This window comes from Phyllobacterium sp. 22229 (assembly GCF_052056495.1).
GTDB lineage: Bacteria > Pseudomonadota > Alphaproteobacteria > Rhizobiales > Rhizobiaceae > Phyllobacterium > Phyllobacterium myrsinacearum.
The window spans coordinates 115,344-170,791 of the sequence record NZ_JBQEPA010000002.1; the positions used below are offsets into that span (position 1 = coordinate 115,344).

Consider the following 55,448-nt stretch of genomic DNA (forward strand, 5'->3'; position numbering starts at 1 on the left):
GGGCGAAATACGAGGAGGCAGGCCCAAGCAGTTCGGTATTCGCTTGGGAGAACATGCGCAGCTCGGCCGTTGACATGGTCAAGCTCCTCGCTGTGGATGCCGATAGGAGCGATATGGCTCTTTCTGCCTGAGTTGGGATGGCGGGTGTATCAGCTCATACAGATCTGTTCTGTCTGAGCTGATCACAACCTCACGGAAATTGCTCACTCAGATGCAGCCGCTCACAGTCTGGCCCGGGATTTGCACCGGAGGGCCGGCGGAACGCCTTATTTTACCCTATGTTTGCCAGATATGACTTTTTGTGAACAGACCCATGCATTGGTGGCATTGGCTTATCACTTAATATGTTTTATGTTAACTTCAAACAGTTGGGGTAATTGGTAGATCGAAATGTCGGTTGCGAAAGTATTGATTAACACACAATCGCTCACAATAGAGCTGGAAGGTGAAGATGAGTTCGTGAGGACCTATCTTGACAAGCTTATGCCTATCCTGGAGCGCTCGAAACTCGCCGAGGCCGGGCATGCGGACGGCGAAGCCGGATTGTCGGATAATCTGCAGGCAATCGCGCCAGCCAAGCCAGTTGGCACGCGAAAGCGTGTGCGGGCAACAGCCGCGTCCGGCGGCTCCTGCCGTGAACGCGTTAAAAAACTGCGCGAAGATGGTTTCTTTGATAAGCCGCATGGCATTGGCGAGATCGTTAAGGAACTGAACGATCAAGGTTTTCCTCACAGCATCAATCAGGTTGGAGCTGCATTGTCGACCATGTTCGGCCGCAATGAGATCGAGCGCAGCAAGATCGACAAGAAATATTCCTATTTCTGGGGATCGAACCAGATCAAGGCCGCCTGATCCCGTTCGGCCAGGCTTTCAATCCAACAAAACACACTGCACCGGGCTCATGGTCGCCGGAGTGCTCCCTGTTCGGGAGTATTCCGGTTTTGACATTGGCTTTGCGAGTGCACGTCGATTGACTGCATGGTGTTTCCTGCGCTTGTGCGGGGGCATGGGTGGGGTGAATCGGCATACGCAGCTGGCCGGCCGTGCTGCAAGCACATTTATTCATATTCAAAAAAATTGAACCTATGGCTTTTTGTGATGAATTCATGTTTGATTATGTTCAATTGTGTCTCACAAAGGTTAAGAGAAATTGTTTTGACCTCGAGTTGGCGCAACACTATCGTTCAAGGGCCAAATCGTTTTGGAGAATATGTCCGGAATTTCCATTGGCTTGAAAGTGTCTCTTCACATAACTTCGCAGGTATTCGCCAAACAGCAGCCACGATGTCATGTTGCCCCTCCCCAAAGGATGCTGCCGTGTAAGTCAGGTGGTATTCCGTTGCAGTTGCCCTGAAACAGGATCCCAACCCAATGCGATCACTTGCCCGAGAATGGATAGACGAAATTCTATTGAGGACACCCTTCGCGCGCAGCCTTGGTATCATATTCCTTTCTGCCCAAGGTGATGCCGTAAAGTTGAGACTGCCGGTTCAGGGGGATGTCACCCAGTTGCCGGGCAATGCGCACAGCGGTGCCATTGCCACTTTGATTGAAGTCGCCGGATCCGCCGCGGCAGTGCTCGGAGCAAGCAATCTTTCAATCGCAGGCTGTGCAACCAGTCAGTTGAACATCACATTTCTGGCGCTCGGCGATAGCCGTTACCTCGATGCTGCGACGACGATCGTGCATCGTACGGCCAGCCAGGCTGTCGTGGATGTAACCATAACAAGCGATGATGGACGTCCCATGGCCAAGGCAACCACCATATGCCGTATTTTCGAGAAGCGTGCCGCTGTGCCGGTGCCGCCGGTCTCCTTCTTTAGACCCTTTGTCGTGAAGAACGCGGCGGATCAACAGAACGCGGGCTAGGACCTATCATTCCAGCGGACGCCTGCTCTCCGGTTTGATGTCAAAGAACGCATCGACGTTTTGGCGCAGCCGGCCGAGTTCGGTTTGCATCTGCGGAACAAGAAACATTGCATAAAGTGCAATGAGCAGGGCAAATATCAAATTCTTGACCGCCATTGACAGGTCGAACACATGCAGCTGCGGCGCCATGCGCGACAGCAAGGCCAGCATCAGATCCGCGATCAGCAAGGCGAGAACGATGGGGCCGATCTGAACCAGCGCCATTTGCATCATGCCATTCACTGTTCCGACGAAAAGCGGGAGGGTAGTGCCGGTGAGCACTGGCACGAAGTCGGTCACCGGCCAAATGCGGTAACTGTTGTAAAAGCTGTCCAGCAGAACCAGAAAGCCGCCGGAAGAAAAGAACAGAACGATCACTGCAAGCGCAAAGAAAGTTCCGGTGATGCTGGTCTCCGTCACCGCTTGAGGATCGAGGAGCTGGGCCGCGGTGGATCCGCGTTGCAGGTCGATGAGATCGCCGGCGATTTCGGCCGCCCAGAATGGAATGCTGAAGAGAAAACCGATGGCAAAGCCGATGATGAATTCCTTGATCATCATGGCGCCCAACCATGGAATAGTCATCGGAGGGCGGCTTGCAAGGGTGCGCATGACTTCCGGAATAACCGGAATGCTGATCGCCAATGCCACGCCGGATCGTATGGGGCCTGTGATCCCCAACCGCACGAATATGGGGGATATGGTCATGAGACCAAAACCGCGCGCCATGGCGATGGACGTTGCCAGGAGTATGGCATAGCCCGCTTCAAACAGTGGCAGCGTGATCATCTGCTGTTCCATCAGCGTGTTCAGCGCGTCATGGCGGGAAACTCGTCAAGAACGCGGCTGGCAAGGGAGGTGACCTGCACGCCGAGCGCCGGGCCCGCAACAATCAGGACCAGCATGACCGCGACGAGCTTTACGGTTTGGGGCAGCGTCTGATCCTGAATTTGTGTCAAAGCCTGAAGCAAACCGACACTGATGCCGATCACAATGGCCACGATCAGCGCCGGGGCTGAAACCATGAGGACGGTGAGCAGCGCACTTTGCATCTGTGCGAGAAAGGCAGTCTGCATGTTTTCACCTGTAGCTGAGAATGAGTCCGTGCATGAGCCGCGACCAGCCGTCGACGGACACGAACAGGAATATTTTGAGCGGGATTGAGATCAGGGTAGGGGATACCATCATCATCCCCATCGCCATCAGGACGTTCGAGACGATGAGATCGATGACGAGGAACGGGATGTAGAGCAGGAAGCCGATCTGGAATGCACGGGATAATTCCGAGCTTACGAATGAGGGAACAAGAACCACCAGATCATCGGGTTTTACGTTTGCCCGCGCCTCCTCGGACCAGATGCCTTCCGTCGATTGAAGGAAAAACTGCCGTTCGCTCTCACTGGAGTAGCGCGCCAGATGTTCCTGCAGCGGGCCGCGCACGGTATTGGCTGCGCGCGTTATACCCTCCACATTGCTCAGATCGATGGATTGCGTTTCCGCCGCCCGGTAAATATTGCCGACCAATGGCGCCGTCACATAAACCGTCAGGATGAGGGCGATGCCGTACAGTACGAGATTGGGCGGCGATTGCTGGATGCCCAACGCATTGCGCACGAGGAACAGGACAATGGATATCTTCAAAAAGCCCGTCATGGTCACGATGGCGAGCGGAATGAATCCAACCGATGTAACCAGCAGCAGGATCGGAAGAATATTGCCCTGAAGCTCAGTCATTTGCACCAAGCTGCAAAATGCGAACGCCGAGACCTTCACCCAATCTGACAATATCGCCGCGGCCGATCTTGCTGCCGTTTGCGATAATGGCAACAGCACCCTCGTTGAGCGCTGCGACGGGCACGACGCTGCCTTCGGCAAGCGCCTTCACGTCGCGCAAAGCCATGTCCGTGCGCGCAAGCTCGAATATGACGCGAACAGAAAGACTGTCGATGGTTGCTTCATCCATTACCGTTCCCCTTTCCATGAAAATTTCATTGCCGTCGGGCTGTGAGATTGCCGCCGGACTCCAGCCGCTGGTAAGAAGAAGCCCTGGTTCCGATTGGATGCAGCGCGCCTGAAGCTGGCCTGCGCAAAGGGCATATAATTCCCCTGGCAAGACGCCTTCGCTCATAATGGTATCGCCCTGTTTCAGAGCAGAGATCTCGGCTGTGCTCAGGGTTTGCGCGCCGGCCAGGATTTGCACCGGAACGGGCAAGTCCTCGACATCAACCGGTGCTTGCATGGGAAATGCATCCCATACCTTGCTGAGAAGTCTGCCCGCCTCTGCATTCAGCCCGAGACGGACAACCCCGTCGAAGGATGCAAATGCGACGTGGAGATCAAGGTTGATGTCCGCAGTGCTCGCATCCGCATCCGTGACGAACTGCAGTGGCTGCGATATCGCCGCTTCAAACGGGAAGAGCAGGTTCTCCAGCGCCGCCTCGATCAGAATGGCCTGTTGAAGCGCTGGCAGCGTGTGGAATGAAGCGGGTTTGCAGAGACCACCCACCAGAGCCTCGACCAGACTGCCAGGCAAAGCGAGTTGAAAATTCCAGATACCGGCGGACACGTTGAAACTGCGCGATGCGTCGCCGGCGGACCAGGGGCGGGCGGACAGGCCGATGGTTATGGGTTTACCCCGCACGTCTGCGCGCAGGGACTGCCGGCGGCGATAGAGGGCATTATGGGTGATCAGTGAGGCAGGGGACATGCTGGGAAAGGGCTGAAAATCCACTGCCCCGTCAGGTTTTCCCGCATTGATTTTCTTCTTGGGCGTCATGTTCAGGCCCGCCCTGCACTGAGGGAAGTCTTGTGAAAATCATCGCGATCGTCATCTTCCATCTCAGCGCGCAAAAGCGATGCTGTCCTTTGTTCCGCTTCGAAGGCAGCCTCCAGCTGTTCAAGTGATTTCTTCCGGGCGAGATAGTCTGCCAGTGTTTTTGCCAGATCAGTGCGCATGTGATCGAGGTGCTCGCTTGCCCGGGAATGGGAATCGGCACTCCTGGCGAGTTCTTGATCTATCGCCAGAATATCCTGGCGGTAGCGCTCGAGCATGGCTTGGCTGACTGTGTTTCCCGTCAGGTTTTGCCTGTTTTCATCGTCCCGGGCGGTCAACTCAGCCGCAAGTTCGAGCATGGCATTATAGGCCTTGGATCGCTGCGATTCAGCGTCATTGACGAGCATCTGCTGAACAGACAAGGCATTCACTGCAATCTGCAGGCGCATTTTGCGTAAGCCCAGGAGCTTTTCAAATCTCTGCCGGTTCTTCAATTTGCAAGCTCCCACATCCTGTCCAAGGTTTCATTGAACGTCGAATGTTCATGGCTTTCCTGCCGCAGGAAATCGGTGATGGCCTGATGCCTTTCGACAGCCCTGTCGGTAACCGCGTCTGAACCTGCCTTGTATTCATTGACGCGAAGCAGCAGTTCCACTTCTTCATAGCGCGCCATCATTTCCCGGATTGCGGTGGCGCTTGCCCTATGGCTTTCATTGGCGACTGCGTCCATCAACCGGCTGCGGCTGCGCAGTATATCAATGGCTGGAAAATGGTTTTTCTCCGCCAGCAGGCTGCTCAACGACACGTGGCCGTCAAGGATGGCCTTTACTTCTTCCGCCACTGGATCCAGCGTTTCGTCGCCTTCGGTCAGCACCGTATAAAGTCCGGTAATTGATCCGCCCACGCCGGGTCCGGAGCGCTCGAGGAGACGTGGAAGGGCTGCAAACAGCGATGGGGGATAGGCGCGGCGCGTGCCGGGTTCGCCGGCCGCCAAACCGATTTCGCGCTGTGCTCTGGCAAAGCGGGTAACACTGTCCATCAACAGAAGAACATCCTTGCCTTCGTCGCGAAAATATTCCGCGATTGCCGTGGCGCAGTGTGCCGCCTTGACGCGTTCGATCGCCGGGCGATCGGAGGTTGCGACCACGGTTACCGCGCGCTTCCTGCCTTCGACGCCCAACTGGACATCGAGAAATTCGCGCACTTCCCGGCCACGCTCGCCAATCAGGGCGATGACTACGACGTCTGCCTGGGTCCCGCGCACGATGCTTGATATCAGCGAGGATTTTCCGGCACCCGGCGCACCGAAAATGCCGATGCGCTGGCCGCGAGCGACGGTCAAGAGACCGTCGATGGCGCGTATTCCAAGTTGCAGGGGATCGCGGACCAGATCGCGCTGCAAAGCATTCACGGGCTCGGCAAGGGTGGGGTAAAGCGCAACAATCCCGGCGGCCGCATCCGGATCGCGGCCATTGTCGTTCACGATGTCCCCGAGGGCATTGACCACGCAGCCCAGCAATCCCGGCCCCACAGGAACCTGTATGATGCTGCCAGTCGGGATGACCTCGGCACGCGTGGACATGCCCGCCATATCGCCAATGGGGCTGAGAACGGCATCATCATTGTCGAACCCGATCACCTCAGCCGGAACGGTGCGGCCGGACACGGGATCGCGAATCTCACACAACTCGCCAATCCGGACCATCGGCAGGGAGGCATGGATGATGACACCCGTTATGCGGCGCACACGCCCATGCACCTGCAGCGGATGAGCGCTGACTGCAGCTCTTTGAAAGCGGTTCATGAGTCGGCTGAGGTCGCTTTGCATGGATGTCAGACCACTCCAAATTCGGCTTCGTCGCGCGCAGCGATCAGAGCCTGGCGAATGATGGACAATTGTGCATCAAGCCCGGCATTGACGACGGCGCTGGGAGACACGACGAGACAGTTCCTGCTATCCAGCCGGGGATCGCCGGTGATTCTGACGGACAGGCCTTTTTCGAGGCCGGTCGATATCTCCTGCAGAAGGTTTTTAACTTCCCTTTCCAGTTCGGGGGCGACGTAAACGGTGAGCGCGCGCTCATAGCGTAAAAGCTCGATGGCATTGCTTGCCAGTTTGGCGACCACAACCGGATTGTCGATTTCGCCGATCAGCTGTTCGACCACGGAGAGACTGAGATCAATGACCTGCTCCTGCAGCGCTTCAAGATCGCGATCAATCTTGGTTGCGGTCTCGGCGACGAGGATCGCGGCATCCTGTTCGCCCTGCTGCAGCCCCTGCCGGTATCCTTCTGCTTTGCTTGCATCGAAAGCTGCCTGCGCCGCACTGCGGATATCATCCGCCTCCTGCCGCGCTGCGGCCAGCATTGCCTGCGCGTCGGTCCATAGTGCGGTATCCCGCGCCGATATGATCCGGGCCGCCGGTGTTTTGGGCAGATCCATCATGCGGCTGCCATATCCGCGCGCGCGTTTGATGGGTGCCGCACGATGACAAGAGCACGTTTCGCATGGTCGCCGGAATGGGCCGGCGCAATTGTGTCATCACCCGGATATTTGAGACCAAACCAGTCGTTGACATAATCCGGCATGCTCTCCCGCCACGTTGAGATGCACGCCTGCCCGTCACGCTGCATGGCGGCCAGCAGCGTATCCGGATCGGTGACCGGTTCACCCGCGATAGCCAAATGGCGGTTTGCCAGCGCAAGCGCATAAAGGTCCTGGCCCAACGCGTCCTTCAGCCGATGGGCGGCCGCTGACTGGACGATCTGCGCAAGCGAATTGGCCAGGAACATCGCACCGCACCGCAACTCGAAAGCCGCCACATCTTCCGGGGGCATCAGCAGCAGTTGCAGATCGCACGCTTCCAGTCTGGGCTCAGCCGGAAGAGCAGAAAGCCGGAAATGCTCGCGCATGAGCCGTCGCGTGTTGTGACCAATGCGCTGCGCATTGCGCAAAAGCTCGATGCCTTCAGGCAGGAGAACTCCGGCGAAGCTTGCGGATAGGCGGTCCGGATGAATAAACCGCGCCGTATTGTTGAAGTAAGTATTCCACGCGGATGAGGATTTCCGGCCGCTGCCCTGGGACATTGTCATGAGGTCTTTCCATTCCGGGCAATGTCTGTGGGCTCAAGTGCATAGGTCATGGGCACGCGCCGCTGCCAGAGAAGAAACCCGATTGTTCCAAGCAGCGCGAGAACAAGCGTTCCAGCGATTGCCGCCATCCAGAACACCCGGCTTTCGCTTTCCCTGGTCAGCCACAAGCCCATATACTCCCGCACTTCCAGCTCGGGCGGCGTTTCGCGTGTTTTCTGCGGCGCGGCAACAGGAATGACCGAGACCTTCTCATAGCTCAGTCCGGCAATCCCGTTGGCGACCAGCGTCTTGATCTGCGGGATCAATGCATTGATGTTCAGCGAGGGTTCGTGCCTGATAAACACCGAAGCCGAAGCTGGTGCGGCAAAACGATTGAGCGGATCATTGTCCGCCAGAACCACGTGAACACGAGCGGAAAGAACCCCGTCGATTTCCGAAACCGTGCGGGACAATTCTTCGCTCAGGGCGTAGATCATTTGTGCCCGTTCCTGAACAGGCGAGGCCACCAGCCCCTCCTTCTTGAAAACGCTGCCTATCGTGGCAAATTCCGCCTTCGGCAGCCCGTTTTCCGCCAGCAATGTCACCGCCTCGGCAAACTGATCCTCATCCACCAGAACGGTCAGCTTCCCGTCCTTCTGTGGTTTGCGCGTTGCCGAAATCCCATGCGTCAACAGCGTTGCCACAATCTGGTTGGCCTCGCGCTGGTCAAGATTGGTATAGAGATCCGATTTGCATGCCTGCAGAAAACATACGGCGGCTATCGCCAAAATCATGCGTTGGAACGTGTGCGTCATGGGATTGCTGTTTGCCTCAACCACCGCCGCGGGTCGTTTCGCGAACGCTGGTGGTCAGTTGAATGGGCACGTTGGCAATCATGTGCTGACGCTGCATCAGGTCAAATGACATCGTCAGCCCCTGTATCAGGTTGCTCATCTTGTCCTTGTTGAGAGGAGACTGCTGGTCCTTTGCCTGTCCGGCAGGCGTGGCTCCCACATCACCGGATGCCAGGAACCGTTGAACCTCAACTCTTCCGCTCTCAAGGCGATCGGCAACCGACTTGAACGTGGTGCCAAGGCTGCGGCCAATATCGACGGGACTTGCGCCGTGCGGCATGGATTGGATCGTTGTCGCGACATGTTCATAGATATTCTGCTGATTGGCAGAAACCGGCGTAACCGGCTGGTGCTGCGACACGCTGCTGACGGGAGCTATGGGGGTAACCATTGGTGCGTACCTCACTGGTTGATTGCAGCAGATGCTTACTCGGATGAATTGGCTTCGCTCATCTGGTCGCCGGCAATATCCATGATGAACTGCGTGAACATCGAGGTTGCCCCCGAGAGCATGGAGGATGCCAACGCCTCTTCGAACTGCTGTTTCTGGGCGGCATCATCGACAGGGGGAGATGCTTGTTGCGCGGCGGCCGGTGCAATCCGTTCAGCGGTCATGATTGAAACTCCTCAATTTGTTGTTTTGGTCAAAACAGTCTTGGGTTGCGCAGCCGGAGCGTCCGTGCGCTTGCGTGCGGTCTGCAGCTCCACAGTCTCATCGACGGTTGATCCGCGGCCGCGAAACACGCGCACTCTGGGATCGTCATCGGTTGCGGGCGGAGGCTGTATGGTTGAAATAACCTCCCTGGTGACGGCGATGTAGGATGGCGGCCCCGACACGCGCAGCGCCGCTGCATTCTTGCTGTAGGTGATCGAAAAACGCTCGTCATAAAGACCCATGCGCTTCATTTCCTGCAGCACGGCATCGCCGGTGAGCCGCCCCAGCTCGATAACCTGTGTTTTGAACTCATCACTGGAACTGATGTGAAGAATGGCGCCATCGAAATACCAGTTGACGCCATTGCCCTGCGCAAGTTCATCCAGAAATTGTCCTGCCGTTTGCGCCTTGACCTGGCCGCGGATCTGGCCGCGCACCTGACCGTCGAGGACAACCGGAAATCCGAGATTACGGCCGAACTCCTTCATGGCTCCGGGCAAGTCCTGATTGATCAGCACGTAATTGTAGGGTTTGTTCGCCCATTCCGGCAGTGCGGTCGCAGCCGATGTGCCACACGCCACCATCACAGCGGCGAGCGCCATCAGGAAAGCGGAATGTCCCACATAGGTGATGTTTTCTGCCACGCTTTCACATCCGATTTATGATAAAATCACCGTCAAAGGATTACAATTGTGAGTATTCACTGTCAACGTCGTTGTGATCTCTTTGTGAGCATCCTTGAAGCGGGCCGGTGTTCTTTCAAGTTCATTCTGTCTAGTGAAATTATCCATATAAAACATGTATTTATTTTGTTAGCTGGCGTTAGATAACCTGTGGTTCCGGCAAATAGGTGTAATATTTGTAAGATAAAACACGGCCGGATGACGGCAATCTTTTTCCTGTAACATTGCCAATTTATGAGTATGCTGTTAGTTGTGAGTTCGCACTGATTTGTGCTTGAAAAGGCTCGGAGTCACGAGCCTGTGATTAACTGAAACGCAAAAGGGATTCATCATGGCTCAGTCAGGTTCCGTCAACGCATCCTCCTCATCCACCAATTTCGACAGCAATCTTGCTTCTTTGAAGGAAGCATTTGATCGCATCCAGAAAGAAGCAACGCAGACAAAGCTTGCAACAATGGATGGCCAGAGCGTGCTTGACATCGCCAAGGCAAAAATCGGCTGATTTTACTGCGGGAGAGGGCGGCCCATGCTGTCCTCTCCTTGTCTTCTTCGAGGTGCCATTGGGCGCCGATGCCGGCGCCACAGTTAATACAGGTTTCTCATGATGTTGATGAAGCAGATTCCGGGCGGCACAGGCGAATTGACGTTGAATGTCCTCGATGGCGTTCATCGCGGTGTCGTGGTTCCCATTTCCGGTGATGATTGCCAAATCGGCTCTTCCACCGACTGCGATCTGTTTTTGAGCGACAGTTCGATAGAGGAACGTCACTTCTCTATTCGCCGCGCGGGGGCAATGGTCGTTATCGGTGCTCATAATGGTGAGGTTGTCATCAACAACCGCACAACGCTCGAAATCGGCAAGGGCATGCGCACAAGGCTGCCCGTGAGGATTTCCGCAGGCGGCGTTTCCATGGTTCTCAATGGGCCGGCGAAAATGAAGCCGGATTTGCAATCACGCCTTCGGCCATGGCGTAAATTCGGGTTGATTGGCGGCTGCATTGCCTTGCTGGCCGTGTCGATCGCGCTTGTTCAGGCTGGCATTGCCGGTAATTTTGACAGTCGCCGTGCCGGTTTTGAGACTACCGCCGCGTTGCAGGTCGCGCCCGTATCCGCAGCGGCAGGAGATCCCCGTCAGGTGCTCAGCCAGATGCTGGCTGACAATGGCCTTGAGGCTCTGGATGTTCAATGGGAGGGATCGCGTGTGCATGTGGGCGGTGCGGTCGATCAGGCACAGATGAAAAAGTGGACCGATGTCCAGTACAGATTTGATAGCCAGTATGGCAGCCGCAACGTCGTGTCGAGCAGCGTTCATGAAGAGGCAAAGAGAATTCAGCCGAAATTCAAGCTGCAGGCGGTCTGGTTCGGAGAAAAGCCCTATGCGATTGCTGCTGACGGTTCGCGTCTCTACACGGGTGCCGCCTTGGAAGACGGCTGGATCATCAAGGAAATCGGGTCGCACAGACTTGTCGTCAAACGCAACGCGGAAGAATTCACGCTGACATTCTAACCGGCGGGAGGGCCTATGGCGCTTGATCTGCGTCGCACTGAAAGCCGGGAGCGCGCTGAGCGGCTGTTGCCATCCGCCGCCGATCGTAGCGGCATGTCCCCCGCCACGGATGTGCAGTCTTTTGAAACTGCGCTGCGCAGCACCAGGCTTTTCAATGAACGCGGGAAAAATGCCAACCGCAAGCGCACGGACAAGTTCTCGCGGGTCGACGCATCGGCGATTGGACGGCTCAAGGGGTTCCATAACGAAGAAATGCTTTTGCATATTCTCGAGCATGTATTGCCTCTCCTGGAACTGGGGCCGGACGTTGCCGCCCTTGCGGTCGAGCTGATGCAGGAGGAAATCGATAAATGCCGGGATGTGAATGGCCGAATTGCAGAGGTAAAGTCCATTGAACTTCAACGAGCGTGACAGCGCCGACTATCTTCACACATTGGGCCGGCTGTATTGGCGCGCGGGAAATCTCGATCGCGGCCTGGTGTTCCTGCTGCTGGCGGCTCGTGTCGCCCCCGATGATGCTGCCATCCTCAAGACGCTTGTGATGGTGTTTATCGAACAGGGAGCGGCCACGCGCGCTTTGACGACCATCGACCGCATGGCGGACCTGGGCGAAGAGTTTCAGCTGGAGCTTGCGGCCTTGGAAAGCCGCGCCCTCTGGACCGCGGGGCAATATCAGGAAGCCCGTGATGCTTTCTCCGACTTCATGACCAGGAAGTCAAAATCCGCAACGACTTCTCCGGCCGGATCCTGACGATGCAGATGCTCCTGCAGCTGAACCAACTGGCACGAATGGCGGCGCGGCGCACCGACCTCGTCGTTGCGGTCATGGTGCTGCTGGCAATCAGCATGATGATCCTGCCCCTGCCGACCGTGATGGTCGACGTGCTGATCGGCATCAATCTTGCCTTTAGCCTGCTGGTGCTGATTGTCGCCTTTTATATCTCCAGGCCGGTGGAGTTCTCGGCTTTGCCGTCTGTCATCCTGTTGGGAACGTTGTTCCGCCTGTCGCTCACGATCACGACCACGCGCCTCATTCTGCTTCAGGCCGATGCAGGTGATGTGGTGAATACGTTCGGGAACTTTGTCGTGGGCGGCGAGATCGTTGTCGGTCTCGTCGTGTTTCTGGTGATCACCGTCGCCCAGTTCGTCGTGATCACGAAGGGCGCCGAGCGCGTGGCCGAAGTGGCTGCACGCTTCACCCTGGATGCGCTGCCCGGCAAGCAGATCAGTATTGATAATGAAGTGCGCAACGGCGACATAGACGCGGCGGAAGCCAAGATCAAACGGCAGAATCTGGAGCGGGAAAACCAGTTCTACGGCGCCATGGACGGCGCAATGAAATTCATCAAGGGTGACGCGATTGCCGGTATCATCATCATCGGAATCAATCTGATTGGCGGGCTCAGCATCGGCATCTGGCAACGTGGTCTGTCATTCGGCGAGGCTGCCCACACCTATTCGCTGCTGACGGTCGGAGACGGCCTGATCGCACAAATACCCGCGCTGCTCGTCTCGGTTGCCTCGGGTGCCGTTGTGACCCGCGTTGCCTCGCACGGCAATCAGGACCTGGGCACCGAAATCGTCGGGCAGCTGGGTGCCGATCCGCGCGCGATCTCCCTTGCTGCGGTGATCCTTTTCCTGCTTGCGTTTGTCCCCGGCATGCCCGTCACCGTCTTTCTGTCGCTCGCGGCCATCGCCGGCGGCCTTGCATTCATCCGCAGGCGCCAGATCAGGGTGGAGAACACCGTCTTTGAGCTGGAGAATGAAGCGAAGGATCTTCAATCCGAGACACCGGAGCCATCACGCGAAACCATGTCCCGGCTTGCCGTCTGGCTCGGCGAGGATCTGGGCAAGGTCATTTCGGCGGAAAAGTTTGCTGCGGGTGCCGAGACGATCAAACGGCGCATTCTTGTCGATCTCGGCATCAATATTCCGCAGGCGCAGCTGTGGCGGGCCGAGGATGGCGAGAAGAATGATTTCCGCCTTGACCTTGAGGGCGTGCCGATCGTGGAAGGAACGATCGAGCCAGAGCATCTGCTGGTGCTGGATGCAGCGACCGATCTGGACCTGATGAGCATCGATTACGACGATGCGGGGACGTTGATCGGCCGCAGGTCAACCTATTGGGTGCACAAGCAGCACGAGCAGAAGCTCATGGACGCTGGCATTCCTTATCACGCTCCGGACGCTGTTCTGCTTGAAATCATGTTCCATGCATTGCGGCGTTACGCTGCGCATTTTGCCGGCATTCAGGAAACGAAAGCCCTGCTGGCCGCCTGTGAAAGCCAATACGGTGAACTGGTCAAGGAAGCGGTTGAGGTTTCTTCCGTGCAGAAGATTTCTGAAGTTCTGCGCCGCCTTGTCGAGGAGGATGTGCCCATCACCAATATGCGGGCCATTCTGGAAACGATCGTGGAAAATGCGCCGCAGATCGAGAATGCGCATCAGATGACGGAACTGGTGCGAAGTGGTCTGGCCCGCCAGATCAGTCATCGCCGCGCGGAGAAAAACCGCATCATTCCGGTGTTCATCCTGACGCGGCAGATTGAAGAAGCCATCAGGACAGCCTTGAGACAGGGAAACTACCTGCAGGACGATGTGTTGAAGCCGCTCATTGATCAGGTCAGTGCATTGTTGAACTCGGGCGATCCGATGTTGAAGCGTTCGGTGCTGACGTCAATCGATATTCGCCGGCAGATTCACAGCATCCTTGCCGGCCAGAATGTCGATATTCCGGTGCTGTCCTATCAGGAAATTGCCTCAGAATTCAATGTGCAGTCATTGGCGACAATCGCCCTTCCTGCACCGGAAAAGCCTTCCTCGCTGAAGGCGGAACGCAATGACCAGACGGAAACGGCCGGATAGACCGGCAGGCCAGGTCGGGGGACCCAGAAGAGTGAAATACCTGATACGCAATAGGAAATGGCCCTCCGGCAGGGCGCCCGGCATGATGCTGGGCGTGCTGCTTCTGGGCATGATATCGATGATTGTCATGCATGATTCTGCCCACTCGCAGACGATCAGCGTTGATGCCATGACCGGTCAGCCTCTGAAGCTGACGCAAGGGCAGGGCGTCATCATCCGCTTTGATCAGCCGGTTGAATCGGTGTTCGTGGCGGACACCCAGATCGCTGACGTCCGTGTGGTTTCCCCGGGCGCGATCTATGTTTTCGGATCGGCGGTCGGCACGACCAATCTCATAGCGCTCAACGCTGACCAGAGTTTACGCGGAACCATGAAGCTCATTATTTCGGGCAATACCGATCCGGCAAAGCAGTCGATGAAGACGCTGCAACCCAACACCATCATCGACGTGAAGCTGTTTGGTGAAAAGACCGTTGCCACGGGTAAAGCGCGCTCGGTTGGCGAGGCCGTGGACACGGAATCCGTCATCCAGTCCTACGCCAAGCCTGGCAATCCTCCCATCAACAACACGACGATACAGGGCGCCAACCAGGTCAATATCCGCGTGCGGTTCGCCGAGGTGTCGCGCAATTCGCTGGAACGCTACGGCCTTAACTGGAGCGCTCTGATCGAAAAAGGTTCATTCTCATTCGGCATCGTCAAAGGGAACCCCCTGCGGACCGTGCCGGGCGGTATCAATGCGCATCTGGGAACCGGTAATGTGAACGTCGACGTTCTGCTCGACGCGCTCCAGAACAACGGTATTCTGACAGTTCTCGCAGAGCCGAACATCACGGCGGTAACCGGACAGACCGCCAGCTTCCTCGCCGGCGGTGAAGTGCCCATCCCTATCCCAGCCGGCGACCGGCAGATCGGCATCGAGTACAAACAATTCGGTGTCTCGCTGCAGTTTACACCGGCGCTTCTTCCCAACAATCGCATCTCCCTGCAGGTCAAGCCGGAGGTCAGCACCATTTCGGCGGCCACGGGTGTCTCCATCGGCGGTGTCAGCGTCCCGGGGTTCAAGGTGCGCAGGGCAGACACGACGGTTGAAATTGGCAGCGGTCAGACATTTGCCATTGCCGGTCTTTTCCAGAGAGAAGAAACGCGGGAGTTGGAGAAAACCCCTATTCTCGGCGATGTTCCCATCCTGGGAAGCCTGTTCAAATCGAAGAAATTCCAACGCAACGAGACGGAGCTTGTCATTCTTATCACGCCGTATCTGGTTCAGCCGCGCTCGGACAGATCATTGAAGACACCGCTCGATAGCCCAAGCGGTGCGTTGTCGGCTCCGGTCGCCAAGAAACGGCAGGTCGCGAAAAAAGGATATGGTTTCTATGTGGGAGATTGAGACGATGATCGTGAGCCCACGCCGGATTCTGCGCGTTACCGGATTGTGCATCCTTGCCGGTGCGAGCGGGTGCCAGACCCAGCCCGAGCCATACTCGCCCAATTATCATTATGTAACGACTGGCCCTGTCACGCCTGACGCCAATGGTAAAGTCGTGCGCAAAGGCTATGACCGGCCGGGCAGCAAGGGATATGCAGCCGAAGGCCGCATGCTTGTTCCGGATGCCTGCACGACACCCGACAAGACGCCGGATGCACTGTATCTGCCATCGGGATGCGCCAACAATCTCAATCTGCAATTGATGGCGGAAAAGGAAGGCGACCTGGTGCGCGGCCGGGATATGGGCCCTGCCATGGCCACGCCTGTGGCACGGGCGGCAAGGCGCGTGATTGATGGGGAAGACCATCGTTCAGGTGGCAAAGCGCCTGAATCCACCACCAATGTCGGGGGAATTTAAACAGATTGGAGGTCAGGCTGTCAGCCGGAGGCAAGCACGCCAATCGCCTTGGCACGCGATGCCGGATCCTTGATGGTGACGGCATTGGCGGCCTGACGAAGAATGGTTTCCTTGCCGGCTGCCGTCATCTCGGGAACATTGACCGCGCGTGCTTCGTCGGTGCGGCCTGACATGCGCAGAATGACCGCGTAATTGATAAGCTGGCGCCGTTCCACCAAGGGTGAATTGACCACGTCCTGCATCGTCGAAGCGGCAACCGGGAACTTGCCGCCAACGGCCTGCGCCAGGGCAAGGTTCGTTCGGGTATCGAGTTTTCCAGGCTCCATCGACAGTGCCTTGCTGAAGGCCGTTTCGGCATTTTCAGTTTGGCCAAGCAATATATAGGCGGTACCAAGCTTGTTGTAGACTTTGCCGGACGGCGCATGCGCGGCGGCGGCATTGAGTGACCGGATGGCACCCTGGGCGTCGCCCTTCTGCAATTGAATGGAGCCCAATCCAACAAGGGCTTCGCTGCTGTTGGCATTTGCGCCTAGCATGGTGCGGTAGGCGGCCTCCGCGCCGTCAAGATCATCCGCTGCTTCCCGCGCTTTTGCCAGCCGCAGTTGAATGGCCGGATCCGTCGAAGAGGTTGCGGCGCGCTCGTAGAGGGCAAGCGCCGTTCCGCGGTCGCCGCGCTTTTCAACATCCGCCGCGAGCTTTATCAATCTGGCCTGGTCGGTCATTTGCGGGGTCTGTGTCTGCGGTGCGGTGTTGCAACCGCAAAGGGCGAGCAATACGCCGCCATATGCCAAGGCATTTACCCAGCGTCGTGCCATGCGACTCTTCCCCCCGCGAATAATCATAATATGCTCAATATCGCATATGAATTCTATTTCACAAGTTTCATATTTTGTTTTGTGAGTGTTTGTGTTTGTGGCACAAATGGCCGGCGGAAACATGGATGTGAGCATTGACCGATACCAGTGAAGAAAAAAACCTGCCGGCATCAGACAAGAAGATCGATGACGCGCGGCAAAAGGGGCAGGTGGCCCACAGTGTGGACATGGTGTCCGGCGCCACGCTCCTGGGAGGAATTGTTTTTCTTTCCAGCATATTGGCTTCACTTCAGTTTCGCGCTGAATCCCTGTTTGAAGAAGCGGCCCGGTTTTACGAACAGCCCTTTGCAGATGTGCTGCACCGGATGACACGGATCGCTGCGAGCGGATTTCTCACCTCGGTCTTGCCCATCCTCATTATCACGATTGCCATTATCATAGTCACAAATGCGGCCATCACCGGAGGCTTTGTGTTCTCGACCGATCCGCTGAAACCGGATTTCAGCCGCATCAACCCTGCAACCGGTTTCAAGCGGATATTCTCCCTGAAAAGCGTTGTCGAATTCATCAAGGGTATTGTGAAGATCGTGTGCCTGGGCGCGGCCTTCGTCATTGTGTTCTGGTCGGGACTGGAAGCGCTGTTTCAGTCTCCCTCCTGCGGCGGTGCCTGCACCCAGGAAACCTTTTGGGCAATGGTCCGTCCGCTGGCCATCACGACGGTGCTCGCCTTCCTGATTGTCGGCGCATTCGACGTCCTGTTGCAGCGCTGGCTGTTCCTGCGCGAAATGCGCATGACGCGGAGTGAACTCAAGCGCGAACGCAAGGATATTGAGGGCGACCCGGCCGTCCAGCGCGAGCGGCTGGCGGAGCGGCGGGCGACGAGCGCCGTGAAAATCGGGCTCAAGAACAGTTCGCTTCTGATTGTAAGCCGCGATCGTCTCGTCATCGGCATACGCTACGTGGCGGGGGAGACACCGGTGCCGGTTCTGACCTGTCGTTCCACGCCGGAGAATTACCTGGTGATGCTCGCCCGTGCCCAGGCATTGGCCATTCCGATGTATGAGGACGAAAAACTCGCATTGGATCTGGAGACCGTCAGCCTCGGCACCCCTGTGCCGGAGCGCCAGTTCAGCGCCGTCGCCAATTATCTCGTGGCAGCCAAGGTTATCTGATACAGCCGGAGAATTCCCTTGCCATCATTCAAGTCTTTCGCCGTTCTTGTTACCCTTGCACTGCCTATGGTTTGTCAGCCGTCTCATGGCCAGGCGGGTCAGGCTGCGGGTGGCAGTCCGGAAAACACCGATGTCATTGCCCCTGAATACAGGGATTTCCTGTTTGGCGAATCTGCGCCTGTAACCGCTCGCCGTCCGCATCACCCCACCCGATTGGCAGCACCGAAATACGTCACATATACCGGCAATGAAGCTGCGGGAACGATTGTCATCGATACGCACAGGATGTCGCTTTCGCTCGTTCTGGGCGGCAGTGCGCTTGTCTATCCGATCGGTGTCGGCCGAGAAGGCTTTGCGTGGTATGGTGTCGAACAGGTCAGCCGCAAGGCAAAGTGGCCAAGCTGGACACCCCCCGCCGATATGCTGAAACGGCGCCCGGACTTACCGGCCTCGATGCCGGGCGGAGCGGATAATCCGCTGGGTTCGCGCGCCATCTACCTCGGCCAGACGCTGTATCGCATTCACGGGACGAACGAGCCGGAAACCATCGGAACCACATCGTCATCCGGATGTTTCCGCATGCTGAACAGCCATGTCGATGATCTCTACGACCGGGTCAAAATCGGCGCGAAAGTGGTGGTGATGTGACGGAGCAGGGCGGGTTAATCGTTGGCAGCGCGGCGTTGCGGCCGCTGATGACTGGCGCGCGGTAAAAATTCCACGGGGTGGATTTCCTGCAAGGATTCGGGCGCTTCTCCATTGATTGCACGCAGCAAAAGTGAAGCGATACGGGCGCCGATGTCATCGCAAGCGACGCGCATCGTCGATAGGGGCGGATCGGTAAAAGCGCTGACTGGCAGATCGTCATGGCCGGTAATGCACACGGTGTTTCCGTCCCTGACTTCCCGAAGCGCGCGCATGGCCCCAACGGCCATTTCGTCGGTTGCGCAAAGAATGGCTGTCGGTTTTACCGGGCCGGTCATGAGCGTCTTTGCGGCTGCATAGCCTCCGTGTTCGGAGGGCGCAGCTTCTGCCAGCAGTTGTGACGGCAAGCCCGAACCAGCCAGCGCATCTTCCCATCCCAGCCGGCGGTGATAGGCAAATGAAAACTCCTGCGGTCCGGCGATATGCGCGATATGCCTGTGTCCATCGGCTATGAACCGGCGTGTGGCATCGCGAAATCCGGCAAATCCATCACCGTCAAGGAACGCATGCGGCTGCGCCGATTCCGTACGGCCAAGCGTAACGAACGGAACACCCCGCGACTGGAGCAGCGTAACCCGCTCGTCATGGCGTTTCGTGCGCACCAGCAGCATGGCATCGACGCGTTGTCCATCAACAAAGCGTTTGCACATTTCCAGCTCACATTGGCCGCGTGGCACCGGTGCAATGAGGAGGTTGAGCCCGGAGAGGGCAAGCTGCTCGGCGCAGGCGGACAGGATGTGAAGGAAATGCGGGGGCCCTATGTGGCCCGGTGAGGTTGGCAATGTGACGGCAACGACTTCGGTGCGCTGGCGCCGCAAGCGCCGTGCGGACGCATTCGGTTGGTAGCCCATCTTGGCCGCCGCCTGGAGAACCCGTGCCTTGGTCTTGGCCGATACGTCGGCGTAACCGTCCAGCGCCCGTGAAACGGTTGTGATGGATAATCCAAGCGATTGTGCAAGTTGTTTCAGATTGGACATGCCAACTCCCATTCATGTCAGGACACAGTTTTTCAAAACGTTTTGGAAGTCAATCGGCAAAGCCACGGCAAGGCCTTTGCCGCCGCAGGATTTGCCGCCGTCCATATCTGGCCTTGTTGATCACAAAAGTTTCATATGATGAACCGTGCGCATGTCTCATTTGGATACAAGGCGAAAATGGCGCGCAACAGCAATAAATTGCGGATGCTGCCGGTCATCTATGGACTCACATGAATGTTTTGTGAAACTATGATGAACATTTTGTGAGAAAATATGTGATCGTGAATTTAAACAATCCGGAGATGATGAGATGGCATTCGGTCTTGGCGGAATCCTGCTTACCAGACTTCAACGCGATATCGAGCTTGCACGGCAGGCTGCGCTCACCGCGGCAAGCTACACCGCAAAGCAGGGCCAGACGCCACAAATCGTGGCCAAGGCGCTTGGCTACAGCGATGGCGGTCAGGCCATTGCCAAAGCCAACAATATGCGGGTTGATCAGGTTCTGGATGCCGGTGCCGTGCTTGTCATACCAAAAATCGACCCGGCCACGAACGCCTCTCAAGTGAAGTTCAACGATGCGGTTGCTGCAAGCAGGAACACCACACCGCCCCCGATCCTTGCAGATGTGCAAGCCGGAAAGAGCATCGACGAGATAGCCGGTGACCGGGGGATCAGCCGTCCTGATGTTATCAGGCAGATGGAAGCAGCTGGACTTGGGCTGGAAACCACCGATCCGACGAGTGACAATGGCGATGTCAGGACAATCCGGATCATCGACCGCAAAACCGGCGGGGTCATTGCCACTCATTATGAGGATTTCCAGCACGGCGGCACGTCTGCAACCATCACAAATGCCGAGGGAAAGGAAATCGATGTTTCCGCACCCAAGGGCACGGGAAACATCGCGCAAAGACCGTTCATGCCCCAGGGCAATCCGGAACAGGAAACAGATGGGCGCGTCGATCATCGCATTCGGCGCAATGAAACTCTGGACGGTATCGCGCGGGTTTACAACCAGGCCCAGCCTGATATTCTCGCGTTCAACGGGTCCATCGCTGACGCCAACAGGATCAATGAAGGCGCGACGCTGCTCGTCCTGAGCAAGGAACGGCGGACAAGCCTCGAAACCATTAACGCCTTGCAAGCCGACATCGACAAGGCCGCATCACCAGCAGAAAAGGATGCGAAAACCAAAACACTCAGGCTTGCCGTCAATACGGATATGCTTTCGGCGGCAAAAAACGGCGGCTATGCGCCCGAAACGTTGAAACTCCATCTCGACCAGCGGCAGGCCGACCTCGAAGCATTGGGGCCAAAGGCGGACAGTTATAAAACTATCGTCGCAGATGAGCGCAAAGCGGTGGAAGAGGGGTTCAATGCCGTTTTCAAACCGCTGAGCGCGTCCATAACGGCGGCACAGCAGAATTCATCCGGCTGGGGTGACGTCCAGGCCGAAATTACGCGCCAGTTCGAAACACTCGCCAAGGACGCCCCGGATGGCGGAGAAGCTGCCATCAACAGTGCCCGCGAAACGCTGAAACTCTACGGCCCGGCCGACAGCAAATTCACCGATGCGCTTGATGCCAGCGGTTACGACGTTCTTGTTGCCAAGCCTGCGCGGCGTGTTCAGGACGCGTATTCCAAGGGCGAGAACAAATTCAATGGCCTCGATGGCGATGCCGGGAGAGAGGCACAAAGAGAAGATGGTGCAAGCCGCGCCGCCAAGACCCTGGATGAGGTAACGAAGAACGTTACACCGGAGACGGCCATCCTTATTCTCAAGGAAGCCAACAAGGAGACGAACGCGCAGGGCAACCCGAAGACAAAAGTCATTGACGAGATCGAGCAAGCAATCGGCAAGCGGGCAGCGATTGCTTCAGGCGCCAGCCCTGATCACCGGCTCGGCGGCAAAAACTCCAACATTGCCGAAGAGATCAAGTTCTCGCTTCAGTTGACCCAGCGCGATACCGTGGCGAGCTACTCCAGTGTCCTGGGACATCTTGCGCAAGCCCCCCAGGGGAAGACCTTTATCGACGAGCGGGCGCAGTCGATAGCGAAATCCGTAAAGTCGACGCAGGATCAGACCTTTTCAGACTGGGAGAACCGGCTTCCTGAGAAGGTGCGCGGCTTCACGCTGGAAGAAAAGAAGAAAATTGGCAAGGAGATGGGCATCCCCTATCCGGAGATCAAGGCGGCCAGCCCCGACAGTGCCGGCGAGCCATTCCGCAATGCAATCGCCGCCGGCAAGGATCCGTCGTTGACGCTTGCCGTCATCGGGCAGCTCAAGAAGACAGGCGACAACGCCAACGCAAGCCTTCTTCTCGATGCGGCCACCAAAGGCACGCATGATCTTGTGGCCAATAGCCGGAACGTTGTCGGCGAATTCTCCAAGGACCATCTTGTCGTGGCGGATGACTGGAAGTCGGCCCTGAGCACGAAACAGCTGACCGACGGTATAAATGCATCGATTGCGAAGAACCCCGGCAGCAAGGACAAAATGGATGCCCAGGGCGCCCTGGTGTTCCGCAGCCTTGCCGCTCTTCATGCCGCAGAAGGCGATATGCAGGGTCTGCAGGGTTTCGATCGCTATCAGGCCGGTATCAGCGCGCTTGAACATGATGACCAGACCCAGTTTGCCGTCAACAACAGTGAAGAGGCCTGGAAGGAGATGGGCAAGGCCTATATCGCCAGTACGACGCCTCCGGAAAAGGTTCCGGTGCCCAATACTCCCAGTCTGTTCTGGTCTGGCCGGGCAGTCATCGGCATGCACAAAACCTTGGCGGCCTATGAGGCGCTCGGTGGTAACAAGGTCTACAAGCCACCAACACCGGGAAGCATCGATATTGCGTCACGGCTGAACCCGGCCCAGGTCGACGGCAAGCTGGCGCAGAGTTCTTCGATCCTGTTGAACGGGCCCAATGCGGCAACCGATCCGGCCGCGCGCAAGGCTGCTCTTGAAAGTTTGAGCAAGTCCTTTGACGGCTCCAAGTTCGATCCCCGCGCGGGCATCACGACGGCTTCCGGTTTCGGCAAGGGGCTATCGGCAATACAGGGCTTGCTTTATCTCGGCAGCACGGCTGAGAATGCAGCCAATCCTGATCTGCTTTCGAAGTCGTTTGCCGTCTGGCTGACGGGCGGTGTTGCCTATGAAGCCAGCCAGCTGGGAGCGGGACTGGCCCGTTCGGTTGTTGAAAACGGGCGCTTTCCGAAAGGCGGCTTTCTTGACCGGGCCTCCAGTTTTGCCGAGGTGAGCGGTACGCCGAAATGGAGCTGGTTCGCCAAATATTTTGATCGGGCCGGGGGCCTGCTGATGGTCGCCTATACGCTTGACCATGTGGCCAAGGGCAAGTGGGCAAATTCAGCCTTCGCCGCAACCACCACCCTCGGTACATTCCTGTCCATGATGAAGTCACCCAAGGCTGGCCTATGGGGAGCAGGACTGGCCGTGGTCGGGATCGTCGGCGAAATGGTCTACAACAATATCCGCAGAAGCCAGGCTGCGAGCTATTATGAAGGCCCCACCGAAGAGTTCCTGATCAAGGCCGATTTCAGACCGGACGCTGCCAAAATTCTCGCCGATCACGACGATGACGGAAACAGCGTCGGTTCAGTCATCGTGCCGCTCGCCAAGCAGCTCAATATGCCGCCGGAGGCATTGACGGAAGCGCTGCGCCGCTCGAGTGACGATGCGAAGCTGAAGGAATTTGTCCGGAATGTTCACGAAGTCAAACCCGACAAGAAAAGCGGGCAATATCCGATGTCGGCCCCGGAGCGTCTGCCGCCTTTGAAAATGCCGGACGGCGGTACGGTGTCGCGTGATCCGTCCAACGGGCGGGCGCGGACGATCCCCGAACTGGCCGACTGGGTCCGGCACAATCTGGTTCTGACCAGCTAAGCCACGTCAATCGCTTCGGGATGATGCCACTGCTGGGTGTTCTGGGCTCATTTGGGTCCAGAATGCCCGGACTATCGGTGTTTTGATGGCCGAACCATATGATTTTGGCCGGTTATTGCTCGCAGGCTGCCTTAATGGTTAATTTGCGTTAACTATAAAGTGCTTGACGCGACTCGGTTCTTTGAGCAGTTTACTTACGGTTTTAAGGGGTATCCTGCGATATTAGCGTTACATGTAAATCTGAATGTTAGTGCTGTTTAGCAGCGTTAAACTACCAGCCAGCGTTACCCTTTTGGTATTTCTATCGAATCGGCGCATCCTCAGCCTGCGCCGACGCGATTCTATAGGACAGGCGCACAGGAACGATACGTGACTATGATGAATGCGGTACAGACAACTCAACCGGATGGCGCGCAATTGGCGGCTGTGCCACAGCCATCCGCTGCCCTGACCGCAGACCGGGCCATTGCTGCGGACGCGGAAATGCTGTCGGCGCAGTTGCAGGCGATGCGCAACCGCCTGTTTCCGCCCACTGCCCAGAAGGCCCTGCGCAAATTCACCAGCGGCGAGGCGGCAAAGCTCATCGGCGTTTCCGACGGCTATCTGCGCCAGCTTTCCATTGCGGGCGAGGGGCCACAGCCGGAAACCGGCGCCAATGGGCGCCGCCTTTACTCGCTCGCCGAAATCAATGCGCTGCGCCATCATCTCGCCGAAGCCGGGGGCCCGAAGGCCAAAACCTATCTGCCGCGCCGCGATCCTTCGGCCAACGAGCATATGCAGGTCATCGCGGTCACCAATTTCAAGGGCGGTTCCGGCAAGACCACGACGAGCGCGCATCTGGCCCAGCACCTCGCCATGGCCGGTTTCCGCGTCCTCGCGGTCGATCTTGACCCCCAGGCGTCGATGTCGGCGCTGTTCGGCTACCAGCCGGAACTCGATCTGACCGGCAATGACACGCTCTACGGGGCCATTCGCTACGACGGCGAACGGCGCCTGATGCGCGACATCATCCGCAAGACCTATTTTGACGGGCTCGATCTTATTCCCGGCAATCTCGAATTGCAGGAATTTGAACACACCACGCCGCAAATGCTTGCCGACCGCCAGCATGGCGCGCAGCAGAGCATCGAACAGCAGCTGTTCTTTGCCCGGGTGCAGGCGGCGCTGGATACGATCTCGGACGACTATGATGTTGTTGTCATCGATTGTCCGCCGCAGCTCGGCTTTTTGACGCTGTCGGCGCTTTGCGCCGCCACGTCGGTTCTCGTCACGGTGCATCCGCAGATGCTCGATGTGGCATCCATGAGCCAGTTCCTGTTCATGACAGCGGATCTTCTGGCTGTCGTGCGCGAGGCGGGCGGCGAACTCAATTTCGATTTCATGCGCTACCTCATTACCCGCTTCGAGCCGAACGATGCACCACAGCAGCAGATTGCCGGCTTCCTGCGCTCGCTCTTCGGCGATCGCGTCCTCACATCGGCCGTGGTGAAATCAACGGCATTTTCCGATGCCGGCCTCACCAAGCAGACGCTCTACGAAGTTTCACGCGACAGTTTCACCCGGGCAACCTATGACCGGGCCATCGAATCGCTGTCCTCCGTCAATGCTGAAATCCAGGGCCTGATTTTCAAGGCCTGGAACCGGCCTGTGTGAGGGAAGCAATGACTGACAAGAACCGCAGGGATCAACTCAAAGCTCTTTTCGGAACGGTGGATACGGCCCCTCAGCCGGAGCCAACGCCGCTTCATACGGCTCCGATGGACAATACTCCTCCTTCTGAGCAACCGAAGCAGCGCACGGCGTCCGGTGCCATCAAGGCTATGGGCCTGTCGCTCGGCGGTATCTCGCGTGAGCTGGAGGATGCCCGCAAGATTAGAGAAAGTCTTGAGGGAGCGGAACGGGTCATCGAGATTGATCCCCAGCTTATTGAATATTCTTTTGTCGAAGACCGGTTGAGCCACAATTTCGGCCTTGACGAGACGTTCAGGGAACTGGTCGAGAGCATCAAGCTGAATGGCCAGCAGGTTCCCATTCTCGTCCGGCCGCATCCCGAGCGCCGCGGATACTACCAGACCGCCTACGGCCATCGCCGCCTGCGGGCCGCGGCGGAACTCAAGCTGCCGGTGCAGGCGATCGTCCGTGAGCTCAGCGATGCCCAGCTTGTGGTGGCGCAGGGCAAGGAAAATGCCGAACGCCGCGATCTCTCGTTCATCGAACGGGCTTTCTTTGCCCGCAACCTCATCGATCGCGGTTTCAGCCGGTCAGTGGTGCAGGATGCCCTGGCTTTGCACAAAGCCGAGATGACCCGCTACCTCCAGGTCGTGGACGCCATTCCGAAGCCGATTCTGCAGGCCATCGGCCCTGCACCCAAAATCGGCCGGCCGCGCTGGGTCAAACTGGCTGATCTGTTGAAGAAGCCGGAAGGCCGAACAGCAGCGCAGGAGATTGTGCAGCAGGACCATTTCAAGCTGCAGGGCAGTGATGGCCGCTTTGAAGCGGTGCTGGAGCGGCTGCTGGAGCTTAACAAGCCAGCTGCGGCGGCAGCCAGCGCCGATCCGGCCGCCGCCAGGCATATACGCGACGATAATGGTGATTTCATCGCCCAGCTCCTGAACAGCAAAAAGGAACGGTCGATCAGTTTTGCCGACACGGTTCCCGAGGGGTTCGTGGAATATGTGGCTGGCGAGTTAAACGGGCTTTTGCAGCGCTACAGGAGCGAGCGAAAAGTCTGAGACGGGCGTAATTCTGGTTTTGTGTAAGCGTTGAACGGAAAGAATAGAGAGAAGGAACAACGGCAAGAAAAAAGGCCCCCAGAACGTTACCGCTCCGGAAGCCCTCTTCAATGTAGCAATTTTAGAGAATCACTTCCTACCTGACTTGTCAAGCGTTGGACGCGTTCCGGCAACACCTTTCCCTTGCCTCAATTTGAGGTAGAGAAAATGACTGATCGTTTTGCAACGACGCCATTTGGCGGGCGATCGCTGTCGCATGCCATGTTCGCGGTGCAGGAAAAGACAGCCCGCGCCCGTGAAAAGCTGGCCGGTACAGACGCCAATCACCCGGAAAAATGGGCGCTGCTGCGGGAATTGACGCAGGCGCGCGCGGCTTTCTTCCTGTCGGATCGCACCATTGCCGTGCTGGAGGCCCTTCTGAGCTTCTATCCCGAAACCTTGCTTGACGGAAGCGCCCCCCTGGTGGTGTTTCCGTCCAATGCGGAGCTATCGATGCGCACGCGGGGCATGTCTTCTGCAACCATCCGGCGGCATCTGGCCGCACTTGTCGAAGCGGGATTGATCATCCGGCGCGACAGCCCGAATGGCAAACGCTATGCCCGGCGCGGAGAAGGCGGCGAAATCGAGCATGCATTCGGTTTCGATCTCTCTCCTCTGGCGCTGCGCGCCGATGAAATCAGGGACCATGCGGCCGCGGCACGGGACATGGAGCGCGCCATTCATCGCGCCCGCAGCGAAATTACCATCCATCTGCGCGATGTCTCCAAGACCATTGACGCTGGACTGAGCGAGGAACGCCCAGGCGCGTGGGAAGCCTATGCGGATGAACTGGCAGCCCTCTCGGGGCGCGTGAGCCGGCATTTGCCATTGGAGACCATGAAAACAAGGCGGGACGCGCTTGCGGATCTGCGCAGCAGGGTCGAAAAAGCCTATCTCGATACACTTTCAAATGAAGAAATGAGCGGCACTGACTCTTCTTCTGAGCGCCATATTCAGAATTCAAATATAGACCACCATTTTGAAAGGGCTTCCGAAAAAAGCCAGAAACGAACGGCAGCGCCTGAAACTGCAAACAACGGAAATGCTGAAGCGGAAGAAAACCCCAAGGCGGAAGCCGGGCGCAGCCAGGCAATGTCAAAAATGCGCGAGCGGTTGCTGAACGCCAAAGTGAAGCGGGCGCAGCTCGGCGATATCCGGACGGGAGATTTGGCCGCCGGGCCGGTGAAGGCGGCGGCGCTGCCATTGGGTGCCGTGTTGGAAGCCTGTCCGCAAATCCGGGACTATGCCCGCAATGACATCGAGGATTGGCGTGATCTGATGCAGACCGCCGGTCTGGTCCGCTCCATGCTCGGTATTTCGCCGGACGCCTGGGAAAGGGCGCGTGAAACCATGGGGGATATCAACGCTTCCATCACCATTGCCGCAATATTGGAGCGGGCAGGAGAAATCCGCTCACCCGGAGGATATCTGCGGGCGCTGACCGACAGGGCCGAAATTGGCCAGTATTCGGTCATTCCGGTGATAAAGGCGCTCAATGGCGAGGGGAGATTATAGGCGTGGACAGCGAAAAGGGGCGCGCAAGCACCCCTTTTCCAGCTTTTTTTGCCTGAGGTTAACGAGAGGTGAGATCGTCAGGCAGATCGCGGTTGTGAAACTCCTTGAAGACGGTTCGCAGCGTTCCATTGGCGAAATTGGTCTTTACCCAGTTGTTGAGCCAATCCTGCAACGGCTTTTCACCCTTCGGCAAAGCAATGCCGAGATTGGTTTCCTTCTGCGTGAACTTCAGTTCGAGCGGATTGCTCGTGCGCTTCTTGTTCAGACCGCCCAGGACGGCAGACTGGCTGGAGATAATGTCAACCTGACCCGATACGGCTGCGGTAATCAGGGTTGCGTCGTCTTCGAAGCGTACGATTTGCGCACCGGGCGCATTCTGGGTGATGTCCATGTCATTTGTCGTGGCGCGGGTAACACCGATGCGCTTGCCGGCGAGATCGGCATAATTCTTGATCTCGACATTCTTGGGCGCGGCGACAATCAGGCTGAGCGTGGCGTAGGGAACGGAATAATCGATGGCCTTCTTGCGCTCCTCGGTAATGCCGAGTGCGGAGACGACCATATCCGCCTTTCCGGTCTGGACTGTCGGCACGCGGGCAGCGTTGGTAATTTCGACCAGATCCAGTTTGACGCCAAGGTCCTTGGCAATGAGCCGGGCGGTCTCGACGTCCGAACCTGTCGCCTTCAGATCGCCATCGACATAGGAATATTCCGGGCTGCCCATGGCGACAGCGATGCGCACCTTTCCGGATTTCTTAATATTTTCAAGGACATCAGCTTGCGCCGCAGTGGCGGCTATCATGAGTACCACGGCAGCGGAAGCGGCCACTTTCAGTATCGTTTTCATGTTCTCTCTCCCAGTTGATTCAGTCTCGCCGGTGTAAACCGGATTTGCAGTCACAGGCCGTTTGCCAGAAACTCCTTCAATTCCTTTGTCTCCGGCCGCACGAGCATGTCACCGGTGCCGGTCTCCCAGACCCGGCCGGTATTCATGTAGATGACGCGGTTGGCGACCTTGCGGGCAAAAGCCATCTCGTGAGTGACGACAATCATGGTCATCCCGCCCTTGGCCAAATCTTCCATGACGCGCAGGACTTCACCCGTCAGTTGCGGATCGAGTGCCGAGGTCACTTCGTCGAACAGCATGACTTTTGGCTGCATGGCGAGTGACCGGGCAATGGCCACACGCTGCTGCTGGCCGCCGGACAATTGCTCGGGGTAAGCCTCGATTTTCTCGATCAGTCCCACCTTGGCGAGAACGGATTTTGCCGTCTCGAATGCCTCTGCACGGCCGATACTCTTGACGCGGCGCAGCGCAAGCATGATGTTTTCCGCCACATTCATGTGCGGAAACAGGTTATAGCTCTGAAACACCATGCCGACGTCCTGGCGCAGGGCCCGGATGTTCAGTTCCGGTGATTCCACCAGGTGCCCGCAGACTTCAATCGTTCCGCCCTGAATGGATTCAAGCCGGTTGATGCAGCGCAGCGCAGTGCTCTTGCCCGAGCCGGATTGACCGATCAGCGCCACCACTTCTCCCGGTGCCACATCGAAGGACACACCTTTGAGAACGTCGACGGAGCCGAAACGCTTGATCACTTCATGGAGTTTAACGGCGGCCGACATTCAGTTTCCTCTCGAGAGAACGGCTCCAGACCGACAGCGGATAGCAGACGCAGAAATAGAAGGCGGCGGCGATGCCGAAGATAAGAAAGGGCTGGAAAAGCGAATTGTTGATGACTTGCGCGGCGCGGGTCAGCTCGACAAAGCCGACAACGGAGGCAAGCGAGGTATTCTTGACGAGCTGCACCATGAAACCCACGGTTGGCGGGGTGGCGATGCGCATGGCCTGCGGCAGGATCACATCCACAAGCACCTGCCAGCGGGTCAGGGCGAGACATTCGGCGGCTTCAAACTGGGTGCGGGGCACGGATTCGACGCATCCGCGCCAGATTTCGCCGAGATAGGCGCTGGAATAGATCATCATGCCGACACCGGCAGCCATCAGCGGGGGCAGTTCAATGCCAATGACGCCGAGGCCGAAATAGATGACGAACATCAGGATGAGAAGCGGCGTTCCCTGAATGATCTGGACATAGACGAGAGACAGCCGCCGCAGCCAGCGCATGGTCGAAGTGCGGGCGAGCATGACAAAGAACCCCGCAACGCCGCCAAGCGCAAAAGCGAGTGCCGAAAGGACCACGGTCCAGACCAGCCCGTGCAGCAGGTAGACGAGGTGATTTATGGTGAAACCGTCGGTCATGGCTGCATCCTCACAGGGGCGTTCCGAGCTTGCGGCGACGTGGAAAGATGGCGAGCGCTATCGCGTGAAATCCGAAGCGCAGCAGATAGGTGATGACGAGATAGATCGCAGCGATGACGATATAGGTTTCAAACGAGCGGAAGGTGTAGGACTGGATATTGTTGGCGACACCCGTCAGATCCTCCGCCGATATTTGTGATGTGATCGACGTTGACAGCATCATCAGGATGAACTGGCTGGTCAGAGCGGGATAGACGCGCTCAATCGACGGCATGAGGATGATGTCGCGATAAATCTGGAAACGGGAGAGCCCAAGCGCTTCGGCCGCTTCGATCTGGCCGGGGTGTACGGCCTCCATGCCCGCCCGTACGATTTCGGCGGTATAGGCTCCAACATTGATCACCATGGCGAAAACCGAGGCGAAAAACACCGGCATGGTCAGGCCGATGGACGACAATCCGAAGAAAATGAAGAATATCTGGACGATGAACGGTGTGTTGCGAACAATCTCGATGTAGATGCCGACGGCGAGACGCAACCAGGGATAGGCGCTGCGCCGGGCAATGGCGCAGAGGACTCCGATGACAAGCCCGACGGCCACCGCGACCACAGTCATCTCGATGGTCGTTACCGCGCCCTGAAGAAAGCTTTGCCAGTAGGGGAGGAGCGCTTCGAAATCGAACTGATAATTCATGGCGCTTTTCCCGCTCTATCGTGCCAGCCAGCCGCCATCGACGGGCAGCACGGTTCCATGGACATAATCGGAGGCACGGGAAGCCAAAAACACTGCTGCGCCACCAATATCTGCGGGATTTCCCCAGCGGCCAGCCGGGATTCTGGCCAGAATCTGGGCGCTGCGGTCTTGATCGTCTCTGAGTGCCGTCGTGTTGTTGGTGACGAAATAGCCGGGAGCGATGGCATTGACGTTGACGCCCTTTGCAGCCCATTCGCATGCCAGAAGCCGGGTGATACCGGCCAGCCCGCTCTTGGAAGCGGTGTAGGACGGAATGCGAATGCCGCCCTGAAACGACAGAAGCGACGCAATATTGATGATCTTGCCCTGTCCGGCGGCAATCATGTGCCGGCCGGCGGCCTGGGCAAGAAAGAACGCCGATTTCAGATTGGTGTCGATGACCGCGTCCCAATCGGCTTCGGTGAAGTCGACGGCGTCATTGCGGCGGATGATGCCGGCATTGTTGACGAGGATGTCCAGCTTGCCGAAGGTTTTCCGCGTTTCCTCGACGATGGCCGCGACCGGCGCGATGGTGCCAAGATCGGCTTTTATTTCATGGAAACCTGCGCCTGCTTTTTCGACAAAGGAACGGGTTTCGTCCATGGACGAGCGGCCAACCGCGGCGATGGATGCACCCGCCTCGGCGAGCGCCACCGCGATGCCCTGGCCGATGCCCGTATTGGCGCCGGTGACGATGGCAATCCTGCCGGATAGATCAAATGGCTGCGTCATCGATGTCACCGCAGTGCGCTGATGGGGATATGATCCATATCCGTGAAGCTCTTATTGTCGCCGCCCATGGCCCAGATGAATGCGTAGTTCGAGGTGCCGACACCCGAATGGATGGACCAGCCTGGCGAGATGATCGCCTGCTCGTTGGCAACGACGAGATGACGCGTTTCGGAAGGGTCACCCATCATGTGGAACACGCGCTGATCGTTGGCGAGATCGAAATAGAGATAGGCCTCGGACCGCCGGTCGTGGGTGTGCGACGGCATGGTGTTCCACATGTTGCCGGGCTCAAGCTGGGTCAGGCCCATGACCAGCTGGCAGCTGTCGCAGACCTCGGGATGAATATACTGGAATATCGTGCGCTTGTTTGATGTCAGCTGGTCGCCCAATCTGATGTGTTTTGCCCGCTCCGGCTTGATCAGCGTGCTTGGATGGGCGGCATGGGCCGGCGTCGAGAGCAGATAGAACTTTGCCGGGTTTGCCGGGTCGATGCTTTCGAACACCACGTCCGCCACGCCTTTGCCGATGTAGAGGCAGTCCCGTGGATCGAGGGTGTGAATGGCGCCGTCGAGTGTCACACGGCCTGCGCCGCCGATGTTGATGACACCCATTTCGCGCTGAGCGAGGAAGAATTCCTGACCGATCGGCATCGGTGCCGTCAATGCCAGTGGTTTGCTGGCGGGCAGGGCACCGCCAATGACGAGGCGGTCGATGTGACTGTAGGTCAGTACGATTTCATCGGTTTCGAAAATGCTCTCAATGAGAAAGTGGCGGCGCAGATCGTCCGTGCCATAGGCACGCACGGCGTCGGGATGGGAAACCTGTCTGACTTCGATTTTCATGTCTTACCTTTGTGTGTTCTCTTTGTTGCGCCGGTCCGCGCATTATTCGTCGTCGATGAAGTAACTGGGATTGATGTTTCGCATCTCCTTCACCTCGTTGAGCATCTGCCCGAGATGAAAGCCCATGGCTTCGACCGCATGCGCGGTGTCGTGCCGGCGGATACCGTCGAGAATGGCTTCATGCTCGACAATGACGCGGGTCAGGCGGCCGCGTTGCGGCAGGGTCAGACGCCGGTAGCGGTCGATCTGCATCTTTACTTGCTGGATGACATTCCAGATGCCAGGAAACCCCGCTATAGCATTGATTTGCAAATGAAAACTTGTGTCGGCCTGATGGAAAAGCTCATTGTCAGGCACGGCTTCAGCCAGGGTAAGCTCGGTGACGCTGGCCTCAAGACGCTTGATATCGGCGGCGTCTGCCTGTTCGGCAGCAAGCCTTACGGTGGTTTCTTCCAGCGATTTGCGAATGAGAATGGCTTCATAAAGCGCGCGGCGCGGAATGCGTGCCACGAAGGTTCCCGATTGTGGAAAAATATCGATCAGACCGTCATCGGCAAGGCGCAGCACGGCCTGATGAACAGGCGTGCGGCTGACGCCGAAATGGGCGGCGATGTCCTTCTCGGAGACGGGCTCCATGGGTTTGCGCCGGAGTGAAATAATGTCCTCGAGCAGTTCCTTGTAGATATGCGTTGCCGCACGCGGTGTTGCGGCGCGCTGTTGCACATAGGCGGTCTGCGAGGATGAAAGCGGATGCGTCCGGTCGCGCTTTCTGTCGGTGTCGCTGTTTTTTCTGTCATCCGTGAGCATGCTGCCTGTCCTCTCGTCCTGCGGTTACCGTTCTGGCAATTGTTCCGCACGCATTGACGGATTTCCCGTGGTGTTCCGCAAGCCGTCATCTCAATTGAAATATAAATATTCTAATATTTCAGTTTTGGCAAGGCGACGAAAAATGGTTGTGCACAGCAGGTTATGAGCGTTGTTTGTGAAAGCTGGAGGAAAGGAGGGAGATTAATATAGTGAAGGCTTCGCTGCTAATGAGGACCAAAGAGCGTGAGCTATAGCAAGTTTGCCCCAGAAGTAGGAGGATATGCAGAAATTGACGGAGCGGGAAAAGCCAGCACAGCGTTACCACCGGATACCGGGTTGTGGTCAAACTCTTAAGACAACTGCACCAGCAATACCTAAAAGTGCAAGAGCAGAAGCGCTATCAAGAGTTATGCGGAGTCTCATGTTCTGGATACGCTCTGCCGCAGTACAAGCGGCATAAGCATACACAAAGAGAACAGGCAGCTCTACGAGAACTGAGATGACGCATAGCACAACAAACTGCGGGGTTGCGCTTCGCGAGGTGTCGATGAATTGGGGAATGATTGATAGGAAGATAATAATTGTTTTAACGCTGGAGGCTTGAACGGAAATCGCGGAGAAAAGCGCATCGGTCAAACCCATACCCCGAACGATTTTGTTCTCGGGCATCATTATCTCATTTCTATAGTTCTCCGAGTATATTTCTCGTATGATACTAATGGCGCTCCATATCAAATAGGCTGCCCCAACGTATTTAAGGATAGCAAACGCCATGGGAGTCGCCGCAAGGGTTGCACCGACACCTATAATGGACAATAGAAAATAGAATATGTTGACGGCAATAACTCCTATTGCCGCGACTGCACCTGTCCGAAATCCTCTTCGCATCGATTTGGAGATGACAAGAAAGACTGCCGGGCCTGGTGTCAGGCTGAAAATCAGCTCGACCAATGTAAAAGCAAGCAATTTCTCATACATAAAGGTACGCTTTCGGGTCGGTTACTTGGTCTCGGGATACGGCTCCGCGCCTGCGCATTGAGCCTGTTTTCGCTCACTCAGATCGCCGATATCTCGGGGGAATAAATGGCCTCCATCGTCTCATGAGAAATGCTGGTGTCTGTCATGTCTGATGCTGAGGCATAGGTGAATACAATGACTGTTCGCTGGGTTTCCGCGGTCAAAGGCGCAACCCGATGCAATGTCGTATTTGCACGCATGAGGTAACAAGTCCCCGAATTGACATAGATGCTTTTGATTTCGCGGGAAGATAGTATGTCAACAACGCACTTCTCCGGGTTCATCTTGTCCCATGCGGTATTGTTGACATACTCAATGCGCCCACCTCCGAGTGGGTGAGGAGCGTCGACCACCCAGATCAGTGCAAACGCGTAATCATCCCAGTGCCAGCCGTGGGTGTCGCCCGGCCTTTCCTGTGAGTTTATTATGTATTCCTCGGGTTCGTATGGCACTTTATTGAGATATTCATCCGCAATACCTGAAAGATAATGGCGAATTTCTTCGGATTCGAAAAAGGCTGTGATGATGCCATTGTCAGAACGGACGGTGTCTCGTCCGACACTGCGATAATGACGAGGAGTATTCCCGGTTGATGCTAGATTAAGATCACGCCTTTTGGCGCTTTCATTCAGGAGGCGTTTCGCTTGCCTATGCATTTCAACGGCGAGATCGGAAGGGATCAAATGTTCAATCTGAACCACCCCTTCTTCTTTAAATTGTTTTTTCAGCATTTTTTGCAGCTGAGGCGACAGTGAGGAAATATGTTTTTCCAATCGTTGGTCAAAATTCATACTATATCCTTAAAATAACCAGGCCGTGTACTTCTCCAATGGTTTTACTATAGAGAGTACGGCAATAAGATTCTTGAACGCTATTGCTTCTTAGCAAAACGGGCTGGTGTAATGCCGTATGCCCGTGTGAACCATCGCGTCAGATGAGCCTGATCGGCAAATCCTGTGCGATAAGCGACGTCACTTGGCGAAAGACCTTTTCTAAGGAGACCGCGGGCAAGTTCGATTCGTTTCGCTCGTTGCCAAGTCATCGGCGGCACACCAATTTCTTTTGTGAAGGCGCGCACAAGTGAGGGTTTGTCGATAGACATGTGTTCTGACAACTCAGTGAGATTTAACGCTGTGTCTAAATGCGATAGCAAGATTCTCTTGGCCTCTGCGGCAATACTGGCATGTGCAACGGATTCACCAATTGTGGTGGAGACTATCCCGCGGTGCGATGCATGATCTAGAATGGCAAGTATGGTTTCATCTATTGTTAGAGACGCGTGCCTATCAAATGAAAGAGAGATCAGGCTCTGAAACAGTCGCCCTAACTGCCGGTCGCAGATCACGGGTTTTCGGAACTCGAATGTGCCGTTCGATAGCTGCGACTTTTGAAAGAATTTTTCCTGGAGATAAATGCTGACAATAAAATCGGCACCATCGCCTGATTGGATCTGGCCTGGATTGTAAAAAGTTGTGCTTCCTTGTGGGGCTTCGATATTTGCTCGATCTAATTTGAGGCGCTCATGACCTGAAATATTGTGGCTAAGAACGTACTCATCGTGACTGTGTGGAGAAAAGAAAATGTGATCTGACCAGATGACGGCGATCTCACTAACATCGCTGACAAATCGCTTTTGCTTCATTTTCAAGGTTCCGCTCTGAAACATCGACCCGTATCAAGTGGAATAATTGTGGTTCTTTGCAACACCGTTCAAAAATAGGTTTGGTTCAAGCCGGTCGGGGTTATCGCGGAAGATTTCCGCTGGATGAAATCACGGATGCGTTTTTTCTGAAGCCGATCGATTTTGGTAACCGAGAGCCAGTGTAATCGACCGGGGAATGATCGCAACCCAGAGGATGCCGGATTAGCGTTAGGCTCAGATGGGGTGTAAGGCAGGTTGGCAGCGGCGTTGACGGCCCGGCCGTTACCGGTTAGTGAAATTGGGTATGAAAATTGCAATGGTTCTCGTGGTGGTGCGATCGCGCATGGGCAGGATGGTTTGACCATCCGGCGTTAAGCACCCATGCGCGGCAAACAGGCTCCTGACGGGGCCTTTTTTTACGCCTGAATTTGACCGGCAGCCCCGTCGAACCCGTCCTTTCCAACCATTGCAACAAGGAACTGCCATGACAGGCAAATGTATCCATGATTCCGCGCGTGTTCCCATGACCGGGGCAGAGATTGTTCTCAAGGCACTGCGCGACAACGCGGTTGAACATATTTTCGGCTATCCGGGGGCAGCGGTGCTGCCCATCTATGACGAGATCTTCCAGCAAAGCGATATCCGGCACATACTGGTGCGCCATGAGCAGGGCGCCGGCCATGCCGCGGAAGGCTATGCCCGTTCGACCGGCAAGGTGGGCGTCATGCTGGTCACGTCGGGGCCGGGGGTTACCAATTCCGTCACGCCCCTGCAGGATGCGCTGATGGATTCCATTCCCATCGTGTGCCTGTCCGGGCAGGTGGCGACCACGCTGATCGGCTCCGATGCATTCCAGGAATGCGACACCGTCGGCATCACGCGGCCATGCACCAAGCACAACTGGCTGGTCACCGACGTCAACGATCTCGCCGCCACCATCCACGAGGCCTTCCGCATCGCGCGGTCAGGGCGTCCCGGGCCGGTGCTGGTGGATATGCCGAAGGATATCCTGCTTGCCAGCGGCTATTACACCGCCCGGTCTGCGGTCGAGGAGAGGGAGAGCTATCGTCCAACGACAGCGGGTAATGATGCACAGATACAGGCAGCCCTCGCGCTTCTGGTCAAAGCCCGCAAGCCCGTCATTTATAGCGGCGGCGGTGTCATCGGTTCCGGGCCAGCGGCGTCGGCTTTGCTGCGCGAATTTGCCGGGCTGACCGGCTTTCCCGTCACCTCGACGCTGATGGGGCTTGGCGCCTATCCGGCATCGGGGCCGAACTGGCTGAAGATGCCGGGCCTGCACGGCTCCTATGAGGCCAATATGGCCATGCACGACTGTGACGTCATGCTGTGCATCGGCGCACGCTTCGATGACCGGGTTACAGCACGTATCGACGGTTTTTCACCGCAATCCAAGAAAATCCACATCGATATCGATCCTGCGTCCCTCAACAAGATCATAGCGGCTGACATTGCCATTCAAGGCGATGTCGGCCGCATTCTCGGCGAACTGCTGCGTCTCTGGAGGGCTCTGCCGGTTCAGCCGGATCAGCTGCGGCTGCGGGACTGGTGGCAGATGATCAACCGGTGGCGGTCCCGCAATTCCTTCACCTACACGATGGACCACGCGGTCATCATGCCGCAATACGCGCTTGAACGTCTTCATGTGCTGACCAGGGATCGCGATACCTACATCACCACGGAAGTGGGGCAGCATCAGATGTGGGCGGCGCAGTTTTACGGCATGGAAAGCCCAAATCGCTGGATGACGTCGGGCGGGCTCGGCACGATGGGCTATGGCCTGCCCGCTGCAATCGGTGTGCAGATCGCTCATCCCGGCAGCCTCGTGATCGATATTGCCGGGGATGCATCGATCCAGATGACCATGAAGGAACTGTCGACCGCGATCCAGTACGAGGCACCCGTCAAGGTCTTCATACTCAACAATGAGCATCTGGGTCTGGTCCGGCAATCGCAGGAGATTTTGCACGGCAACCGTCTCGCGCACTCCTATTCGGCTGCCTTGCCCGACTTCGTGAAGGTGGCCGAAGCTTTTGGCGCGGTTGGCCTGCGCTGCGACAAACCCGATGCGCTGGATGATGCGATCCAGGAAATGATCGATGTCAAACGGCCGGTGCTGTTTGACTGCCGGGTGGCCAGACTTGCCGGCTGTTTCCCGATGATCCGCCCCGGCAGGGCGCACAATGACATGCTCTTGCCGGACGAGATCACCGGCGCGTCCTTCCGCGGGCCAGTCGATCCGGCCAGCCAGGGGTTGGTGTAGCCGCTCGGGTTATCGTTTCGCAAGGGAAGACGCAGCGCTGCAGGCGTTGCGTCTTTTCCCGTTGCCGCCTCGCGGCCATGGCGTTCAAAAAATTCGATCGGCTATTTGACACGGTCCTGCATTCATGCTGAATTGGCACAATGGTCCAACCAATTGAGCAGGGCATTTCGTGATCAACCCGATTCTTTCACCGGTGCAGACATCATCCCGCGACGACGCGGTGCTGAATGCATTGGTGGATTTCGTTGCTAGCGAAGGGTTGAAGCCGGGAGACCGCCTGCCGACGGAGCGGGTGCTGGCGGAATATCTGAAAGTCAGCCGGACGACCGTGCGTGAAGCGCTGACGCGCTGGCAGGAACTCGGACTTGTCGAGCGGCGGCAGGGCAGCGGCACCTATCTGCGCTCGGCCGTGACCCGCAACATGCTGCACATGCCGCTGACACTTCCCTCCGGCAATGATTTCAAGAGCCTGATGCACACGCTGGAAATCCGCCGCGGGCTCGAAGCGGAAGCCGCCGTTCTGTGCGCCGAGCGGGCAAGCGATGACGACATTGCCTTTATCGAGAAAAAGCTGGTCGTCATGGAAGAAGCCTTTCATGCCCGCGCCGGCATGTCTTCGGAGGAAGACTGGGATTTCCATCTGGCGATCTTCCAGACATCGGGGAATCCGCTGTTCGAACAGATCATTGCCGCGATGTATGAAATGTTTCACCGGTTCTGGGAGCATCCGCTTGGCGTGCGCGACTTCGGTCATGCGAGCTTTCCCTATCACCGTACCCTTTTCAACTGCATCGCGGCCCGTGATCCCGTGGGCGCGCGCGCCGAGGCATTGAAACTGATCGCCACGGTTGAAGATGACCTTCGCCGCGGTGCCGCAAATCTCAGGAAACAGAGCAAGACATGAACGACAATCCCTTTTTCTATGATCAGGACCTGATGGCAGAGGCGGCGACACTGCTTGCCCATGACGCGCCATTTCCCGGCGGGTCCGTCGTTCCGCCCATCTATCAGACGTCGCTGTTCACCTTCGAAAACTATGCGGATATGGCCGATACCTTTGCCGGCCGCAAACGCCAGCCGATCTATTCGCGCGGCGACAATCCGACGGTCATGGAATTTGAAAGCAAGATCGCGGCACTGGAAGGCGCTGAGGCAGCCCGTGCATTCTCCAGCGGTATGGGTGCCATCAGCGCCACCGTGCTGGCCTTTGTCGGGGCAGGGGACCGGATCGTGGCCGTGCGCAACTGCTACGGTGATGCCTACCGCCTGTTCGAGCGCCTGTTGCCGCATCTCGGCATCAAGGTCGAGTATGTCGATGGTTCCGATCCCGATGCGGTTGCCGCAGCGCTTCCCGGCGCCAAGCTGCTCTATCTCGAAAGTCCCAGCTCCATGATGTTCGAGCTGCAGGATATTGCGCATTACGCGCAGCTCGCCAAGCAGCATGGCGTTGTCACGACGATTGACAATTCCTATGCCACCCCGCTGTTCCAGAAGCCGATCAGCCATGGCATTGATCTTGTTCTGCATTCCGCCTCGAAATATCTCGGCGGCCATAGCGATACCGTGGCCGGCGTGGTGGCCGGCTCGCGTGAAATGATCGACCGCATCAACGGCCGTACCTATTCCTATCTCGGGGCAAAGCTTTCGCCCTTCGAGGCGTGGTTGCTGCTGCGCGGGTTGCGCACGCTGACATTGCGCCTGCCGCACCACATGAAGAGCGGCCTGACCATCGCGGAACGGCTGAAGGGGCGGGGTGACGTCGAACGCGTCATCCACCCGGCCTATTCCAACCATCCTGGTAAGGCAACGCTTACGGGATACACCGGGCTGTTTTCCTTTGAGGTGACCGAGGATGTCGACGTGCCGGCGTTTGTCGATGCGTTGAAGCTGTTTCGCATTGGGGTGAGCTGGGGCGGCCATGAAAGCCTTGTCGTTCCGGCAATGGCCTCGCTGCAGCAGACGCCGGACGCCAATTCCATCGGGCGCTTCGGTGTCAGCCCGCGAACCATCCGTCTGCATGTGGGACTTGAAAATGTAGAGGAGCTCTGGGCCGACCTTGTGAATGCCCTGGATAAAGCCAAACGCTAATCAGAAAACCAAGTGGGAGCATAAAATGCAAAAAAGAATGGGAACATTTCTCGCCGGTGCCATGGCGGCATTGGCCATGACCGTATCGTCGGCCTTTGCCGACACGACCATCAAGATGGTCGAAGTGATCACCAGTCCGCCACGCACGGAACTGCTCAAGAAGCAGATCGCGGGCTTCGAAAAGGCCAATCCGGGGATCAAGGTCGAGCTGGTCTCGCTGCCCTGGGGGCAGGCGTTCGAAAAATTTCTGACCATGGTTCAGGCGGGCGATACGCCCGACGTTGTTGAAATGCCGGAGCGCTGGCTCGGACTCTATGCCAACAACGGCCAGCTGGAGGATCTCGGCGCCTATATCGCAAAATGGAAGGACGGCGGTACGCTGGGCGAACGGGCAAAACAGTTCGGTTCCGTGGTCGACCACAAGCAGTACATGATCCCCTACGGCTATTATGTCCGCGCCATGTTCTGGAACAAGAAGCTGTTTGCCGAAGCGGGGCTCAAGGAAGCGCCGAAGACGCTCGACGAATTCATGGAAGCCAACAAGAAGATTTCCGCGATCAAGGGCAAGTATGGCTATTGCCTGCGCGGCGGCCCCGGCGGCTTCAACGGCGTGCAGATGTTCATGAACATTGCCAATGGCAAGGGCGCCTATTTCAATGCCGACGGCACGGCGACCCTGAACGAGCCAGGCTCGGTCAAGGGTCTCGAAATGCTCGCGGAGATCTACAAGAAGGGCTATGCGCCGAAGGACAGTGTCAGCTGGGGTTTCAATGAAATCGTCACCGGCTTCTACTCTGGCACCTGCGCCATGCTCGACCAGGACCCGGATGCGCTGATCGGCATCGCCGAGAAGATGAAGAAGGAAGATTTCGGCGTGGCGCCGATGCCGACCGGACCGAGCGGCAAGTCCTATCCGACACTCGGTTATGCCGGATGGGCCATGTTCGCCAATTCCAAGGTCAAGGATGACGCCTGGAAGCTGATGGGCACGCTGCTGGCACCGGAAGACAATCTGGAATTTGCCAAGAATGTCGGCGTCTTGCCGATCCACAATGGAGCGGACAAGGATCCCTATTTCGGTTCGGAAAGCTTCAAGGGCTGGTTCCAGGAGCTGAGCGATCCGAAGACGTTCGAGTTCGTGACACCGCCGACCCATCTGGAAAATCTCGGCAACTTCTACGATTCCGTATCGGTGAAGAATTTCCAGGAAGTGCTGCTTGGCCAGAAGACAGCCAAGCAGGTTGCGGATGACTGGTCTGCGTTCCTGACCGAGCAGCAGCAGGCCTGGATGGCCAAGAACAAGAAATAAATCGACGGGATGCCCTGGCGCCAGCAACGCCAGGGCATTTTTCTCGTGACTTTCGCCAATCCGGGAATCCGGTGGTGAGGGACGGGGAACTATTTGCAAAAGAGGGGCCAGAAACATGGCAATGCAATCCACCGCGGCGCTGACGCCGCAACAGGAGAGAAGGGCAAGCAGCAGGCGCCGTTTCAGCGCTGCCTTCGAGCCGTGGCTCTATCTCAGTCCCGCGCTTGTCCTGCTGCTTGTTGTTCTGGTGGTTCCGCTGATCTTCGGCGTCAGCTACTCCTTCCGCAAGTTCTCGGCGTTCAAGTCGGATTATGTCGGGTTGGCCCAGTACAAGGCCCTCTTCTCCGACCCGGTTCTCGGACAGGCCCTGATGAACACGTTGTGGTGGACGGTTGCCAGCCTGTTCCTGCAGTTCTTTCTCGGGCTGGGGCTGGCCCTGCTGCTAGACCGGCCGTTTTTCGGCAAGAAGGTCGTGCAGGCCATTGTTTTCCTGCCATGGGCTGTTCCGTCTTTCCTCTCCGGCCTGACCTGGGCCTGGCTGTTCAATCCCATTGTCGGGCCGTTGCCGCACTGGCTTTTCGCGCTTGGCCTGAAATCCGAACCCACGAATATTCTTTCCGATCCGGCCACCGCCATGTGGGGCCCGATCATTGCCAATGTCTGGTTCGGCGTGCCGTTTTTTGCCATTACCCTGCTGGCGGCGCTGAAATCCATCCCATCGGAGCTGCATGAAGCAGCGGCCATCGATGGCGCCAACCCGTGGCAGCGTTTCACCAGGGTAACGCTGCCGTTTCTGGCCCCGACCATCGCCATCACCGTCATGCTGCGGACGATCTGGATCGCCACCTTTGCGGACCTCATCTACGTCATGACCGAAGGCGGCCCGGCCGGTTCGACCAATACGGTTGCGACCTATATCTATGTCAGCGCCTTCAAGACCCTGGACAAGGGCTATGCTTCGGCCGTTGCCGTGCTGCTTCTGGCGCTTCTCATCCTCTACGCGGTTGTGCTTATCCGCATCCGCCGCTCGCTTGTGAGGTATTCCTGATGATTGCTGGCCGTTCCCACAAAGCTCGTATTCTGGGCAATATCGGTCTTTACGGCGCCGTTTCCGCCTATGTCATTTTCGCGCTGTTTCCGCTGTTCTGGACGCTGAAGATTTCCGTCACCCCGCAATCGCTCCTGTATTCGGAAGGCATCACGCTGTGGCCGTCGTCGGCGACCTGGGAAAATTACAAGACCGTGCTGCGGGCGACCGACTTTCCCCGTTATTTCCTCAACAGCGTGATTGTTTCCGTCGTAACGGCGGTGCTTGTCACCATCATTGCGTCAGCAGCCGGCTATGCCATGTCGCGCTTTTCTTTCCGCGGCAAAACCACCGTGGCCGTGACTTTGCTGCTCACGCAGACGTTTCCGCTGGTGATGGTCATTCCGCCGATTTACCGCATCATGGGTGAGCTTGGGCTGACCAACAGCCTGACCGGTCTGATCATCATCTACACGGCGTTCAACATCGCCTTTGCCACGTTCCTCATGCAGTCGTTCTTTGACGGCATTCCCAAGGATCTGGAAGAGGCGGCGATGATCGATGGCTGCAGCCGCAGCCAGGCGCTGCGCCGGGTCATCATTCCGCTCACCCTGCCGGGCATGGGTGCGACGCTTGGCTTCGTGTTCACGGCCGCATGGAGTGAACTGCTCTTTGCCCTGATGCTCATCAGCAGCGACAGCCAGAAAACCTTCGCCGTCGGCCTGCTCACCTTCATCGGCAAGTTCGCCGTCGACTGGGGGCAGATGATGGCGGCTTCGGTACTCGCGCTCATACCGGCCTGCCTGTTCTTCGGCTTCTTGCAACGCTACCTCGTGACCGGCCTGACCGCCGGTGCCGTCAAGGGATAATCGAAAGAGATAAGCTCATGGCTTCCGTCACCATTACCAATGTTCAGAAAAATTATGGCGCAATGAACGTGCTGTCCGCCGTGGACCTTTCCATCGCCGACGGCGAATTCGTGGTGCTCGTCGGCCCGTCCGGGTGCGGAAAGTCGACATTGCTGCGCATGATCGCCGGACTGGAGGAAATCTCCGCCGGGGAAATCCGTATCGGCGAGCGCGTCGTCAACGATGTCGCGCCCAAAGACCGGGATATCGCCATGGTGTTCCAGTCCTATGCGCTCTATCCGCATATGGATGTGGCATCCAACATGGGCTTCAGCCTGCTGTTGCGCAAAACCGCCAAGGATCTGGTTTACGACCGGGTCGGGGCGGCCGCCAAGCGGCTCGGTCTCGATGTCTTTCTGCAGCGCCTGCCGCGCCAGCTTTCCGGCGGCCAGCGCCAGCGCGTGGCCATGGGCCGCGCCATCGTGCGCGATCCCCAGGTGTTTCTCTTCGATGAACCGTTGTCCAATCTTGACGCAAAATTGCGCGTCCACATGCGCACAGAAATCAAGGCGCTGCATCAGCAGCTGAAGACGACATCCGTCTATGTCACCCATGATCAGGTGGAAGCCATGACCATGGCCGACCGCATCGTGGTGATGCATGACGGGGTGATCCAGCAGGTCGGCACGCCGCTCGAACTGTACGACCACCCGGCCAATCTCTTTGTGGCGGGCTTTATCGGGTCGCCCGGCATGAATTTCCTGCCTGCAGTCGTCAACCGCAGGGATGTCAAGATCGAGGCGCAACTGAGCGATGGCCAGACAATTGCCCTCAATGCGGAACTGCCCGTTGAAGACGGCGAGCGGATAACCCTCGGCATCCGTCCGGAGAACATCGAGGTCGGTAGTTCGGATGCGTTGGAAGTCAAGATCCAGGTCATCGAGCCTCTGGGGCTGTCGACGCAGTTCTACACCACCCTGGCTGACGTGCAGGTCTGCATCTACGCAATGGGCCGGACCGACCGCAAGCCGGGAGATGCGATGCGCATCGGAATCCGCGCGGGCGACGTGCATGTTTTCAACCCGGCAACAGGGCAGAGGATTGATCCGGCCGCCTGACAGGGAAACATGGCGCTGCCGGTCTTTCAGGCGAGGAATTATTTTTTCCTGTACCCGCTATTTGTGGTATTAAATTCACAAATTCGCGTTTGATGACAGCGAATAGTGCCTGTGCATGCTTAGGACAAAGTGACATTTTCCAATCATCCGCCGAAAGGCTTGGAAACTCAGGATGGAAACAAAAAATGAACTGGCTCAAATCCCTACTCGTCGTTGGTGCTCTGCAGGCTCTGGCAATTGTGCCGATGCAAACCCAGGCGCAGGCGCAATCCAACCTTGAACAGATCAAGACGGCCGGCGTGCTCAAGATCGGCACGGAAGGCACCTATGCGCCGTTCACCTATCACGACACCACGGGCAAGCTGGTTGGCTTCGACGTGGAAATCGGCGAAGCCATTGCCAAGAACCTCGGCGTCAAGGCTGAGTTCCTCGAAGGCAAGTGGGATGGCCTGATCGCCGGGCTCGATGCCAAGCGCTATGACACGGTCATCAATCAGGTCGGTATCACCGAAGCCCGCAAGGCGAAGTATGATTTCTCCGAACCCTACATCGCCTCCAAGGCCGTGCTGATCACCAAGGGCGACAACACGGACATCAAGTCCTTCGCTGATCTCAAGGGCAAGAAATCCGCGCAGTCGCTGTCGAGCAATTTCGGCAAGATCGCCCAGAGCAATGGGGCGGAGCTTGTCGGCACCGACGGTTTTGACCAGTCAATCCAGCTTTTGCTCAGCGGACGCGCCGATGCGACGGTCAATGACAGCCTGTCCTTCCTCGATTTCAAGAAGCACAAGCCGGACGCCAATGTGAAGATCGCCGCAACCCAGGACAATGCCGATTTCTCCGGCATCATCATCCGCAAGGGTGAACCGGACCTGCTTGCCGCCATCAACAAGGCGCTTGAGACCATCAAGGCTGACGGGACATACAAGCAGATTGCTGACAAGTATTTCGGCCAGGACGTTTCGAAGTAAGCCTGTTTACGCCCGGAAAAAAGTACGCTCTAACAGGGCAGGGGGATCAAACTCCCTGCCTTTTCCTTTGAGGGAGATACAGCCTTGCCCCATTGGCTGGAACTTATGCTTGAATCTCTCGGGCCGCTCCTGTGGGCCGGGCTGATTTTCACCATTCCGCTGACGCTCTTGTCCTTTGTCCTCGGGCTGGCGGTTGGCCTGATTGCCGCGCTTGTCCGGCTCTTCGCCGCCTGGCCGTTTGCCGCCATTGTCAAGTTCTATGTCTGGATCATCCGCGGCACGCCGCTGCTGGTGCAGCTGTTCCTGATTTTCTACGGGCTTCCCAGTGCGGGCATCGTGCTCGACGCCTTTACCGCCGCCCTGATCGGATTCACCCTCAACATCGGCGCCTATACATCGGAAATCCTGCGTGCCGTGATTTCATCCGTGCCGCGCGGACAGTGGGAGGCGGCCTATTCCATCGGGATGACATGGTCGCAGGCCATGCGCCGCACCATCCTGCCGCAGGCGGCGCGCGTGGCGGTGCCGCCGCTGTCGAACACCTTCATCTCCCTCGTCAAGGATACATCGCTGGCCGCAGCCATCACCGTTCCGGAGATGTTTCAGGCGGCGCAGCGCATCGTTGCCACCACCTATGAGCCACTGATCCTCTATGTGGAGGCGGCGATCATCTATCTGATCTTGAGCTCGGTTCTGTCTTCCCTGCAGGCGCGGCTCGAACAGCGTCTCAATCGTTATGGCGGATTTCTGGAGGCACGGTCATGATGATTGAACTGAAGCATATCGAGAAGCGTTTCGGCGATCTCACCGTCCTCAAGAACGTTTCGCTGAGCATTGCGGAAGGCTCGGTGATGGCGCTGGTCGGACCCTCCGGCGGCGGCAAGAGCACCTTGCTGCGCTGCATGAATCTCCTGGAAATTCCCACCGCCGGTTCCGTGGAGATTGATGGTGACCGGCTGGATTTCCAGCCCGGCGTTAAGGTGACCACCAAGTCCATCCAGCTGGTGCGCCGGCATTCGGGCATGGTGTTCCAGAACTTTCAGCTGTTTCCGCACCGCACCGTGATCGAGAACGTCACGGAGGGTCTGACGACCGTTCTGAAATGGCCGAAGGAGAGGGCGCGGGAACGGGCCATGGCCCTGCTCGACAAGGTTGGCCTTGCGCACAAGGCGGACGTCTGGCCATCAACGCTTTCCGGCGGGCAGCAGCAGCGCGTCGCCATTGCGCGCGCACTGGCGCCATCGCCGAAAATCCTGCTCTGCGACGAACCGACATCGGCGCTTGATCCCGAACTCTCGGGCGAAGTCGTCGATGTGCTCGCCCAGCTCGCGCGCGAGGGAACGACCATGGTCATGGCAACGCATGATCTGCGTCTGGCCTCGCGCATCGCCAATCAGGCCATCGTGCTGGATGGCGGCGTGATCGTGGAGACCGGCACGTCGCACGATATCTTCACCCAGCCGAAGCAGGAACGCACCAAACGCTTCATCGCGACGCTGACCCATGAAGGCCATATGCACGGCGAGGGTATTTGAGAAAACCCGTCACAGGACGGTTTGCCGGGGAAATTGCTGTAAAAATCGCATAAGAGTAGTTATGGAACTATCTCTTGCTGCCATCATGCAGATATTTCCTGACAATGGCCAAGGCGATCAGCTCTGTTCACGCACCGGCGCACCGCTGCGCCAGCCGGTTTCACCGGTCGAATACCGCAGCCGCTTGTCCTGGTACATCTGCAGGTCGGCGCGCTTTGCCACGGCTTCGAGTTTCTCGCCGGCGGCGCTGGTCGCCCAGCCGATCGAAAAACTCAGCGGAATATTGGAATAGTACTGGTTGTTGATCTCGATCAGGCTGACGATTTCCTCAACGACCGCAACCGCGCCAGCCTCGTCCACCGCCGGCAGAAGCACGGCAAATTCATCGCCGCCGATGCGCGCGGCATAGTGCGGCGGTTTCACGGCTTCGCTGAGGATTTCGCCGGCCCGGCGCAGGAGCCCGTCGCCGACACCGTGTCCCCATTGATCATTGGTGGTCTTCAGCCCGTTGAGATCGAGAATGATGATGGAGACCGGAAAGAACTCGCGCCGCTCCAGCCGGTTCAACTCGTCGACGTAGAAAGCGCGGTTGTGCAGGCGCGTCAGCACGTCGTGCTTGCCGAGATATTCGAGATAGGCCTCGGCTTTCTTGCGCGCGGTGATATCGGTCAGCGATATCTGAACGAGTGACCAGTCCGTTTCATGTCCGGGCAACACGGAAAACTGCAGAAGGACATGGCGTTCGGATCCGTCGAGCGCGTAGTTGACCGTCTCCCGTTGATGGAACAGCTTGCCGTTCCACAGGTCGATCAGCTGTTCGCGGAAATGCACGTTCATCTCGTCCTTGAACACATCGGGCAAACGGCGCAGCAAGGTCATGGCGTCCGGCGCCTGAAACAGCTTGAGCGTTTCCCGGTTGACGTCAATGACACGGATTTCGCTGGCGCATTGCTGGACGAATTCCGGATGAACATCGGTGAAAACCCGGAAGTCTTCAATGCCGCGGTTGCGCAGCCCGTCGAGCAGCTTCTTGATCTTGCTGAAATCCTCGACCCACAGCGATACGGGAGAATGCTCAAAGAGCCCTTCGGCATAGCGCTGGCTTGCCGCGTGCTGGCGTCTGGCCTCTTCCCGGTCGGTCACATCCTCGATGGAGATCAGGACTTTGTCCCAGCTTGTCTCATATCCGGGCAGGACCTTGCCGCGCAGCTGGATATCGAGCCGCTTGCCGGACAGTGAATAATTCACGGTGTCGCTGGAAAATTCGCCCTTGCCTTGCCAAAGCTGCGCCAGCTCCTGCACATGGGTCTGCAACATGTCGTCGCGGAAAATGGCACCGAGATTGGCGACGAGTTCGCCGAAATCAGCAGCTTCAAACAGCGACAGCGTCTTCCTGTTGACCTTGATGACGCGGATAAGCCGCGCGCAATCGCGCACCCGGTTTTCATCCTCCCGCAAATAGGATGCGATGTCGCCGACACCGGCTTGCCGGAGCGACTCGAAGAATGTCCGGACCGCGCTGAAATCTTCCAGCCAGAGGGAAATGGGGGCAAGATCAAATGCGTCTATGTCGTCCTGATGCAAATTCAACTTGTCCATCGAATTCAATCTCCCGGCCGGAGGAATATGGTTAATATTCCCGCCTGATTGGCAGCTTTGCAGCCATTGTCAACTACCTGAAGTTGAGTTCGCTGCAAATTGCAACGGTTCCCGCTGATATGTGTCTGGAAACACGCATCGGCGCGGCAGATATCGGCCCACAGGAGGCCCAGCGACCCCTTCCCCGCCGCCTCTAGTCCGTTGGTCTAGTTTTCAGTCAGTTTGATCTGATGTAGGCTTTTGTGCAGGGAGTAATCCAAATGGAGGAGGAGGATGACAAACCCTGCCTGTGCACTTGCGAGAGGCGATGGAGAGGCTCCGGTAGCCATAGCTGTTGGTTGCACTTCGGTATCGCGGCAGCCGGGGGTGACCTCACGATGTGGCGATAGCCAGAAAACCGGTTGAAACACGGCGTTTTCCCGTCGCCCATCTTGCCCGCGGACAGGACGGTTCGCGGGCTTGCGATCGCCCAGACGATGGGTGCCGTCGCCGCCGGTGTGTATTTTTCCAGTTCTGCCTTGTTCTTTTCCAGAGCATCCGGTTTGGAGCCTCTCGAAATAGGCCTTGGCTTCACGCTTGCCGGGCTCGTCAGTTTGCTCGTGCCGTTGCCCTTCGGCATTCTTGCCGATCGCTGGAACGCGCGCAACATTGCGGCGTGGCTGACCGTCGGAGCCGGCATCAGCGACTGGATTTTCCTGCTGGTTAGCGGGTTCACGGCCTTTATCATAACCGCCTGCTGCTTTGCCGCATGTCTGCGTGGCGCCATGACCGCGCGCATGGCGGTGATAGCGACCCTTATTGACGCCAGCCAGCGCACGCAAACGAGCGCGTATCTGCGTGCGCTTGGCAATTGCGGCCTATCGGCGGGTGCCATGATCGGCGGCCTGGCATTGTATTTCGACAGTTTGACCGGCTATCGGCTGGCCTTTACTCTTGGGGGGGCAATTTTCCTTGCGGCTGCCACCGCCTATCGGTTGCTGCCATCGGTGATGCCAAGGACTGCCTCCGCTCAAAGAGGCTCCTCGCTCACTGTGCTGAGGGACCGGCCCTACGTGGTTCTGACGCTGCTCAACACGGTCATTCTTCTCTATATTCCTCTGCTGAACATGGCTCTGCCCCTGTGGATTGCCCTGCACACCCATGCGCCGCTTTGGATCGCTTCAGTCCTCTATGGCCTGAACACGGTCAGTGTCATGTTGATGCAGGTGGGGCTGGCACGCCGGGTCACCAATGCTTGCGAGGCGCGCAGGTCCATCTTTTTTGCCACGCTTCTGTTGTGTGCGGCCTGTTTCTTATTTGCGGCAATGGCCATGCCGTCGGAGGTATGGCTGACGGTAATGCTCGCTCTGCTGGCAGCCTTGCTGCATGTGTTGGGTGAAATGATGCACATGGCCGGAGCCTGGGATCTGAGCTTCCGACTGGCGCCGCCGGGACGGGAAGGCGAATATCAGGGTTTCTTCAACATCAGCTCTGCGGCTGCCGAAATGTTCGGCCCCATTCTGCTCACGGCTCTGCTCGTTGGTTGGGGTTGGCCGGGCTGGGTGCTTCTGGCCATTGCCTTTCCAGCAGCCGGTTTCGTCATCATGGTCCTATTCGGCAGGCAAGCATATCTGGCACGCGATCTTTCAGATTGAGGCGGGCAAGATTGTCACAACCGCACGGGCGGATCGAAACGCCCCTTCCCGGCCAGTTCGATCAGAAATGTCTTGCCGGCGTTGGGATCGGATTTTTGCTCCGCGTCCGTCATGTCATGATAGGCGGTGGTAACCACCAGGGTCGCGGAGTCGACGTCGATGAACGCCGGGCAGGATGGTTGTCGTGCCGGGGTTGCGATCGAATGGATCCTTTTGCCATCGGGCGAATAGACATCGATATGCGAGCGGCCCCAGCACGCATTCCAAAGATTGCCGTCGCGGTCGACAACGGAACCGTCGATACCGCCGGCGTCCTTGTGCTGGTAAAAAACCGCAGGCTCGCCCATGGGCAAGCCGGTCAGCGGGTCCGTATCAACCCGCCAGATGGTGTTACGGGTGGTATCGGCGAAATAGCTGATGCGCCCGTCCGGCGAGAAGCAGATCGAATTGGTGATCGAAATGCCGGTGAAAAGGGTGCGCAGCTGCCCTTCCCGGTACCAATAGATCGATCCTGCCCCCTTCTGCGATTTCTTGCCCATGGTGCCGATCCAGAAGGCGCCCGCCGGATGGACGCGGGCATCGTTTGAGCGGGTCACCGGATTATCCGCCTCGATGGGCTGGTGCATGACGGTGTGCCCGGTCCTGCGGTCGCGGATGAACAGGCCGGTTTCCGTCGCGATCAACTGGCGGTCCGCATCAATCACCGCGAGCGCGCTCGCCATCTGGCCGAGCGGGTGGATTGTCGCCGCGCCACCGGCGCGCGGCTTCTCGAAAAGCCGGCCGGTGACGATATCGAACCACCAGATCGTGCCTGTCAGCGGATCGTAGCCAGGACCTTCGCCCAGTTCGCAGGGCACGTCGTAGAGGATGCTGATCTTCGGCTGATCCATGGTCAGGCTCCGGCGGGAAAGATGCGGTCATAGGCTTCGACCGTGGCCTTTGCCCGTTCGGCGACATCGGAAGACGATGCGCCGATCTTGTACAGGCTTGAACCGAGGCCGAAGGTGCGAACCCCGATTTTGGCGTAGGCGGCAAAACTGTTCTCATCGACACCGCCCACAGCGCCAATGACCGTTCCCTTCGGCAGAATGGCACTGATCGCCTTGATGCCGTCCGGTCCAAGGACGCTTGCCGGGAAAAACTTGAGGCCCGAGGCGCCGGCCTTCAAGGCGGCAAGCGCTTCGGTTGGCGTGAATACGCCGGGCATGGTGACCATCCCGGCCCGGGCGGCAGCCGCCAGCACGGCTGCATCGACATTGGGGCTGATCATCAGGCGGCCGCCGGCCGCATCGAGCCGCGCAATGTCGGCGGGGTCAAGCACGGTCCCTGCCCCGATCAGGACGTGGGATGGCAGTGTCTTCGCCAGAAGCTCGATGGACTGGAATGGTTCGGGCGAATTCAGCGGGACCTCGATGACATCGATACCGGCTTTGACCAGTTCTTCGCCGATGGCCAGCACTTCATCCGGCTTGACGCCGCGCAGGATGGCGATGAGATCGCGCTTGAGTTTCGGCCAGGGAGCGGACGATTGGGACATGGAAATTATCCTTTTTGGGCTGGCCAAAGCTGTGATGCGGCAACGAACAGGCCCTTGCGCACCGCTTCATCGGCGTCGACGATATCGAAGGTCAGGCCGCCAGCGGTCATGGCTTTGGCATAAAGCGCTGCCATCGTGCCCGACGCGACGAGCGTGACGGTGGCCGAGGTGCCGAATTTTTCCCTGGCCCCGGCAATTTCCGTTCCGATGAGCAGACCGGACAGGCGCGACGCAGCACCCTCCGGCGGCAGATTGTCCAGCAGCATCGCCGCGCGGATGCCAAAAAGTTCACCCAGCATGCGCCGGTTGCCGCCAAGCATCAGTTCAAGCCCTGCGGTGAATTGGGGGTGGTCCGGTGTCACCGTTTCCGCGGCGTTGCCGATGGAATGCCGCAGGATCGAATGCCCGGCCAGAAGCGCATAAAGCTCGCCGGTCAGGAAGGTGGAAAATGAGGTTGCTTTGCCTTCGTCCAGCTCGACCCACTTGGAATGCGTGCCGGGCATTGCCACGAGGCCGCTGCGCAGATTGCGCGCCAGCGTGGCACCCAGCAGCTGGGTTTCCTCCCCGCGCATCACGTTGGGCGCGCTGCCCGACTGCGACAGGCCGGGAATGATGCGCACATCGCGCGCGATGTCCGCAATCTTCACCGCCCCCGAGAGAATGGCGGTCAGATCCGCCGGAACCGGGACGTAATTGGCCTCAACCCAACCCTGGCGCGAACCGGCCATGCCGCAGATGATGACCGGCAAATCCGCCGGTGCGCGCAGGCTGGCAAGATGATCCTCAAGCGTTTCGGCGAAACCGCGGGCGCGGGAGGTGTCCAGACCATCGTCCGAACGCCGCTCGGCGACGACATGGCCCTGATGGTCGAGAAGCCATAGGCGGAAGCGGCTCGTTCCCCAGTCGGCAACGGCGTAAGTTGCAGCGGTGGTCACAGATAGCCTCCATCGACAATCAATGTCTGGGCGGTGAGCATGCGGGCCGCATCGGATGCAAGGAACAGGCAGGGGCCGACCATGTCGCCGGGCTGGATCTCTTCCTTGAGAACCTGTTTGGCGATGTGGGATTTCAGGCCGTCTTCCGTCACCCAGAGGTCGCGTTGGCGTTCGGTGATGACCCATCCCGGCGCAATGGCATTGACGCGGATGTTTTCTGGCCCGAGGCGCCCGGCAAGGCCCTTGGTCAGGCCGATTATTCCAGCCTTTGCAGCGGTATAGGACGGAAAGTTACCCTGATTGATCATGAAGGATGTCGAGGTGAAATTGACAATGGAGCCGCCGCCCGCCTGCCGCATGCCCGGCGCAACCGCCTGCGCGGCAAAGAACTGCGGACGCAGATTGATCGACTGGTTCTTGTCCCAGTACTCGGCGGTCACCTCATCGATGTCGTGCCGGTCATCCCAGGCAGCATTGTTGACAAGCACCGTCACCGGGCCATGGGCCCCGGTGGCCTTACCGACCGAGGCACGCAGCGCCTCGATATCGCGCAAGTCCGTGTTGAGATAGAGCGGCCGGTTGCCATATTCGCGGCCGAGCCGCTCTGCCAGCGCCTGCGAAGCCTCATCGGCAATGTCGATGAAGGCAACGCGCGAACCCTGGCGCACGAACCCTTCCGTCAAGGCAGCGCCAATTCCCGACCCTCCCCCGGTGATCAGAACAGAACGATCTTTCAGGTCGGGGAAAATCGCCGAGGGCATCATGGAAGAATCTCGCTGCAATGTTCCATTATACGGAACTTGATTTGACTATATAGAATAGTCATCCTATGGTGCCGAAAGTCAAGAGGTGGTTGTGATTGAATGGGCAAGACGCGGGAAAATTCAACGGGGACGCTGGGAAAGGCACTTGAGGTTGTGCAAATCATCGCCTCATCGCCCGTGCCGCTTCGCTTCACCGATGTGCTCAAACTGTCCGACCAGCCGCGCGGTACGCTGCATCGGCAAATATCCAATCTGGTCGAGGAAGGGCTTCTTGAGCTGAACCGGGATCATTCCTACGGCCTTGGTCTTCGCCTGCTCGAATTCGCTTCCAGGGCCTGGGCGGGCAACGAGTTTCGCGCCATTGCCGAACCCCATCTGCAGAAACTGCATGAACAGACCGGTGAAACGGTTCATTTGGGCGTGTTGCGCGGAATCGAGGTAATTTATCTCGACAAGGTCGAAAGCCGCCAGAGCGTGCGCATGTATTCGCAGATCGGCAATACCGCCCCGGTCTATTGCACCGGCGTCGGCAAGGCTGCCCTGTCCGCCCTGCCCGACGACGAGCTTCAGGCCCGCGTTGCGCAGATCGAGTTCCGGCGGTTTACGCCGCGCACGCTGGCCGATGCCGGGGCGTTGCAACAGGAAATCCGGCAAATCCGGGCGGAGGGCAATGCCTATGACCGCGAAGAACACGAGACGGATATTTGCTGCGTTGCCGCGCCGATCCATTCCCATAACCGGCATTTTGTTGCGGGCATTTCCGTCACCGGCCCCGCCTACCGCATAACACCGGACATCTTGCGGTCCTGGGCCGGCATTACCCGCGCGGCGGCTGCCGCCATCATGGCAAATATGGCAACGCAACTTTCACCGCGCGCATGAGCACTCGTGTGTATTCAAATGCCGGCTGCGCCATTTGACGCCCCGCGGGCGAACCGGTCCGTTGCGGCGATAATGGCGTCCGTCATGCCGGGACTGGTTGGGGAATGACCCGCATTGGGCACGATGACAAGCGCGCCATCCGGCCAGGCCTTCGATAGCTCCCACGCGGTGACGAGCGGCGCCTCAAGGTCGAAACGGCCCTGAATCATGGTGCCAGGAATTCCCTGCAACAGGCTGGCTTTGTTCAATAAAATACCGTCTTCGAGCCAGGCATTGTGATGGAAGTAATGGGTGATGATACGGGCGCGCGCCAGGATATAGCGGTCATCCGACCATTTCGGTGATAATTTTGCGGCGGGATCAACCAGGATAGGCGCGGACTCCCACGCATGCCAGTCGCGCGCCGCCTGCAACCGGATGGCGGGATCTGCGTCGTTCAGCAGGCGATAATAGGCGGCGACAAGATCGGCATCGGGCTCATCGGTGTCCAGCCCGGCACCGCGCCGGAAACGGGCCCATTGCTCTGGAAACAGCGGAGCAATGCCGCGATAGAGCCAGTCGATCTCCGATCGCCGCGTCGTGGTCACCCCTACCACCACCAAAGCCAGCACACGCTCCGGATGCGCCTCGGCATAGCCAAGTCCGAGCGTGCAGCCCCATGATATGCCGAACAGGAGCCAATGCCCGATATCAAGATGCGCGCGCAAACATTCGATATCCCTCAACAAATATTCCGTCGTGTTCACGGACATATCGGCCTGGGGATCGCTGGCATGCGGTATGCTGCGTCCGCAGCCCCGCTGATCGAACAGGATGATGCGGTAGCGCCCAGGATCGAAGAAACGCCGTGCGTTTGCGGATGAGCCGGAAC

Annotated in this window: 58 protein-coding genes (2 of these 58 cut by a window edge); 28 read left to right on the forward strand and 30 right to left on the reverse strand. The window is 57.8% G+C overall.

Translation table 11 applies throughout. The features are described from left to right. From ACTJJ7_RS02830 to ACTJJ7_RS02840, 3 genes are all read left to right on the forward strand, one after another. Positions 1 to 131, forward strand: the end of a protein-coding gene (locus ACTJJ7_RS02830; RefSeq protein WP_440965232.1) for a DUF4781 domain-containing protein. The gene continues 6,151 nt to the left of window position 1, outside the view; the window shows 131 of its 6,282 coding nt (coding positions 6,152–6,282); its start codon lies beyond the left edge, outside the window; the stop codon is at positions 129 to 131. A 328-nt stretch (positions 132 to 459) separates the two neighbouring features. Next, positions 460 to 852 (forward strand): hypothetical protein, encoded by a 393-nt coding sequence (locus ACTJJ7_RS02835; RefSeq protein WP_105733642.1) that lies wholly within the window; start codon positions 460 to 462, stop codon positions 850 to 852. Between the two features lie 519 nt (positions 853 to 1,371). Further along, on the forward strand, positions 1,372 to 1,869 hold the full coding sequence (locus ACTJJ7_RS02840) for a PaaI family thioesterase (protein ID WP_105733643.1): 498 nt from the start codon (positions 1,372 to 1,374) through the stop codon (positions 1,867 to 1,869). A 6-nt stretch (positions 1,870 to 1,875) separates the two neighbouring features. Here the strand turns inward: ACTJJ7_RS02840 and sctT are convergent, their stop codons facing one another. From sctT to ACTJJ7_RS02900, 12 genes are read right to left on the reverse strand one after another with little or no spacing between them, the layout of a single operon-like run. Further along, complete coding sequence (gene sctT, locus ACTJJ7_RS02845; protein ID WP_440965234.1) at positions 1,876 to 2,694, reverse strand: type III secretion system export apparatus subunit SctT; 819 nt, start codon at positions 2,692 to 2,694, stop codon at positions 1,876 to 1,878. A gap of 20 nt (positions 2,695 to 2,714) precedes the next feature. Continuing rightward, positions 2,715 to 2,981, reverse strand: coding sequence for a type III secretion system export apparatus subunit SctS (gene sctS / locus ACTJJ7_RS02850; protein WP_105733645.1), 267 nt, complete (start codon positions 2,979 to 2,981; stop codon positions 2,715 to 2,717). A gap of 4 nt (positions 2,982 to 2,985) precedes the next feature. Further along, on the reverse strand, positions 2,986 to 3,639 hold the full coding sequence (sctR, locus tag ACTJJ7_RS02855) for a type III secretion system export apparatus subunit SctR (protein ID WP_105733646.1): 654 nt from the start codon (positions 3,637 to 3,639) through the stop codon (positions 2,986 to 2,988). After that, positions 3,632 to 4,681 carry a FliM/FliN family flagellar motor switch protein gene (locus tag ACTJJ7_RS02860; RefSeq protein WP_440965236.1) on the reverse strand — a complete coding sequence of 350 codons (1,050 nt, stop codon included), beginning with the start codon at positions 4,679 to 4,681 and terminating at the stop codon, positions 3,632 to 3,634. The genes sctR and ACTJJ7_RS02860 overlap by 8 nt, the downstream gene beginning before the upstream one ends. Positions 4,682 to 4,683: 2 nt before the next feature. Next, complete coding sequence (locus tag ACTJJ7_RS02865) at positions 4,684 to 5,172, reverse strand: hypothetical protein (RefSeq protein WP_440965237.1); 489 nt, start codon at positions 5,170 to 5,172, stop codon at positions 4,684 to 4,686. Then, entirely contained in the window at positions 5,169 to 6,482 is a 1,314-nt protein-coding gene (locus ACTJJ7_RS02870) for a FliI/YscN family ATPase (protein ID WP_440965238.1), read from the reverse strand. Before ACTJJ7_RS02870 ends, ACTJJ7_RS02865 begins: the two co-directional genes overlap by 4 nt. 29 nt (positions 6,483 to 6,511) lie before the next feature. Further along, entirely contained in the window at positions 6,512 to 7,123 is a 612-nt protein-coding gene (gene sctL, locus ACTJJ7_RS02875) for a type III secretion system stator protein SctL (RefSeq protein WP_440965240.1), read from the reverse strand. Then, positions 7,120 to 7,770 carry a hypothetical protein gene (locus ACTJJ7_RS02880; protein WP_440965241.1) on the reverse strand — a complete coding sequence of 217 codons (651 nt, stop codon included), beginning with the start codon at positions 7,768 to 7,770 and terminating at the stop codon, positions 7,120 to 7,122. Before ACTJJ7_RS02880 ends, sctL begins: the two co-directional genes overlap by 4 nt. Next, positions 7,767 to 8,564 (reverse strand): type III secretion system inner membrane ring lipoprotein SctJ, encoded by a 798-nt coding sequence (gene sctJ / locus ACTJJ7_RS02885; RefSeq protein ID WP_105733652.1) that lies wholly within the window; start codon positions 8,562 to 8,564, stop codon positions 7,767 to 7,769. Before sctJ ends, ACTJJ7_RS02880 begins: the two co-directional genes overlap by 4 nt. 16 nt (positions 8,565 to 8,580) lie before the next feature. Further along, entirely contained in the window at positions 8,581 to 8,994 is a 414-nt protein-coding gene (locus ACTJJ7_RS02890; RefSeq protein ID WP_105733653.1) for a hypothetical protein, read from the reverse strand. Positions 8,995 to 9,029: 35 nt separating this feature from the next. Further along, the gene (locus ACTJJ7_RS02895) at positions 9,030 to 9,218 is read right to left on the reverse strand and encodes a hypothetical protein (protein ID WP_105733654.1); all 189 of its coding nucleotides are present in this window, start codon (positions 9,216 to 9,218) and stop codon (positions 9,030 to 9,032) included. Between the two features lie 12 nt (positions 9,219 to 9,230). Next, positions 9,231 to 9,902, reverse strand: a complete 672-nt coding sequence (locus ACTJJ7_RS02900; RefSeq protein ID WP_440965244.1) for a type III secretion protein — start codon at positions 9,900 to 9,902, stop codon at positions 9,231 to 9,233. Between the two features lie 370 nt (positions 9,903 to 10,272). Between ACTJJ7_RS02900 and ACTJJ7_RS02905 the strand changes: the two genes are divergently transcribed. From ACTJJ7_RS02905 to ACTJJ7_RS02935, 7 genes are all read left to right on the forward strand, one after another. Then, entirely contained in the window at positions 10,273 to 10,443 is a 171-nt protein-coding gene (locus ACTJJ7_RS02905; protein WP_162700357.1) for a hypothetical protein, read from the forward strand. Between the two features lie 99 nt (positions 10,444 to 10,542). Next, entirely contained in the window at positions 10,543 to 11,448 is a 906-nt protein-coding gene (locus ACTJJ7_RS02910; RefSeq protein ID WP_440965247.1) for a SctD/MshK family protein, read from the forward strand. Positions 11,449 to 11,463: 15 nt separating this feature from the next. Next, the gene (locus tag ACTJJ7_RS02915) at positions 11,464 to 11,859 is read left to right on the forward strand and encodes a hypothetical protein (protein WP_440965249.1); all 396 of its coding nucleotides are present in this window, start codon (positions 11,464 to 11,466) and stop codon (positions 11,857 to 11,859) included. Next, on the forward strand, positions 11,840 to 12,199 hold the full coding sequence (locus ACTJJ7_RS02920) for a tetratricopeptide repeat protein (RefSeq protein WP_440965251.1): 360 nt from the start codon (positions 11,840 to 11,842) through the stop codon (positions 12,197 to 12,199). Before ACTJJ7_RS02915 ends, ACTJJ7_RS02920 begins: the two co-directional genes overlap by 20 nt. A gap of 2 nt (positions 12,200 to 12,201) precedes the next feature. Beyond that, the gene (gene sctV / locus ACTJJ7_RS02925) at positions 12,202 to 14,313 is read left to right on the forward strand and encodes a type III secretion system export apparatus subunit SctV (protein ID WP_105733659.1); all 2,112 of its coding nucleotides are present in this window, start codon (positions 12,202 to 12,204) and stop codon (positions 14,311 to 14,313) included. 31 nt (positions 14,314 to 14,344) lie between these two features. Beyond that, positions 14,345 to 15,703: a type II and III secretion system protein family protein gene (locus tag ACTJJ7_RS02930; RefSeq protein WP_440965253.1), complete on the forward strand. Its 1,359-nt coding sequence runs from the start codon at positions 14,345 to 14,347 to the stop codon at positions 15,701 to 15,703. A 4-nt stretch (positions 15,704 to 15,707) separates the two neighbouring features. After that, positions 15,708 to 16,160, forward strand: a complete 453-nt coding sequence (locus tag ACTJJ7_RS02935) for a hypothetical protein (protein ID WP_440965255.1) — start codon at positions 15,708 to 15,710, stop codon at positions 16,158 to 16,160. A 20-nt stretch (positions 16,161 to 16,180) separates the two neighbouring features. On the opposite strand, the gene ACTJJ7_RS02940 is transcribed toward ACTJJ7_RS02935, so the two are convergent. Next, entirely contained in the window at positions 16,181 to 16,975 is a 795-nt protein-coding gene (locus tag ACTJJ7_RS02940; protein ID WP_440965257.1) for a tetratricopeptide repeat protein, read from the reverse strand. A gap of 134 nt (positions 16,976 to 17,109) precedes the next feature. On the opposite strand from ACTJJ7_RS02940, the gene ACTJJ7_RS02945 reads away from it, so the two are divergent. Together ACTJJ7_RS02945 and ACTJJ7_RS02950 are read left to right on the forward strand one after the other, a co-directional pair. Then, positions 17,110 to 18,147, forward strand: coding sequence for an EscU/YscU/HrcU family type III secretion system export apparatus switch protein (locus tag ACTJJ7_RS02945; RefSeq protein WP_440965259.1), 1,038 nt, complete (start codon positions 17,110 to 17,112; stop codon positions 18,145 to 18,147). 66 nt (positions 18,148 to 18,213) lie between these two features. Further along, positions 18,214 to 18,795: a L,D-transpeptidase gene (locus ACTJJ7_RS02950; protein ID WP_440965491.1), complete on the forward strand. Its 582-nt coding sequence runs from the start codon at positions 18,214 to 18,216 to the stop codon at positions 18,793 to 18,795. A gap of 14 nt (positions 18,796 to 18,809) precedes the next feature. Here the strand turns inward: ACTJJ7_RS02950 and ACTJJ7_RS02955 are convergent, their stop codons facing one another. Continuing rightward, a complete protein-coding gene (locus ACTJJ7_RS02955; protein ID WP_440965261.1) occupies positions 18,810 to 19,829 on the reverse strand; it encodes a LacI family DNA-binding transcriptional regulator in 1,020 nt (339 codons plus the stop codon). Between the two features lie 310 nt (positions 19,830 to 20,139). On the opposite strand from ACTJJ7_RS02955, the gene ACTJJ7_RS02960 reads away from it, so the two are divergent. The 4 genes from ACTJJ7_RS02960 (at position 20,140) to repC (ending at position 28,013) form a co-directional block, all read left to right on the forward strand. Beyond that, positions 20,140 to 23,727 carry a LysM peptidoglycan-binding domain-containing protein gene (locus tag ACTJJ7_RS02960; RefSeq protein ID WP_440965263.1) on the forward strand — a complete coding sequence of 1,196 codons (3,588 nt, stop codon included), beginning with the start codon at positions 20,140 to 20,142 and terminating at the stop codon, positions 23,725 to 23,727. 369 nt (positions 23,728 to 24,096) lie between these two features. Further along, positions 24,097 to 25,380, forward strand: coding sequence for a plasmid partitioning protein RepA (gene repA, locus ACTJJ7_RS02965; RefSeq protein WP_440965265.1), 1,284 nt, complete (start codon positions 24,097 to 24,099; stop codon positions 25,378 to 25,380). Between the two features lie 8 nt (positions 25,381 to 25,388). Then, entirely contained in the window at positions 25,389 to 26,459 is a 1,071-nt protein-coding gene (repB, locus tag ACTJJ7_RS02970) for a plasmid partitioning protein RepB (RefSeq protein ID WP_105733666.1), read from the forward strand. 207 nt (positions 26,460 to 26,666) lie between these two features. Beyond that, entirely contained in the window at positions 26,667 to 28,013 is a 1,347-nt protein-coding gene (gene repC, locus ACTJJ7_RS02975) for a plasmid replication protein RepC (protein WP_440965268.1), read from the forward strand. Positions 28,014 to 28,071: 58 nt separating this feature from the next. Here repC and ACTJJ7_RS02980 read toward each other — a convergent pair whose 3' ends face one another. The 10 genes from ACTJJ7_RS02980 to ACTJJ7_RS03025 all read right to left on the reverse strand — a co-directional run bounded on the left by ACTJJ7_RS02980 (position 28,072) and on the right by ACTJJ7_RS03025 (position 36,049). Beyond that, entirely contained in the window at positions 28,072 to 28,860 is a 789-nt protein-coding gene (locus ACTJJ7_RS02980) for a transporter substrate-binding domain-containing protein (RefSeq protein ID WP_105733668.1), read from the reverse strand. A 50-nt stretch (positions 28,861 to 28,910) separates the two neighbouring features. Continuing rightward, a complete protein-coding gene (locus ACTJJ7_RS02985; RefSeq protein ID WP_440965270.1) occupies positions 28,911 to 29,639 on the reverse strand; it encodes an amino acid ABC transporter ATP-binding protein in 729 nt (242 codons plus the stop codon). Continuing rightward, positions 29,623 to 30,276 carry an amino acid ABC transporter permease gene (locus ACTJJ7_RS02990; protein WP_105733670.1) on the reverse strand — a complete coding sequence of 218 codons (654 nt, stop codon included), beginning with the start codon at positions 30,274 to 30,276 and terminating at the stop codon, positions 29,623 to 29,625. The genes ACTJJ7_RS02985 and ACTJJ7_RS02990 overlap by 17 nt, the downstream gene beginning before the upstream one ends. Before the next feature lie 10 nt (positions 30,277 to 30,286). Then, positions 30,287 to 30,970, reverse strand: a complete 684-nt coding sequence (locus tag ACTJJ7_RS02995; RefSeq protein ID WP_440965272.1) for an amino acid ABC transporter permease — start codon at positions 30,968 to 30,970, stop codon at positions 30,287 to 30,289. Between the two features lie 15 nt (positions 30,971 to 30,985). Then, positions 30,986 to 31,741, reverse strand: a complete 756-nt coding sequence (gene kduD, locus ACTJJ7_RS03000) for a 2-dehydro-3-deoxy-D-gluconate 5-dehydrogenase KduD (protein WP_105733672.1) — start codon at positions 31,739 to 31,741, stop codon at positions 30,986 to 30,988. Between the two features lie 5 nt (positions 31,742 to 31,746). Further along, the gene (gene kduI / locus ACTJJ7_RS03005; RefSeq protein ID WP_440965274.1) at positions 31,747 to 32,583 is read right to left on the reverse strand and encodes a 5-dehydro-4-deoxy-D-glucuronate isomerase; all 837 of its coding nucleotides are present in this window, start codon (positions 32,581 to 32,583) and stop codon (positions 31,747 to 31,749) included. A 42-nt stretch (positions 32,584 to 32,625) separates the two neighbouring features. Beyond that, positions 32,626 to 33,390: a GntR family transcriptional regulator gene (locus tag ACTJJ7_RS03010; protein ID WP_440965276.1), complete on the reverse strand. Its 765-nt coding sequence runs from the start codon at positions 33,388 to 33,390 to the stop codon at positions 32,626 to 32,628. 342 nt (positions 33,391 to 33,732) lie between these two features. Further along, a complete protein-coding gene (locus ACTJJ7_RS03015) occupies positions 33,733 to 34,368 on the reverse strand; it encodes a LysE family translocator (protein WP_440965278.1) in 636 nt (211 codons plus the stop codon). A 77-nt stretch (positions 34,369 to 34,445) separates the two neighbouring features. Continuing rightward, the gene (locus ACTJJ7_RS03020) at positions 34,446 to 35,198 is read right to left on the reverse strand and encodes a HalD/BesD family halogenase (RefSeq protein WP_440965280.1); all 753 of its coding nucleotides are present in this window, start codon (positions 35,196 to 35,198) and stop codon (positions 34,446 to 34,448) included. A gap of 80 nt (positions 35,199 to 35,278) precedes the next feature. Next, positions 35,279 to 36,049 (reverse strand): helix-turn-helix domain-containing protein, encoded by a 771-nt coding sequence (locus tag ACTJJ7_RS03025; RefSeq protein ID WP_440965493.1) that lies wholly within the window; start codon positions 36,047 to 36,049, stop codon positions 35,279 to 35,281. Between the two features lie 523 nt (positions 36,050 to 36,572). Here ACTJJ7_RS03025 and ACTJJ7_RS03030 point away from each other — a divergent pair. The 10 genes from ACTJJ7_RS03030 (at position 36,573) to ACTJJ7_RS03075 (ending at position 47,226) form a co-directional block, all read left to right on the forward strand. Continuing rightward, positions 36,573 to 38,330 (forward strand): acetolactate synthase 3 large subunit, encoded by a 1,758-nt coding sequence (locus tag ACTJJ7_RS03030; protein WP_440965495.1) that lies wholly within the window; start codon positions 36,573 to 36,575, stop codon positions 38,328 to 38,330. 169 nt (positions 38,331 to 38,499) lie between these two features. Beyond that, entirely contained in the window at positions 38,500 to 39,234 is a 735-nt protein-coding gene (locus tag ACTJJ7_RS03035; RefSeq protein WP_425350437.1) for a FadR/GntR family transcriptional regulator, read from the forward strand. After that, complete coding sequence (locus ACTJJ7_RS03040) at positions 39,231 to 40,418, forward strand: PLP-dependent transferase (protein ID WP_440965282.1); 1,188 nt, start codon at positions 39,231 to 39,233, stop codon at positions 40,416 to 40,418. The genes ACTJJ7_RS03035 and ACTJJ7_RS03040 overlap by 4 nt, the downstream gene beginning before the upstream one ends. A 25-nt stretch (positions 40,419 to 40,443) precedes the next feature. Continuing rightward, positions 40,444 to 41,727, forward strand: a complete 1,284-nt coding sequence (locus tag ACTJJ7_RS03045; protein ID WP_105733676.1) for an ABC transporter substrate-binding protein — start codon at positions 40,444 to 40,446, stop codon at positions 41,725 to 41,727. A gap of 115 nt (positions 41,728 to 41,842) precedes the next feature. Further along, the gene (locus ACTJJ7_RS03050) at positions 41,843 to 42,775 is read left to right on the forward strand and encodes a carbohydrate ABC transporter permease (protein ID WP_440965284.1); all 933 of its coding nucleotides are present in this window, start codon (positions 41,843 to 41,845) and stop codon (positions 42,773 to 42,775) included. After that, the gene (locus ACTJJ7_RS03055; RefSeq protein WP_440965286.1) at positions 42,775 to 43,623 is read left to right on the forward strand and encodes a carbohydrate ABC transporter permease; all 849 of its coding nucleotides are present in this window, start codon (positions 42,775 to 42,777) and stop codon (positions 43,621 to 43,623) included. Before ACTJJ7_RS03050 ends, ACTJJ7_RS03055 begins: the two co-directional genes overlap by 1 nt. Before the next feature lie 17 nt (positions 43,624 to 43,640). Beyond that, entirely contained in the window at positions 43,641 to 44,720 is a 1,080-nt protein-coding gene (locus tag ACTJJ7_RS03060; protein WP_440965288.1) for an ABC transporter ATP-binding protein, read from the forward strand. 185 nt (positions 44,721 to 44,905) lie between these two features. After that, positions 44,906 to 45,691: an amino acid ABC transporter substrate-binding protein gene (locus ACTJJ7_RS03065; RefSeq protein WP_105733679.1), complete on the forward strand. Its 786-nt coding sequence runs from the start codon at positions 44,906 to 44,908 to the stop codon at positions 45,689 to 45,691. An 84-nt stretch (positions 45,692 to 45,775) separates the two neighbouring features. Then, complete coding sequence (locus tag ACTJJ7_RS03070) at positions 45,776 to 46,456, forward strand: amino acid ABC transporter permease (RefSeq protein WP_105733680.1); 681 nt, start codon at positions 45,776 to 45,778, stop codon at positions 46,454 to 46,456. Then, positions 46,456 to 47,226 carry an amino acid ABC transporter ATP-binding protein gene (locus tag ACTJJ7_RS03075; protein WP_105733891.1) on the forward strand — a complete coding sequence of 257 codons (771 nt, stop codon included), beginning with the start codon at positions 46,456 to 46,458 and terminating at the stop codon, positions 47,224 to 47,226. Before ACTJJ7_RS03070 ends, ACTJJ7_RS03075 begins: the two co-directional genes overlap by 1 nt. 117 nt (positions 47,227 to 47,343) lie before the next feature. Here the strand turns inward: ACTJJ7_RS03075 and ACTJJ7_RS03080 are convergent, their stop codons facing one another. Next, positions 47,344 to 48,825 (reverse strand): diguanylate cyclase domain-containing protein, encoded by a 1,482-nt coding sequence (locus ACTJJ7_RS03080; protein ID WP_440965291.1) that lies wholly within the window; start codon positions 48,823 to 48,825, stop codon positions 47,344 to 47,346. Positions 48,826 to 49,301: 476 nt separating this feature from the next. Here ACTJJ7_RS03080 and ACTJJ7_RS03085 point away from each other — a divergent pair, with 476 nt between their 5' ends. Next, on the forward strand, positions 49,302 to 50,459 hold the full coding sequence (locus ACTJJ7_RS03085; protein ID WP_440965497.1) for an MFS transporter: 1,158 nt from the start codon (positions 49,302 to 49,304) through the stop codon (positions 50,457 to 50,459). A gap of 14 nt (positions 50,460 to 50,473) precedes the next feature. Here the strand turns inward: ACTJJ7_RS03085 and ACTJJ7_RS03090 are convergent, their stop codons facing one another. The 4 genes from ACTJJ7_RS03090 to ACTJJ7_RS03105 are packed head-to-tail and all read right to left on the reverse strand — an operon-like array spanning position 50,474 to position 53,695. Beyond that, complete coding sequence (locus tag ACTJJ7_RS03090; RefSeq protein WP_440965293.1) at positions 50,474 to 51,349, reverse strand: SMP-30/gluconolactonase/LRE family protein; 876 nt, start codon at positions 51,347 to 51,349, stop codon at positions 50,474 to 50,476. Positions 51,350 to 51,351: 2 nt separating this feature from the next. Continuing rightward, positions 51,352 to 51,996 (reverse strand): 2-dehydro-3-deoxy-6-phosphogalactonate aldolase, encoded by a 645-nt coding sequence (locus ACTJJ7_RS03095; RefSeq protein WP_440965295.1) that lies wholly within the window; start codon positions 51,994 to 51,996, stop codon positions 51,352 to 51,354. 5 nt (positions 51,997 to 52,001) lie between these two features. After that, positions 52,002 to 52,931 (reverse strand): 2-dehydro-3-deoxygalactonokinase, encoded by a 930-nt coding sequence (locus tag ACTJJ7_RS03100; RefSeq protein WP_440965297.1) that lies wholly within the window; start codon positions 52,929 to 52,931, stop codon positions 52,002 to 52,004. Further along, complete coding sequence (locus ACTJJ7_RS03105) at positions 52,928 to 53,695, reverse strand: SDR family NAD(P)-dependent oxidoreductase (protein ID WP_105733687.1); 768 nt, start codon at positions 53,693 to 53,695, stop codon at positions 52,928 to 52,930. The genes ACTJJ7_RS03100 and ACTJJ7_RS03105 overlap by 4 nt, the downstream gene beginning before the upstream one ends. 99 nt (positions 53,696 to 53,794) lie before the next feature. Between ACTJJ7_RS03105 and ACTJJ7_RS03110 the strand changes: the two genes are divergently transcribed. Continuing rightward, the gene (locus ACTJJ7_RS03110; RefSeq protein WP_440965298.1) at positions 53,795 to 54,577 is read left to right on the forward strand and encodes an IclR family transcriptional regulator; all 783 of its coding nucleotides are present in this window, start codon (positions 53,795 to 53,797) and stop codon (positions 54,575 to 54,577) included. A gap of 14 nt (positions 54,578 to 54,591) precedes the next feature. On the opposite strand, the gene pip is transcribed toward ACTJJ7_RS03110, so the two are convergent. Then, positions 54,592 to 55,448, reverse strand: partial view of a prolyl aminopeptidase gene (gene pip / locus ACTJJ7_RS03115; protein ID WP_440965300.1) — the 3' portion only. Its footprint extends 133 nt past the window's final position; the window shows 857 of its 990 coding nt (coding positions 134–990); its start codon lies beyond the right edge, outside the window; it ends in the stop codon at positions 54,592 to 54,594.

What these genes read in the sequence shown, in the direction of transcription:
- ACTJJ7_RS02840 (WP_105733643.1), top strand. Translation starts at nt 1,372, where the DNA reads ATGCGATCACTTGCCCGAGAATGGATAGACGAAATTCTATTGAGGACA.
- sctT (WP_440965234.1), bottom strand. Translation starts at nt 2,694, where the DNA reads ATGATCACGCTGCCACTGTTTGAAGCGGGCTATGCCATACTCCTGGCA.
- sctS (WP_105733645.1), bottom strand. Translation starts at nt 2,981, where the DNA reads ATGCAGACTGCCTTTCTCGCACAGATGCAAAGTGCGCTGCTCACCGTC.
- sctR (WP_105733646.1), bottom strand. Translation starts at nt 3,639, where the DNA reads ATGACTGAGCTTCAGGGCAATATTCTTCCGATCCTGCTGCTGGTTACA.
- ACTJJ7_RS02860 (WP_440965236.1), bottom strand. Translation starts at nt 4,681, where the DNA reads ATGACGCCCAAGAAGAAAATCAATGCGGGAAAACCTGACGGGGCAGTG.
- ACTJJ7_RS02870 (WP_440965238.1), bottom strand. Translation starts at nt 6,482, where the DNA reads ATGAACCGCTTTCAAAGAGCTGCAGTCAGCGCTCATCCGCTGCAGGTG.
- sctL (WP_440965240.1), bottom strand. Translation starts at nt 7,123, where the DNA reads ATGATGGATCTGCCCAAAACACCGGCGGCCCGGATCATATCGGCGCGG.
- ACTJJ7_RS02880 (WP_440965241.1), bottom strand. Translation starts at nt 7,770, where the DNA reads ATGACAATGTCCCAGGGCAGCGGCCGGAAATCCTCATCCGCGTGGAAT.
- sctJ (WP_105733652.1), bottom strand. Translation starts at nt 8,564, where the DNA reads ATGACGCACACGTTCCAACGCATGATTTTGGCGATAGCCGCCGTATGT.
- ACTJJ7_RS02890 (WP_105733653.1), bottom strand. Translation starts at nt 8,994, where the DNA reads ATGGTTACCCCCATAGCTCCCGTCAGCAGCGTGTCGCAGCACCAGCCG.
- ACTJJ7_RS02895 (WP_105733654.1), bottom strand. Translation starts at nt 9,218, where the DNA reads ATGACCGCTGAACGGATTGCACCGGCCGCCGCGCAACAAGCATCTCCC.
- ACTJJ7_RS02905 (WP_162700357.1), top strand. Translation starts at nt 10,273, where the DNA reads ATGGCTCAGTCAGGTTCCGTCAACGCATCCTCCTCATCCACCAATTTC.
- ACTJJ7_RS02910 (WP_440965247.1), top strand. Translation starts at nt 10,543, where the DNA reads ATGATGTTGATGAAGCAGATTCCGGGCGGCACAGGCGAATTGACGTTG.
- ACTJJ7_RS02915 (WP_440965249.1), top strand. Translation starts at nt 11,464, where the DNA reads ATGGCGCTTGATCTGCGTCGCACTGAAAGCCGGGAGCGCGCTGAGCGG.
- sctV (WP_105733659.1), top strand. Translation starts at nt 12,202, where the DNA reads ATGCAGATGCTCCTGCAGCTGAACCAACTGGCACGAATGGCGGCGCGG.
- ACTJJ7_RS02935 (WP_440965255.1), top strand. Translation starts at nt 15,708, where the DNA reads ATGATCGTGAGCCCACGCCGGATTCTGCGCGTTACCGGATTGTGCATC.
- ACTJJ7_RS02940 (WP_440965257.1), bottom strand. Translation starts at nt 16,975, where the DNA reads ATGGCACGACGCTGGGTAAATGCCTTGGCATATGGCGGCGTATTGCTC.
- ACTJJ7_RS02950 (WP_440965491.1), top strand. Translation starts at nt 18,214, where the DNA reads ATGGTTTGTCAGCCGTCTCATGGCCAGGCGGGTCAGGCTGCGGGTGGC.
- ACTJJ7_RS02955 (WP_440965261.1), bottom strand. Translation starts at nt 19,829, where the DNA reads ATGTCCAATCTGAAACAACTTGCACAATCGCTTGGATTATCCATCACA.
- ACTJJ7_RS02960 (WP_440965263.1), top strand. Translation starts at nt 20,140, where the DNA reads ATGGCATTCGGTCTTGGCGGAATCCTGCTTACCAGACTTCAACGCGAT.
- repB (WP_105733666.1), top strand. Translation starts at nt 25,389, where the DNA reads ATGACTGACAAGAACCGCAGGGATCAACTCAAAGCTCTTTTCGGAACG.
- repC (WP_440965268.1), top strand. Translation starts at nt 26,667, where the DNA reads ATGACTGATCGTTTTGCAACGACGCCATTTGGCGGGCGATCGCTGTCG.
- ACTJJ7_RS02980 (WP_105733668.1), bottom strand. Translation starts at nt 28,860, where the DNA reads ATGAAAACGATACTGAAAGTGGCCGCTTCCGCTGCCGTGGTACTCATG.
- ACTJJ7_RS02985 (WP_440965270.1), bottom strand. Translation starts at nt 29,639, where the DNA reads ATGTCGGCCGCCGTTAAACTCCATGAAGTGATCAAGCGTTTCGGCTCC.
- ACTJJ7_RS02990 (WP_105733670.1), bottom strand. Translation starts at nt 30,276, where the DNA reads ATGACCGACGGTTTCACCATAAATCACCTCGTCTACCTGCTGCACGGG.
- ACTJJ7_RS02995 (WP_440965272.1), bottom strand. Translation starts at nt 30,970, where the DNA reads ATGAATTATCAGTTCGATTTCGAAGCGCTCCTCCCCTACTGGCAAAGC.
- kduD (WP_105733672.1), bottom strand. Translation starts at nt 31,741, where the DNA reads ATGACGCAGCCATTTGATCTATCCGGCAGGATTGCCATCGTCACCGGC.
- kduI (WP_440965274.1), bottom strand. Translation starts at nt 32,583, where the DNA reads ATGAAAATCGAAGTCAGACAGGTTTCCCATCCCGACGCCGTGCGTGCC.
- ACTJJ7_RS03010 (WP_440965276.1), bottom strand. Translation starts at nt 33,390, where the DNA reads ATGCTCACGGATGACAGAAAAAACAGCGACACCGACAGAAAGCGCGAC.
- ACTJJ7_RS03015 (WP_440965278.1), bottom strand. Translation starts at nt 34,368, where the DNA reads ATGTATGAGAAATTGCTTGCTTTTACATTGGTCGAGCTGATTTTCAGC.
- ACTJJ7_RS03020 (WP_440965280.1), bottom strand. Translation starts at nt 35,198, where the DNA reads ATGAATTTTGACCAACGATTGGAAAAACATATTTCCTCACTGTCGCCT.
- ACTJJ7_RS03025 (WP_440965493.1), bottom strand. Translation starts at nt 36,049, where the DNA reads ATGAAGCAAAAGCGATTTGTCAGCGATGTTAGTGAGATCGCCGTCATC.
- ACTJJ7_RS03030 (WP_440965495.1), top strand. Translation starts at nt 36,573, where the DNA reads ATGACCGGGGCAGAGATTGTTCTCAAGGCACTGCGCGACAACGCGGTT.
- ACTJJ7_RS03040 (WP_440965282.1), top strand. Translation starts at nt 39,231, where the DNA reads ATGAACGACAATCCCTTTTTCTATGATCAGGACCTGATGGCAGAGGCG.
- ACTJJ7_RS03045 (WP_105733676.1), top strand. Translation starts at nt 40,444, where the DNA reads ATGCAAAAAAGAATGGGAACATTTCTCGCCGGTGCCATGGCGGCATTG.
- ACTJJ7_RS03050 (WP_440965284.1), top strand. Translation starts at nt 41,843, where the DNA reads ATGGCAATGCAATCCACCGCGGCGCTGACGCCGCAACAGGAGAGAAGG.
- ACTJJ7_RS03055 (WP_440965286.1), top strand. Translation starts at nt 42,775, where the DNA reads ATGATTGCTGGCCGTTCCCACAAAGCTCGTATTCTGGGCAATATCGGT.
- ACTJJ7_RS03060 (WP_440965288.1), top strand. Translation starts at nt 43,641, where the DNA reads ATGGCTTCCGTCACCATTACCAATGTTCAGAAAAATTATGGCGCAATG.
- ACTJJ7_RS03065 (WP_105733679.1), top strand. Translation starts at nt 44,906, where the DNA reads ATGAACTGGCTCAAATCCCTACTCGTCGTTGGTGCTCTGCAGGCTCTG.
- ACTJJ7_RS03075 (WP_105733891.1), top strand. Translation starts at nt 46,456, where the DNA reads ATGATTGAACTGAAGCATATCGAGAAGCGTTTCGGCGATCTCACCGTC.
- ACTJJ7_RS03080 (WP_440965291.1), bottom strand. Translation starts at nt 48,825, where the DNA reads ATGGACAAGTTGAATTTGCATCAGGACGACATAGACGCATTTGATCTT.
- ACTJJ7_RS03085 (WP_440965497.1), top strand. Translation starts at nt 49,302, where the DNA reads ATGGGTGCCGTCGCCGCCGGTGTGTATTTTTCCAGTTCTGCCTTGTTC.
- ACTJJ7_RS03090 (WP_440965293.1), bottom strand. Translation starts at nt 51,349, where the DNA reads ATGGATCAGCCGAAGATCAGCATCCTCTACGACGTGCCCTGCGAACTG.
- ACTJJ7_RS03095 (WP_440965295.1), bottom strand. Translation starts at nt 51,996, where the DNA reads ATGTCCCAATCGTCCGCTCCCTGGCCGAAACTCAAGCGCGATCTCATC.
- ACTJJ7_RS03105 (WP_105733687.1), bottom strand. Translation starts at nt 53,695, where the DNA reads ATGATGCCCTCGGCGATTTTCCCCGACCTGAAAGATCGTTCTGTTCTG.
- ACTJJ7_RS03110 (WP_440965298.1), top strand. Translation starts at nt 53,795, where the DNA reads ATGGGCAAGACGCGGGAAAATTCAACGGGGACGCTGGGAAAGGCACTT.